Here is a 57393-nt window from a genome sequence, read left to right as displayed (position 1 = left end):
GCTATGGCCGGAACCGCCCGTACAGGTCACCATGCCGATGCTGACGGTGATCTGCAGCGGATGGCCGGCCGGCATGGTGATCGACTCCGCTTCGATGCGTTGCCGCAGCCGTTCGGCCAGCTGCAATCCCTGCTGAGGCTGGCCGAGCGTCGAGACGATGGCAAACTCTTCGCCACCCATGCGGCCAAACAGATCATTGACGCTCAGATCGGCGGCGATCGCGCGGGTAAAAGCCATCAGCGCCTGATCGCCTCCGGCGTGGCCGAAACGGTCATTAATCGATTTGAAATAGTCGATATCGAGCATCATGACGCAAACCAGCTCGCCTTTTTGGTCAATCACCCGTTCGCCGCGCTGCATAAACGCATTGCGCGTCAACACATGCGTCAAGGCGTCGTGATTCGCCACATGCTCCAGGGTGCGCAACAGCGCATTGCGCGCATAGTTCATGCTGGCGACGGCGATCGGCCCCAGCGCCAACAGCGCAATGCCCAAACGCATCGACACCGCGTTCTGCAACACCTTCATATCGAGCGTCGTGCTCAACAGCCCGAAATCGATCGCCAGATGGCACCACAGCACGTAAACCAGCACCGCGATCATGGTGCTGAACAGTGAAAAGGACATCGCCAGCCACAGCAGCACCGGCATTGGAAAGATCACCGCGCCGGGCCCGCCGATCAGCACGCTGCAAACCGCCGCCAGCGCCAGCAGCGCCAACACCGCAAGTTTTTGCCCCGCCTGCGGCCATTGGCTGCGCTGCATCAGCATGGCGCAAGCCGCGCGCAGGCGATGTCGCCAATCGATGGGAAACACCAGAATGAACGGCATCAGCGTGACGTAATTGGTGAATTCGGACGAGAACCACAGCGCCAGCGAGGTCAAATAGGGTCTGCCGAACAGCCACTGAGAGGCGACGGCGCCCGCCACGCCGGTGACGGCAGCGGCGGCCAGGCAGATGCCGAACAGATACATGCTGGAGGCGCCGCGCTGCAACATGCGCGCCGGTGGCGACAGCCGCATGAACAGCCAATACCCTGCCACCACGCCGGAAAGATTGGCGGCATTCAACAGCAGCGCCTTTTCCAGCGAACTGCCGGTCAACAGGTCCGCCGCCAGATAGCCCAGCACCGCCATGCCCCAGCCGGCGCAGGTGGCCCACTGCGGGCGGCGCACCAAAACGGCCAGCAGCACGGCGTTTACCGGCCAGAATATCGCCAGAAAGCTGCCGGGACGGCTCACGATACCCAGCAGGCACAGCGCAAACACCAGCAAAAAGATGAGGGTCGCGGGCCAGATTTTACGGGTATCGAACAACGGGATGGTTTGCATCTTGGATCCAGAGACTTTCGCTAGCGTAAAGTGACAGTCTTTTCGCGTCACAACCGTCGAACAAGGAGAACACACACGGCCGACCCGGCTATATTGCCAGTTTTGCCAGCGCGGGCATCTGTTTATTCATCAAGGGAAAATATATTTGTGTATCAATATATTGACGGCAACCAGCTACCAGACGCAGAAACTGCCGAAACGCTGCCGTCACCTCGATCTTTGTGGCCAATCCGGCGAATTTATACCGGCAAAACCGCCATGCTTTTCACTGATGGCAAAATAAAATCTTGCAATGCGCGAAGGGCGCCAACTTCCTCTATCTAATTTCATCAAATGATAATTATAATGATAATCGTTACTATTTATTATTTTACCATGGAATGATATGCGCCAGTCAGTTCTTCGCCACCCCTACAAAAGCAAAAAAAATCCCATTCTGCGTACGCTGCCCCTGTTTGCCGGCCTGTTTCCCGCCCTGACGATCGCCGCCGTGACCGACGCTAAATCGGAGGAGTCCATCACAGTAACCGCCGCCCCGCTGCCTGCCGGCAGCTATAGCGCCGATACCGCTTCGACCGGCAGCAAAACCGCAGCGCCGATCGCCGAGGTGCCGCAATCGATCAGCGTTGTCACCTCTCAGGTGATTGACGACTTCCAGGTCAAAAGCGTCAATGACGCGATGAAGTTCGTCAGCGGCGTCACCCAGGGCAACACACTCGGCGGCACCGAGGACGGCTTTGTCAAACGCGGTTTTGGGGTCAACTCCGACGGTTCGGTGTTCATCGACGGCGTACGCAGCAACCAGGGGTTGAGCATGGACGCCACCACCGAACGCGTCGAGGTGCTGAAAGGCTCCGCTTCACTGCTTTACGGTATCCTCAGCCCTGGCGGCATCATCAATCTGATCGGTAAAAAACCGCAGTATGACTGGAACACCCGCATCAGCGGCGCCACCAACAGCTTTGGCGGCGGCAGCGGCAGTGTCGATGTCACCGGCCCGCTGGGCGGCGGCTTCGCCTTTCGCCTGATCGCCGAACGTCAGCACGCGGATTACTGGCGCAACTTCGGCAGCGACGAACACACGCTGCTCGCCCCCTCGCTCAGTTGGTTCGGCGACAAAGCCTCCTTTAACATCGCCTACAGCGAATATAAATACGACATTCCTTACGATCGCGGCACCGCATTTATCGACGGTAAACCGGTCGATGTGCCCTACAACCGCCGGCTTGATGATTACGCCAACCGCGCCTGGGGCAAAAACAAACGCCTGAGCGCCCATTATGAATACGCGCTGGACCCGATCTGGACCACCCGCGTCAACTACGCGTGGCTGCAGCGCCGTTACGACAGTAACGAAGTGCGCGCCACCGCCGTCGATACCACGACCGGCATCGTTTCGCGCCGCGCCGACGCCAACCGAGGCTTTAATCACCAGACCCACTACTACTCGTGGGATCTGACCGGCTCGCCGGAGGTATTCGGCATGCAGCATGACCTGCTGCTGGGCGTGGACTACGAGAAAAACCAGACCTATAAGGCGTATTCCTATCGCGGCAAGGTGTCGAAGACCTTCAACATGTACGATCCGACGTATGGCGAAACGCCTGTCACTGACAGTACGACCTACAGCGACGCGGCGAGCAATCTGCGCGCCACGCTGTTCAGCCGCTCTCTGTACGCCAAGGACAGCATTCATCTCACCGAGCGATGGATCGCGGTGCTGGGCGCGCGCTATCAGTCGTATTATCAGAACAACAGCAACGGTTTCCGGCAGCCGAAAAATACGCTCAATGACAAAGATGACCAGTTCTTGCCGCAGGCGGGACTGGTGTATAAGTTGACGCCGAGCCTGTCGCTGTACGGCAACTACAGCCGTTCCTTCACGCCATCCACCGCCATCGACGACAATGGCAACGTCGCCACGCCGGAAACCGGCACCACTTATGAAGTGGGCGGCAAATGGCAAGTCACCCCGGCGTTTGACGCCACGCTGGCGCTCTATCGCATCGATGAAAGCAATATGTCGATCTTTATCAACGGCGTGACCCGCAGCATTCCCAAAGCGCGCTCCACCGGCGTCGAACTGGAGTTGAACGGCGAAGTGGCGCGCAACTGGGATCTCACCGCCAACTACAGCTACGACAAGACCGAAATCGTTGAAGACAATCTCAACCCGGCCAACGTCGGCAATCGGCTGGTCAACGCCCCGACCAATATGGGCGGCCTGTACCTCAGCCACCGCATGACGTTGCCGGTGGTGCCCGGCGAGGTGCGCGTTGGCGGCGGCGCACGCTACGTCGGCCGCCGCGCCGGCGATCCGGAGAACAGCTTCACCATGCCGGCCTATACCGTGGCGGATGCGTTTGTCGCCTGGGACAGCAAACTGTTGGGGAAACATACTCAGCTGAAGCTGAATGTGAAAAACCTGTTCAACCGCGAATATTATGCCTCCAGCGCCGGCAATTTACGCGTGATTGAGGGGGAACCGCGCAGCCTGAGCCTGCAGGCGACGGTCGATTTTTAACCTGCCGATTGTCGGGCGCCGTTTGGCGCCCGTATTCATTTCACCGGGTGTCAAAGCGCCTTGCGATACATCACAAATCCGGGACGATCCGCCACCTTGTCATACAGCAGCATCGCCGTCTGGTTGGTTTCATGGGTATTCCAATAGACGCGCGGCAACCCCAGCTGCTGCGCACGCTCGTAAACCGCCGCGATCAGCGCCCTCGCCACCCCTTTACCGCGCACCGCCTCTGCGGTGAACAGATCCTGTAGATAGCAGTTGGGCTGCAGCTGAATGGTGCTGCGGTGCAGAAGATAGTGCGTTAATCCAACCACCTGCCCCTGATGCTCGGCGACTAGCGCGTACATCGGCTCGTAGGCGTCGAAAAAACGCCGCCAGGTGGTTTGCGTCACCTCGTCCGGTAACGCCGTTGCCCCCTCCCGGCCGTAAAAGGCGTTATACCCCTGCCACAGCGCCAGCCAGGCGGCGTAATCCCGTTGTTCCAGCGATCTGACCACGATGCTTTCGCTCATGATGTCCTCTGCGATGATGTAAAAATGCCCGCCTCCAGCATAGAACAGCAAACGTCAACGCGCAGGCCACGGCGCCACATTGAGGTCTGCGGCCGGAGCCGTACATACTCGCAATCGGTGCATCCGCGGCAATGGGCACCACCCATTCAGAAAATATGTAGCGTCAAATGCCGAACAACAGCAATGCCCAGCCACGCTATTTCATTTTCTGACTGTCGAACGTTTCTTGACAAAACATCATCAGTATCCGTCATTTGAAAATAACATGCAAAACACAACGTACTTTACCATGCAATTTTATTATTTCCGCCATGCGGAATAAATTCCATCAGGAGTATCTATATTGTGTTGAAGTAATGCAATTCCATGAGCAGGGTTCTGCATATATTCCACGATGTAGGAAGGTTCTACTGAACTTTCAATTTTGAATATATCATAAGCCAGCCCCAATAAAACCTCTACAATCAATCCTGGCCCAGTCAAAGCCGAAGTTACACAATAATTTTTTGTTATTAATTCAGTTCTCCACGTTAGAAGCCTGCTCAGATAAAGCTCTGCTTCACCACCGGTATAACAACTGAATATACAGTCATTTCTTTCTAAGAATCGATATCTTTTCTTCATGACCATAAGGATTATTTTTATCGCCTTTGATCTTTTATGAGATGACATGAAGTTATTAAAATAGACGCCCTTTAATCTCTTGAGTGTGCCCAGAGCGAGCAGATTCTTATAAACATACATATTCCCTAATGATGGGATCATATCTAAAGAAAAATTAGAAATATCTTGTCTGATGAGTCTATTTATTGTTTCAAATCTGTCAGCATCCACACTCAACTCTTGTGCATCGAAATCAACCGCATCTTTAGTCAAAATACCATCTAAGCCAATCTTGTTTAAAATTAATTTTGTTTTAAACAGAAGAAATGAATCACTCTCTATGATTCTTTCTTTTTCTATATATTTATTAAGGCTGCAATATATATCATTAGTACATGGGAGTGTATCAATGTCTATATACACTCCTCCATATTGATAGATAATTAAAAGCCTAACAATGTCGCTTGCACTAGCAAGATTACATCTCAATATGATTTCGTAATAATAATATTTCATAAAATCATCAAGGTCAGCACAGAAAATATCCGCTATGTTCTTTTTTATAACGCCTCGTTTTTCGAACCATGAACATTTGATTTTTTTCTCCATCCTCTGATAGGGAATTTTATTCTTGTCTAAGAATTCAATAACCAGGTCATCAAATGTAAACCCTTCTTTTATCTTTGGGTATATATAATTAAAAGCAGAATTTTTTATTTCTAATTCAAGCTCTAACTTATCTTTAACTCTTTTTGTGTTGACGAAGTCAATTATGGCAGTATTGAGAAGTTTGCACAGTGAAGAATCGCTGTCGCACCAAAAAAACACATCCTTATCTTTGTTTGTTTTTTGCCATATTTCAATGTAATGCGCTTTTACTTCATTTAAATCACCAATCCATAAAAAATGCAGGACATTTGGAACTAATGATTTATCTATCGTTGACAACTTCATTTTCAACGCTATCATTTAGGCCTCCATGCAAAGTTAGTTATAATACCATTTGATTATCTTATTAGTTAACTGAAAAGATAGACTATGGCCATAATAATAATGCAAACAGAGCAAAATAATAGATTGCCTGAAAAATCCCTCAGTGAATCCAAGTAATCATTACTGCTTTTATTTAGTTTGATAATCGCATCGCTTTCGTTTTCAGCATCTACTTCAACATGATGCCTTCTGAATCCCTGTTGCTTCATATCCTTAATAACTTTTTGTGTGACCATTTCCTTTGTCATAACTATTGTCTTGTCACTTTTTATAAAGACAATATACCTATTCATCATGCCACCTATAAAGCACAGAATTTTACTTCTGTGCCAAGATTATATCTATTAATTAGCGCTTAGTACCTGACTCTCTGCTCTCTCTCGGCCCAGTACCATTTCCGCCGTAACCATTTCCTGCAGCCATTGAATTACCATTTCCCCAGAAGCCGTTAGCACCAGAACCACTTCCATATGGGCTATTTTGTGACAAGAATGATTGAAGCCCACGATCACCTCCGTTATTGTTGCCACTATTTGTAGAACCATAGCCACCGTTATCAGACGATCTTTTCCCACTACCGTCACGGTCCTGCCACCCACCAGATACGGCATCGAGTTGGCTACTTAAAATTTTTTTCATGAACTCTCTCCTTGAATTGTTCAGGTTTGCAACCATCAAAAATGGTTGAATTTCATACTATCCCTGTACGACCAGCAAAAAAAATTAAATGTCATTAAATTATGATGCTTGTCACATGGATTTTCACACCGCTATAGGAAATTAATCCAACGTTCATTTTCAGGAGTAAATAATCATCGACACCAAGAATAGTTCCCCCTAGCACTCATTGAATGCTTTAATATTCCACTAATTGATTCGTTGAATATTTTATTAATTTTTATCACATTTAACCACAGTTACAAACGCCGCAGAATCAATCGAAAAAATATCATTAAAATGGAAATCAGCGATTGGCTAGAATGGTTTATTTCCTATGCGATCGCTCTTCACTTGCCACTATTACCGAAAACACAGGCACCAGCGAGAAAATCCAGCAGCGCGCGGTTGAACAGCGCCGGCCGCTGCAGGGGCGCGAAGTGGCTGACGCCCGGCAGCGTCACCAGGCGAGCGCCGGGGATGCTGTGGCTCAGGTAGACGGCATGTTCGGCGCGGATAAACTCATCGTGTTCGCTGTGCACCACCGTCACCGGCACGCGAATAGCCGCCAGATCCTGCGCGGTATAGTTCGGCTGGCTGCTCATCATCAGGCTTACGGCGGCGACGAAGGGAGCGAAATCTTCCGGCGTCGGTGACAAGGCGGCATAGTCTTGCGCATGGCGCGCAAAGCAACGTTCGACGATCGGGCTGGACGACGGCGGTTTAACCCCGCTGGCGTCCATATTGCAGCCGAAGAAAAAAACGCCGGCCACCCGCTCGGGTGCCCGGTGGGCAGCGATGAGCGCGACGCAGGCACCGTCGCTCCAGCCCACCAACGCGGCACGCGGGATGCGCAGCGCCGTCATCACCGCCAACAGGTCATCGGCCATCCGATCGTAACGATACGGCCGTGCGTCGCGCGTGCTGCGCCCGTGGCCGCGGCTGTCGATGACCAGCACGTTATAGCCGGCAGCCAACAGCGCCGGCAGTTGATAGCCCCAGTTGCCGCTGTGGCCCAGGCCGCCGTGCAACAGGATCACCGTCGGTTCGGTGCCATAGGCGGCATACCAGATACGCGCGCCGTCATGCTCGATATCCCCCTGTCGGGCACCGGGCGGCAATGCCGGCGCGCCTTGCGCGGCAAAACGCGTTAAATCGTCGTCGGTTGGCATTTTTCCCCCTCGTTCGTCGACGTGGTGCGGCGAAACGGCATCAGAGGAGTATAGATCGCACCGTAAAGCGGTGCCGTTCGCTTTCCCGACATATACTTAAATCAGGAATCGCAATGGAGGACGGTGAGATGAAAAAGATAACGCTGGTGTTCTTGATGCTGATGTTGAGCGGTTGTATCGGCGGCGGCGGTGGCCCGTCGAATGCGCCGCCGGCGTCGCCGAATGAACCCTACACCTGCAGTAACTCCGGCGCCAACAGCGACTGCTCGCAATCGGTTGAGCCGTCAATGTATTAACCGCGTTCGGCGGGCCGTCGCTGAACGGCCCGCCGCCTTAACGTTGAACTACGAAGAGTGCTCCTCTTCGTTCGCCTGATACCGCGTCGCCTGCTGCTTCATGAATACCACCTCCTGCGGGCTGGACAGGCTCACTTCCTGGGCGCGCAGCAGCTTGAGGATGTTGAACAGCAGTTCGCTCTTGGTGGCGCCGACCATGCGCGGGCTCGGCACATAGCCGGTCACGCTCAGGATAATGCCGTCCGGCCCCAACTGACTGAAGCGCACATAAGGCGCCGGCGTCTCCAGAATGGTTTCGTACTCGTTATAGGCACTGAGCAAGATATTGCGCACCTGTTCCGGATCGATAGAGGTCGGGAACGTCAGCGCGATGGTCACCACCCCTTGCGCATTGCCCATGGTGGCGTTGCGCACGTTCTGCGAAATCAGCTGCGAGTTGGGCACGATCATGGTGGAGCGGTCGCTGAGCTGAATCTCGGTGGCGCGCACGTTGATGCGACGCACGTCGCCCTCCACGCCGCCGATGCCGATCATATCCCCCACCTTCACCGGGCGTTCGGTCAGCAGGATCAGGCCGGAAATAAAGTTCTTCACGATCTCCTGCAAGCCGAAACCGATACCGACCGACAGGGCGCTGACGATCCACGCCAGGTTGCTCCACTGAATGCCCAGCGCCGCCAGGGTGATCAGAATCACCAGCACATAGCCGATATTGCTGAACAGCGTCACCAGCGAGGCGCGAATGCCGACGTCCGAGATGGTCTTCGGCAGCAGTTCAGAACCCAACCAGCGCCGTACCGCGCGCAGAATGTAGATGCCGATCGCCAGGCAGATCACCGCGTTGAGCAGGTTGCCGGGCACGATGTTGAAACGCTGCAACCCTTCGCCGGTCAGGATGGAGACGATTTTCTCCATCAGCGTACCCGGCGTGGTGCTGCCGAACGAGCCGTTGAACAACGCGACGATCATCAACAGCAGCAGTGAACATTTGGCCAGCGCGGTGGTGATGATCGACATCTGCTCCAGGTGGCGATCCTTGAAGCTGAGCGTTTTCTTCAGCATCTTGCCGCTGACGGTCTGCGGCGAAAACAGCGCGGCGCAAAAGTCGGTGGCGAACAACACCATGAAGTAGAACGCCATCAGCACCAACACTACCCAAATCAGCTGGTAGGTCAGGAAGCGAGCGAAGGCGATGTAGCCGATCAGCAGTGAAAACAGGATCACCACCGAGCACACCAGGGTGACGATATGCACCAGCCCGCCGACCAGCGTGCGTTTTTCCAGGTGCGCGCCCTGCTGTTCCAGACGGCGGCGAATGCGCTGGCCGCGCAGCGGCGCCGCCAGCAGCACCATGCCGATCAGCCCCGCCACCAGACCGTTGCCGAAGATGGTGGTGGCCAATGAGGCGCTGACGACGTTGTTGATCAGCTCTACGGTGCCGAACGCCAGCGCCAGGCCGGCCAGCAGCGGCGAGAAGTAGCGCAGCCCGGCGGCCACTTCGTTATCCATGGAAGCCAGACGCCACGACGGACGATTCAGCGACAGCGCCGCGCGCCCCAGCCCGGCGATCATCGCGCAGAAGATCCCCAAACGGTTAAAGCCTTCGGCGAAATCTTCAAGCATCACCGGCAGCGGCTGCACGCGAACGAAGACGTAATACAGCAGGTTTAACGCGATCGAGGTGGTGAACACCGTCACCGCCACGGTGACGATAGCCATGAAGCTACGGCGCAGGCGTCCGTCAGGCAAGAAGCGAATGCTGACCCAGGCAAGGAAACGCTCGGAGAAATAACGTCCCCAGGACCAGACAATCACCGCCAGCGCCAGCAGCGCCAGCGTGCCGTAACGCCACTCCTCCTGCCAGCTGGCGTCCCAGGCCGCTTTCATCTCGGTGTTGAACTGATCCAGCCGCTGCACGTCATCCGCTGACGGCTGCACCACCGGCGCCCAGAACTTGATGCCCAGAATACTGCCGGTATTCAGCGCCAGTTGGGTTTTAAACGCTACCCGGCGCAGATCGCTGATCTGTTGCCCCAGGTCGAATGCGCTGGTCTTGATGGCCTGCGCGCGCTTTACCGCATCGTCGAGCTGTTTCTTGCTGTTGTTCAGCGCATTGCGCTGCTGGGCGACCGCTGGGGTTTCCGGCAGCGCGCCGGCGACCGGTGCCGGCCCCAGAACGTCCAGCTGCGCCTGCAGCTTTTCCTGCAGCGGCTGCAGATCGGTAGACAGTTTGTCCATGCCGGCGACCAGATCGTCGGTCGCCAACCGCAGCTTGCTGAGCTGGGTGTCGGTAGTGGCTTTGGAAACCAGCTGCTTCATGCTGTCGAGCTGCTTTTGCGCGGCTTTCAGCTGCGTGGCGGGATCGGGCGCGCTTTCGGCGGCGGGATCATCCTGGGTGGCGGCGACGGCGCCGAGCGGCGTGAGCTGCAAACCCAGCAGCAATAACAACAACAGCAGGAACGGGCGAGGCTTTAACATAAATTCAGTGCTCAGCATCATTATCTGATAGACAGACCAACAGGCGGCGGATGAACCGTCGCTTAACCATAAACGCTAATTATAATAGCTGCTTCATGTCGGCCGAAATACAGTAATTATTCCCATTGTGTGCCATGCGCCCCGGAGGTCTTTAGCCTGCTGATTATTCAGGCGCTTTTACACTGGCGGCGCGGCGCAAAGCGCTCTATACTCCAGCCACCGATTAACCTGCAACCAATAAAAGGAGACTTACTATGCTGACGTGTGAATTGGTTTTTCACTCACACTTCTTTGGTAATCGTCGCCGCTCAAGCATTACCGGTATCGTGCTGCGATAACCCAGCTTGAGCGAAGCTTACTAAAATCCAGGATCTTCCCTCCGGCTTACCGGGTTGTCGTCAGCGATGTTTGACGATAGGCATTGTCATGCCTGTAACTCTTGAGTAAGCAATGAGCACATTACTGTCTGCACAATCTGTCGGTTACGACAACGCGTTCGGCGTCCTGCTGAGCGAGATTTCCTTCAGCCTGAAAAAAGGCGATCGCATCGGTTTGATCGGCGATAACGGCTGCGGCAAAAGTACCCTGCTGCAAATCCTCAGCGGTGCCCTGCCCGCACACAGCGGAGCGGTGACGTTGTCACACCAATGCTTGATGGCACGCATCGAGCAGCACCTGCCGCCTGAGCTGCACGCCAGCACCCTGCTGGACGCGGTTCTGGCCCAGTTGCCTGCGAGCCAGCACCTCAGCGAACGCTGGCGCTGCGAAGCGCTGCTGGCCGAGATGGGGTTTGAACCAACGAGCTGGACGTTGAACGCCGGCACCCTCAGCGGCGGCCAGCATACCCGGCTGCTGTTGGCCCGCGCGCTGATCCGCCAGCCCGATCTGCTGCTGCTCGACGAACCCAGCAACCACCTGGATCTGCCCACGTTACTGTGGCTGGAACAGTTCTTGCGTAACTGGAACGGCAGTTTCGTGCTGGTGTCGCACGACCGCTATCTGCTCGACCAGGTGACCAACTGCACCTGGATCCTGCGCGACAAAACGCTGCAGTTCTTCCGCTTACCCTGCTCCGCTGCGCGCGCTGCGTTGGCGGAACAGGATGCCGCAGACGAGCACCGTCGCCAGGCCGAGCAAAAGGAGATCGAACGGGTAGAGAAAAGCGCCAAACGGCTGGCGGTCTGGGGCAAGGTCTACGACAACGAAGATCTGGCGCGCAAGGCCAAGCAAATGGAGAAGCGCGTCGATCGGTTGAAGGAAGAACAGACTACCCTGACCACCGGCAGCCCGTGGCGGCTGCGCCTGCAGGGGGAGGCGCTGGACGCCGATCGCCTGCTGGCGCTGCCACACTGGGCGGTGCGTCCGGCGCCGGATGCGCCGTTGCTGTTCAGCCTGGAACACCTGCGGGTGAAAAGCGGCGATCGCATCGCCATCGTCGGGCGCAACGGCTGCGGCAAATCGTCGCTGCTGCGTCTGCTGTGGCGCGAGTATCAGCAACAAACGCAGCGCCCGGCGCTGTTCCACCCGCGGGTGCGCATCGGTTATTACGATCAAAGCCTGCAGCAGTTGCGCGATGAGGACACGTTGAGCGACGCGCTGGCGCAGTTTGCGCCGTTGACCGAGGAGCAGCGAAAAATGGCGCTGATCGGCGCCGGTTTCCCTTACCTGCGCCACTCTCAGCAGATCCGTTCGCTGAGCGGCGGCGAGCGTTCGCGGTTGCTGTTCGTCGGCCTGACGTTGGCCAACCATTCGCTGCTGTTGCTGGATGAGCCCACCAACCATCTGGATATGGCGGGCAAAGAGGAGCTGGCGGAAACGCTGCGCCAGTTCCCCGGCGCCGTCATGCTGGTCACCCACGACCGGATGCTGATTGAACAGAGCTGCAACCGTTTTTGGCTGATCGACCAGCAAAAACTGACGGAGTGGCACGATCTGGCGCCGGTGTACCAGCGCCTGGCGGGCGAAACGCCGGCGCTGCCGACGGAGGACGAGGCCAACACAAACGCGCCGGCGCCAGACGCGCGGCTGGAAGGCGAAGAAGCGCTGTTGACCGCCTTGTTTGCCCTCGAAAGCAAGCTGGAGGCTGATCTGGCGCGTAAACCGAAGCACCAGAAACCGGAGCTTCAGGCGCGCTGGCGCCGCGAGATTGCCGACCTCACCGCCCGGCTGCAGCTGGGCTGACCCTGACAGGCCGCCCCGGCGGCCTGTTTTTAAGGAAAGCAACATGTCATTTTCACTTGAAGCGGCCTCGTGCGCGCAGCAGCCGCTGTTGGCGGCCATGCTGCTTGACTGCCTGCGCGAGCTGGGCGCCGACGAGGCTTACCCCTATCTGCCGCTCTACTGGCGTGAAGCCGGCCGCTACCCTTATTTGATCTTGAGCGATCGGCAAACGGCCGGTTTTGCGCTGGTCAGGCGCCTGGATAGCGCCAGCGTCGAAATGGCCGAGTTTTACATCCGGCCCGCCTGGCGGCGCGCCGGAATTGGGCAACAGGCCGCTCGCGCCTTGTTTGCGCAGCATCCGGGTGGCTGGTCGCTGTCGGTCGGCCAAGATAACCCCCGCGGGCTGGCGTTTTGGCGAGCGGTGATACCAACCGGGGCCACAACGGCGCCGCTTTCCTCTGCCGACGCCATGACACAGCTGGGTTTTTATTACCCGCCGGGCTGAGCGACACATTAACTTCATCCTTTTATGACAGGGTAAGTCGATTCGTTCTTTGCTATCGAGCCTGCCATGACTGCACTTTCCCCACAGGATATCGAAGCGCGCTATCGCTTCGCGCGTGAAATCGCCCGCGCTGCCGCCGATCTCGCCTTCAGCTTTTATCAGCGCCGACAAAGCCTGGCAATTGACTTTAAACAGGGTCTGCAGGATGTGGTCAGCGAAGCCGACCGCCGCGTCGAGGCGCTGATTCGCCGCATGATCAACCGCCGGTTTCCCCTCGATGGGTTTCTCGGTGAAGAGAGCGGCGGCAGCGGTGATAACGCCGCCTGTATTTGGGTGGTCGATCCGATTGACGGCACCGCCTGCTTCCTGAACGGGTTACATACCTGGTGCATCTCGATAGGCGTGGTAATCGACGGTGAGCCGACGATCGGTGTGATCTACGATCCCAACCACCGCGAAATGTTTCGCGCTTGTCTCGGCGGCGGCGCCTTCCTCAACGGAGAACCGATCGGCGTGCATGCCGGGCGCAGCGTCGCGGACGGCGTGTTGGGCGTTGGGATTTCAGCGCGCGCCTCGGCAGCGGAATTCAGCGGTTTTATCTGCCGTTTGCTGCAGGCGGGCGGCATGTTTGTGCGCAGCGGTTCCGGTGCGTTGATGACCGCACAGGTGGCCGCCGGCCGGCTGCTGGGCTATTACGAACCGCACATGAACGCCTGGGACAGCCTGCCTGGGCTGGTGCTGACGCGCGAAGCCGGCGGCGTGGCGAACAACTTCATGAACAACAACGGGCTGCGGCGCGGCAACCCGTTGCTGTTGGCCAATCCGGTGCTTTATCCGCAGCTGGCCGAGCTGATTCAAACGCCGGGTTTGATCGGTTCGACGTGCCCTATCGCGCGCGTGATGGCCGGATAAAGCGCGCGCAGCCGCCGTTCGATCAGATCGACCGCATCGTGCGCGGCGGCGATGGTCACCGCCGGCGATACCCGGCAGTGGAAGTTGACGATGATGCCGCCGTCGGTCTTGCGCGCGCGGATGTTATGAACGTCTTGCACCATCTCCCCCTGCTCCAGCGCCGACTGCAGGATCCGCCGGATATCGGCCAGCTCAGCCGCATCGACATCCTCACTGGTCAGCCAGTGCGGCGTCTGCGGTTCCAAATGGGTCTCTATCTCGGTGTCTTCGCCGATCGCCTGACGCAGGATCCCTTCTATCTCCGTGGCGATGTCATGCGCCTGCGCCACGCTGGCGTTGGCCGGCACCGCCAAATCCATGCCGATCGCCATGCGCGTCGGCAGCTGCTGCAACGCCACATTCTGCACCTGCGCGCCGTGGTTGGCGGCGATCGCCCGGATGCGCGTAGCCATATCTTCATCGCTACGGGTCTGGGGCACCGCGATGACGGTGAATTCCGCCTTGGCGTACTGCTCCTGCAACCGTTCGACAATCGCCTGCTTCAGCGCATCGATACGCTCCAGCGGCAAGGTGCGGCACACCGCCACCGTGATCTCGACGAACAGCACCGCGCCGGCGTTGCGAATGCGTACGCTGTCGCAGGCCAACACCGCCGGGAAGTTGTACAGCGTAGCGCGGATGTCCTCGGTAGTGCCGGCCGGCGCGGCGTCCATCAGCGAGTCGAAAGAACGCTTACCCAATTTAATCGCTGCGATGAAGATAAAACCGGCGACGATCAGCGCGGCGATGGCGTCTGCACGGCCAAACCCCAGCAGAACAAAGATCATCCCCAGCAGCACCACGCCGGAAGAGAGCATGTCGGAAAAGAAATGCAGCGCATCCGCTTCCAGCGCCGCACTGTCGGTGGCTTTGGCGACGCGGTTGAGCGCCCGCACCCGGAAGAAATCGACGCAGATGGAAATCAGCAGCACGGCGATCACCACCGGCGCAGCGACGATCTCATGCGGCTGCCCAAGCAGACTGCTGCCCGCCTCATAGACGATCCAACCGGCGGCAGCCAACAACAGCAACACCTCGAACAGCGCCGCCAGGTTTTCCACCTTGCCGTGGCCGAAGTGGTGATCGTCATCGGCGGGTTTATCGCTGATGCGCACCGCCAGCCAGGTAATGCTGGTAGCGATAAAATCGGTAAAAGAGTGGATCCCTTCGGATATCAGGCCAATACTGCCGGTAAAAATACCGGCGACGAATTTGCCCGTAGCCAGCAACCCGCTGGCGATCATCGAGTTTCTGGCTACGGCCTGCTTTTCATTTTGCATTATGCTGCTCACATTCGGACGGTGATTTATTTTTTTACTTTAGAGGATAATTGCCAGACAAAGGCGATCAGCAGCATACTGCCAGAAAATGTCAGCATGAGGCTAGTGAGGAATTCGGATTTTCCGGTGGAATAAAAATAAATCTCATTAACGCCCACCGAAACCATTAAAATGGCGTAGAGCAATCCCAGAATAAGAATCGTCATTATTATCAACTCCTGTATCAGGCTGCGCGTTCAGCGCGCCGCTAAATCCTCCCCATAATAAATAGCTGTTACGGGGAGGATGCATCTAGGCGGATCTTTAGCGTTCATCAATCATCCCATTTGGTGCTCATATAGGCCGCCAACAGGCCCAGCGAGCTGATCATTGCCAGGAATCCCATAAAAATAGTCATGTTTCCCATTTTGTTGTCCTCAGGTTAAATGTTGTCGATAAAATCCCCTTGCGTTAAATATCGGGGTTGGTCGGTGTCCATGGTTGTTTAACGTCCTCCTCAGGTTTGTCACATTCCCGCCCTTTACGGGCGGGCACGGTTTAAATACCCAAAACGTGCTGGGCGATTTTGAAATAAATAATCAGGCCGGTGCCGTCGATAAAGGTGGCGATAAACGGCGCCGATACCACCGCCGGATCGATGCCGAGGCGTTTCAGCAACATCGGAATGATCGACGAAACAATGGCGCTCCACACGGTGATCGCCACCAGGGACAGGCTGACAACCAGCGTCACCTCCATGCCGACGCCCATGATCCAGGCACGCACCCAGGCCGCCAGGCCGATGGTGACGGCGATCAGCAGCGAGGTCGTGACCTCTTTGCGGATCACCGCGCCCAGATTGCGCAGGCTGACCTCGCCCAGCGCCATGGCGCGCACCAGCGTCGAAGTAATCTGGGTGCCGCTGTTGCCGCCGGTGCCGATCAGCAGCGGGATGAAGAACGCCAGCGCAATCGCCGCTTCGAGCTGATCTTCAAACGCCTTCAGCACGTTGCCGGTGTAGGCCTCGGCGACAAACAGCATCAGCAACCACACCGAACGTTTGCGCCACAGCGCCCACGGGCTGGTCTCCAGGTAAGGCTTGTCCAGCGGCAGGCTCGCGCCCTGGCGCTGCGCATCCTCGGTATTTTCATCTTCGACCAGCCGGGCGATCTCACGCTCTCCCAGCACGCCGACCAGCGTGTTGTTGACCACCACCGGCACTACGTCCAGCCCCCCTTTGCCCAACAGGTGCGCAACGTCGTTGCGGTCATCGTCGGGTGAAACCTGGAAATAGCTGTGATCCATCATCACGCCGACCGCTTTATCCTGTTCTTCACACTGCAGCAGTTTTTTCACCGACAGCGTGCCGCGCAGATGATAATCGTCCGCGGTAATAAATACCCGGGTGGGAATTTCGTCCGTTTTAAGCTGTGAAAGTAAATATTCCCGGGCATGAGTGACCGTCATCGTCGCGGGAACAGTAATAAAATCGGCGTTCATATAACCGGCGACCGAAGTCTCGTCGAGAGTTTCAGTCGCGCTCAGCGCCGGAGAAGAATAGTGTTGATGTGACTTAATCATTTTGTCAGTCCCTATTTCTGTTTTGAACTTCAACAGCGAATCGCATAGGGGCGTAACCACAGAGGGAGTGCAGACTGCCTATCTCCGCGTCCAGGTTTTAGCACTATACAACGTATCCGAGTTGTTGCTCGGAAGTTACTTTGGGCTGAACCTTAATCCGATAAAGCCTGTCTTAACCTTGGGCATCTCTCGATGTCGTCAGATCAGTAACCTGTGTTTGTATAGGAGCCTCGCCAAACGAGATACTGCATATAAACTACCGGCGCAGTATAGGCGGTGTTTTATCCGGCGGGAAGAAAAGATCGCCCGTTGTTTATGGAGTATTTAGGATAATGTTATTAAACGGCCATTTATAAAAACGGCTGATATAAATCAGCCGTTTTTTATTTTTCAGTGTTCGAGAATGTAGACGTTTTTATCGTATAAAGCGCCCTGGCGGGTAAAGTCTATCCCCTTCACGTAAGGTTTGATGAGCGTGGCGTTAGCCTCATAGTACACCGGCGCCACCGGCGCATCGGCGGCCAGCACCGCTTCGGCCTGCTGGAAGTTGTGCTGCACCTGCTGCGGCGTCTGCGCCGCCGTCGCCTGATGCAGAATGCGATCGTAGTCCGGATTGCGGTATTTGGGGCTGTTCTCGCTGCTGTCGGAGCGGAACACGTTCAGGAAGGTGGAAGGATCGTTATAATCCGCCAGCCAACGAGTAAAGGCCACGCTGTACTGCCCACGGTTGATATTGTCCAGCGTCACTTTACGCTCCTGGCTTTGCAAGGTGGCCTCCACGCCGAGGTTCTTTTTCCACATAGCGGCGGCGGCGATGACGATCTTCTTGATGGTGGCGTCATTGCTGTACAACACGGTAAAGCGCAGCGGATTCTCGGCGTTGAAACCGGCCTCCGTCAGCAATTGCTTCGCCTGGGCGTGCCGTTGCTCGGGCGTCCAGCCGGCGGCGCTGCCGGCCTGCAGGCTATAGCCGCCCGCCCCGGTAGGGGTAAAAGTCCAGGCCGGCTGTTGGCCGTATCCCAACACTTTACCGGCGATGATCTCTTTATCCAGCCCCAGGTTCAACGCCTGGCGCACTCGCACATCGTTAAACGGCGCCTGCTGATTATTGAAAGCGAAATAACTGGTGGAAAGCAGCGGATAAGTCACCAACTGCTGCTCGCCGAGCGTTTTTTTCAGCTGCTGATACAACTCCGGTGGCGTGGTATATCCCAACTCAACCTCACCGGCGCGAAAACGCGCCACTTCCGGGAAGCCCTGGATCGGCAAAAAGGTCACCTTGTTGAGTACGGTATTGGCGTTATCCCAATACTGCGGGTTACGTTCCACCACCACCTTTTCGTTCACTACCCACTGACTGAGGCGAAACGCCCCGTTACCGACAAAGTGCGCCGGCTGCGTCCAGTTTTTGCCGTACTGCTCCACCACCTTACGGTTAACCGGCAAAACCGGGAAATGCACCAGTTGCTTGAGCAGATAGGAATTGGGCTCCGACAGCGTGACCTGCAGAGTGTACGCATCCAGCGCTTTGACGCCCAGCTCGCTCGGCGGTTTGCTGCCGGCGTTGATCGCTGCGGCATTCAGCACGTAGGCCGAAGCCAGATAGCTGCCGTACGGCGAGGCGGTTTTCGGATCGGTGAGGCGCCGCCAGCTGTAGACGAAATCGTCGGCGGTCACCGGATCGCCGTTCGACCATTTGGCCTGCGGCCGCAAATGGAAGGTCCAGACGTTGCCCTGGTGCTCCCAGTTCTGTGCCAGCGCCGGGATCGCTTCGCCGTCTTTCCCGACGCGCAGCAAACCTTCGAACAGATCGTTGAAGATATAGAACTCCACGTTGCTCTCGGCCAGGTTCGGATCCAGCGTCGCCGGTTCATACCCGTTGGCGCGCACCAGTTCCTGTACCGGCGCCAGTTTAGCGCCTGCCGGCACCTCGGCGGCCTGAGCGAACGTCGCGTTAAAAGCCAGGAAGATTAAACCAGTCAATTTATTGCTATTGAATGAATATTTCACGTCGATATCCCTGATGAGTGTTTTATCGCGCTCAATATGCAATGAGGTAGTGGAATAAATTAAATCATTAATCGCTATGAGTCATAACCAAAAGCGGTGTTGAATTTCTTTCATTATCAAAGGGGTATTAACCAGAGAGCGGCGATAAACCGGAGAAACAGCACGAGGACGGGCATTGTCGAACAGACATAGAGAGAATCGGCAGAAAAATAATGCGGGCAATCAATCCAGATTATTCCAGCCGAAACTTAACTTATCCTTAGGGCAATTCATTTTGTGAGCGATCGTCAAAAATAATTTAATACGAATCGTTTTCACTATCATTATTGATGTTCTTGGCTAAAATCGGGCTGCTTGCGCTTGCCAGGCGATATTCGTTTTCCTCATTCGAACGCTAAAAAAGGATAACTGCATGAAGCTGCGTATTTCATCTCTCGGCCCTGTCGCCCTGCTCGCCTCCTCGATGATGCTGGCCTTCGGCGCTCAGGCGGCCTCCGCCGACCAGGGCATCGTTATTTACAACGCCCAGCATGAAAATCTGGTGAAATCCTGGGTCGACGGTTTTACCAAAGACACCGGCATCAAGGTGACGCTGCGCAACGGCGGCGACAGCGAATTGGGCAATCAACTGGTGCAGGAAGGCAGCGCTTCGCCTGCCGACGTCTTCCTGACGGAAAACTCCCCGGCGATGGTGTTGGTGGACAACGCCAAGCTGTTCGCCCCGTTGGACGCCGCGACGCTGGCCCAGGTGGAACCGCAATATCGCCCAAGCCACGGCCGCTGGATCGGCATCGCCGCCCGCTCTACCGTATTTGTCTACAACCCGGCCAAGCTGACCGACGCACAGCTGCCTAAGTCGCTGCTGGATCTGGCCAAGCCGGAATGGAAAGGCCGCTGGGCCGCTTCGCCGTCGGGCGCCGATTTTCAGGCGATCGTCAGCGCGCTGCTGGCGTTGAAAGGCGAGAAAGCGACGCTGGAGTGGCTGAAAGCGATGAAAACCAACTTCACCGCCTATAAGGGCAACAGCACCGTGATGAAAGCGGTCAATGCCGGCCAGGTCGACAGCGGCGTGATCTATCACTACTACCCGTTCGTGGACGGCGCCAAAACTGGCGAAAACAGCAACAACATCAAGCTGTACTACTTCAAACACCAGGATCCGGGCGCGTTCGTCAGCATCTCCGGCGGCGGCGTGCTGGCTTCCAGCAAGCATCAGCAGCAGGCTCAGGCGTTTATCAAGTGGATCACCGGCAAACAGGGCCAGGAGATCCTGCGCACCAATAACGCCTTCGAATACGCCGTGGGCGTCGGCGCGGCCTCCAATCCGAAACTGGTGCCGCTGAAAGAGCTGGACGCGCCGAAGGTCGACGCCGCGCAGCTGAACAGCAAGAAAGTTGTCGAACTGATGACCGAAGCCGGCCTGCTGTAAGGCCCGCCGGCAAACCGAGAGTTGTTGATCGTTATGTCAAACCTGAGTACCCACGCCGCGCAGACCGCGCGGCGTTATTCTTCTGTCCCTCGTCACCAGCGGCCAGGGCCGATCGTGGTCGCCAGCGCCGTGTTGCTGTCACTGCTGGCGCTGTTGCCGCTGGGATTCGTTATCGGCGTGGCGTTTGAAACCGGCTGGCAAACGGTCAAAGCTCTGGTTTTCCGCCCGCGCGTGGCGGAACTGCTGTTGAACACCCTGCTGTTGGTGGTGTTGACGCTGCCGATTTGCGCCGTGCTCGGCGTGGCACTGGCCTGGTTGACCGAGCGCACCTCGCTGCCGGGCCGCCGTCTGTGGGCGATATTGGCCACCGCGCCGCTGGCGGTGCCGGCCTTTGTGCAAAGCTATGCCTGGATCAGCCTGGTGCCGTCGATGCATGGCCTGGGTGCCGGGGTGTTCATCTCGGTGCTCGCCTATTTCCCGTTTATCTATCTGCCTGCCGCCGCGGTGCTGCGTCGCCTGGATCCCGGCATCGAAGACGTCGCCACTTCGCTCGGATCACGGCCGCTGGCGGTGTTTTTCCGCGTGGTGCTGCCTCAGCTGAAGCTGGCGGTCTGGGGCGGTTCCCTGCTGATCGCGCTGCACCTGCTGGCGGAGTATGGCCTGTATGCCATGATCCGTTTCGATACCTTCACCACCGCGATCTTCGATCAATTCCAGTCGACCTTCAACGGCCCAGCGGCCAACATGCTGGCCGGCGTATTGGTGCTGTGCTGTTTGGGCCTGCTGTTGCTTGAGGCGCTCAGCCGCGGCCGCGCACGCTATGCCCGCGTCGGTTCCGGCAGCGCCCGCAGCCAAACGCCGCGCCGCCTTTCGCCACCACTCGCCGCGCTGGCGCTGCTGCTGCCTTTCTCACTGACTGCGCTGGCGCTGGGCGTGCCTTTCATCACCCTGGCCCGCTGGCTGTGGCTGGGCGGATTCGAGGTGTGGCGCAACGCCGATCTGTGGCCCGCGCTGTGGCAAACGCTGTCGCTTTCCGCCGCCGGCGCGCTGCTGATTACGCTGTGCGCCATTCCGATGGCCTGGCTGTCGGTGCGCTATCCGGCCCGGCTGTACCGGGTGCTGGAAGGCTGCAACTACGTGACCAGTTCGCTGCCCGGCATCGTGGTGGCGCTGGCGCTGGTGACCATCACCATTCACAGCTTCCGGCCGATTTACCAAACCGAAATCACCCTGCTGCTGGCGTATCTGCTGATGTTTATGCCGCGGGCGCTGATCAATCTGCGCGCCGGCATCGCACAGGCGCCGGTGGAATTGGAAAACGTGGCGCGCAGCCTGGGCAAATCGCCGGCGCAGGCGCTGTGGAGTACCACGCTGCGGCTGGCGGCGCCGGGAGCCGCTGCGGGCGCGGCGCTGGTGTTCCTGGCGATCGCCAATGAACTGACCGCCACGCTGCTGCTGGCGCCGAACGGCACCCGCACGCTGGCCACCGGCTTTTGGGCGCTGACCAGCGAGATCGACTACGTCGCCGCCGCGCCTTATGCGCTGATTATGGTGGCGCTGTCATTGCCGCTCACCTGGCTTCTTTATTCTCAATCTAAACGCACGGCGGGACTATGAGCACGCTCGAACTGCACGGTATCGAAAAATCTTACAACGCCATCAGGGTGCTGGAACACATCGGTCTGCAGGTTGCCGCCGGCAGCCGCACGGCGATCGTCGGCCCATCCGGCTCCGGCAAAACCACCCTGCTGCGCATTATCGCCGGCTTTGAAATCCCGGACGGCGGCCAAATCCTGCTACAGGGGCAAGCCATGGGCAACGGCGACGGCTGGGTGCCGGCGCATCTGCGCGGCATCGGCTTCGTCCCGCAGGATGGCGCGCTGTTCCCGCACTTTACCGTCGCCGGCAACATCGGTTTTGGCCTCAAGGGCAGCAAACGCGAGAAACAGCATCGCATCGAGGCGTTAATGGACATGGTGGCGCTGGATCGCCGTCTGGCGGCCCTGTGGCCGCATGAACTGTCCGGCGGGCAGCAGCAGCGAGTTGCGCTGGCGCGCGCCCTGTCGCAGCAACCTCGGTTGATGCTGCTGGACGAGCCGTTTTCAGCGCTGGATACCGGCCTGCGCGCCGCCACCCGCAAGGCGGTGGCCGAGCTGCTGACAGAAGCCGGCGTAGCGTCGATTCTGGTCACGCACGATCAGAGCGAAGCGCTGTCGTTCGCCGATCAGGTGGCGGTGATGCGCAACGGCCGGCTGGCGCAGGTGGGCGCGCCGCAGGATCTCTATCTGCGCCCGGTCGATGAACCGACCGCCAGCTTCCTGGGCGAAACGCTGGTGCTGACCGCCGAACTGGCGCACGGCTGGGCCGACTGCGCATTGGGCCGCATCGCCGTCGACGATCGCCAGCGCAGCGGCCCGGCGCGCATCATGCTGCGCCCGGAGCAGATTCAAATCGGTTTGTCCGATCCGGCGCAGCGCGGCCAGGCGGTGATCACCGGCATCGATTTTGCCGGCTTCGTCTCCACCCTCAACCTGCAAATGGCCGCCGGCGGCGCACAGCTCGAGATCAAAACCGTCAGCCGCGAAGGCCTGCAGCCCGGTTCTCAGGTCAATCTCAACGTGATGGGCCAGGCGCATATTTTTGCCGGTTGACACCGAGGGGGAAGCCTCTTGACGCTTCCCTCGCCGCCGCGCATTATCAACGCTATGAATCGCATTGCGCACGTCCTCACCACCACCGCAACCGCCACGCCATGGCGGGCTGCACGGGTGCGCATCAGCTAACGACGTATCCCTAAGCCCCGCCAGCCATGGACGGGGTTTTCGCTTCTCCGTGCATGCCGGCAATATCATGACGGAGAAGACAAATGCCAACTATCCCTGCACTACGCAGCGCTCTGCTGGTTATCGATATGCAAGTCGGTCTGTTCGCCTCGCCGAACGATCTGCCGTTTGCCGCCGAAAGCCTGCTGGAAAAGACCAATGCGTTGATACGCGCCGCGCGAGCGGCGAACGCGCCCGTGGTGTTTATTCGTCACACGGGGCCGGCGGGATCGCCCATCGCCGTAAACAGCCCGCTGTGGCAGGTTCACCCCGCTCTGCAAACCGATGTGCAGGCCGACTGGTTTATCGATAAAACCCGCCCCAGCAGCTTTCACCAGACTGGCCTGGCGGAACGGCTCAAGCAAGCCGGCATCGGTCGGTTGGTGATTTCGGGCATGAAAACGCAATACTGCGTAGACACCGCCTGCCGGCACGGCGCGGAGTTGGGATTTGACATGGTCCTGGCCGCCGACGCCCATAGCTGTTCGGACACGGCGACGCTTGGCGCCGCAGCCATTATCCGGCATCACAACCAGACCCTGTCGGGGCCGTTCGTGACGTTGGCGCTGGCGGAAGAGATACGGTTTTAAACGACGCGCCAAGGCCGGGCTAACGCCCGGCCCGCTCAGCGGCAAATCTTGTCGCGGCGCGGCTTTTTCGGCGCCAGCAGATAATCCACCACGCTTTCATCGACGCAGCTGTCGACGCCGTTCAGCGCCAGCGTATGGCCGTCGCGCTCGCGGGTGATTAACGGGCTTTTGAAGGCCGCGGCCATCGCCTGGGCGTTGCGGTACGGGGTGGTCGGATCGTAACGCTGGGCGACAAACAGCAGCGGCGGCAGCGCGGCGGACGCCACCGGCGTGTGCGGCCGATCTTTGCCGCGATACGGCCACAGATCGCACATTTCCAGCGGATATTCGTGCAGCGGCAGATAGTGGGCATACAGGGCGGCGGTATTGATCTCTTGCCGCTGTCGGCGCAACAACTGCGGATCGGCCGTCGGGTTGGCGACGTCGGCGCAGGTAATGACGTTCAGGGCGTCATCGGCGTCCGGCGAGTAACTTTCGTCGATCAGATCGGAAACCTGCTGCCCGGCAATGCCGGCATCGAGCTGACGCAGCACGGTCGCCAGCTCATGCCAGCGCTCCGGCCACAACAGCAACGAACGCGTGACCGTCAGCACATCGTCGGCGGAGATTTCATAGCCCGCAGCGGTGACGAACGGTTGATCGTGCAGCTTGCGCAGCAGGGCGTGATAGCGCTGCAGCGCCTGATTCGCGCCGCCGCCAAGCTGGCAGCTGTCGGTTTTACCACAGTAGGCGGCGAAGCGCAGGAAGCTTTGCTGGAAGCCTCGCTCCTGGTTCATGCGCTGGGTGAAGTCGTCTTCCGCCAGGTCTACCACGCCGTCCAGCACCAGTGCGCGCGTTTTCTTCGGGAAACGTTCGGCATACAACGCCGCCACCTTGGTGCCGTAAGAGTACGCCACCGCCGTCAGCCCCGGCTCGCCCAGCGCGTGGCGAATCACGTTCAGATCGTTGACCGCCTCGTCGGTGCCGATATGTTGCAGCACGTCCGCACCGGTCTGTTTGATACAGGCGGCGATCAGGGTGCGCGTCTGATGCTCTGCGCCGGCCACGTCGTTGTCGTCCGGCGTCGGGGTTTCGTCGCCTTCGGCCACCTGACAAGATATTTTCGGCGTCGACTGACCGACGCCACGCGGATCGTAACCGATGATATCGTAGGATTTGCGCAGTCTGGCGATCTGGGCGTCGTTGCCCAAATCAGGATTGATGCCCGGTAGACCCGGCCCGCCGCTGATCACCACCAGGCTGCCCTTTTTCGGCCCGGTTGCCGGCAGCAGAGTTAACGCCAGACGCACGGTCGCTTCCCCCGGCTGCGCCGCATGAGCGGGCGGCGTGGCGTACGCCAGCGGCGCCTCGAGGTAGCCACAGCGCAGCCCCGGCGTCGGCGGCTCATCGAACCAACGCTGAAAACCGCTGTTGAGACAAGATTGCCAACGGATGCCGTTTTCGGCCGCCGCGCCGTGAGCCGCAGGCTTGGCCTGGGCGGGCAACGTGGCGGTGGCCGCGGCGAGCAGCGCCAGAATACGCAGTACTGACATGGGGAGTCCTTTCAACTCAACGAATCGGTCAAAGGTTAACGATACCCGGTTAAACCGCTAGCCAATAGAACACAAAAAGCCGCGCGGGTGAAGCCGTCGCCGTATGGCCGGCAAGATATTCCCCTGCTCGGATTGCTCTTATAACGCACAGCATGCTGCAAAAAACGCCGTTCACCTGCTAGGCTTAAGGTTCGTTGTACTCACAAGGAACAGGAGAATAGCATGTTTGGAAAAGCGGAAGACAAAGCCAATCAAGCCGCAGGCGCGGTAGAAGAGGCGTTCGGCAAAGCCGTCGATTCACCGGAGCATCAGGTGCGCGGCGCGGCGCGCAAATACGCCTCCCAGGCCAGCTATGCCGCCCGAGACGCAGCGGATAGCGTAAGAACCCAGGTGGAAGCTAACCCGCTGGCCGGCGTGGCCGTGGCGGCAGCGGTCGGCATCGTTTTCGGCTTCTTGCTGGGGCGCAAATAAGCGGCGAATGCGCCGTTCGACAACAGGCCCGCTACGGGCCTTTTTTTCGCCCTTTCTTCACCTGTGCGCAAACTTTCATCTATCACAGCCATCGCTTAAAAAAACCAACGCCTTCAACTACGATTAGTTTGTGACCAGAGCAAGGCTCTGCGATCCGGCAGATAACCCTATGAGGATTATCACCATTATCCATGCTGTTTAAGCCGCTCTCCTTCACGCGGCTAAGAAAGGTTGATTATGGCTCGCACCACCCCTATCGAACGTTACCGCAATATCGGCATCTCCGCGCACATCGATGCCGGCAAGACCACCACCACCGAGCGGATTCTGTTTTACACCGGGGTCAGCCACAAGCTGGGTGAAGTGCATGACGGCGCGGCGACCATGGACTGGATGGCGCAGGAACAGGAACGCGGCATCACCATCACCTCGGCGGCCACGACCTGCTTCTGGAGCGGCATGCAGCATAATTATCCGCAGCACCGCATCAATATCATCGACACCCCCGGGCACGTCGATTTCACCATTGAAGTGGAGCGCTCGATGCGCGTGCTGGACGGCGCCGTGATGGTCTACGACTCGGTGGGCGGCGTGCAGCCGCAGTCGGAAACCGTCTGGCGCCAGGCCAATAAATACAAAGTGCCGCGGCTGGCGTTCGTTAACAAGATGGACCGCATCGGCGCGGACTTTTTCCGCGTGCGCAAAATGATGATCGAGCGCCTGAAAGCCAACCCGGTGCCGATCGTTATCCCGATTGGCGCCGAAGATCACTTCAGCGGCGTGGTGGATTTGGTGCGGATGAAGGCCATTCTGTGGGACGAGGCCTCGCAGGGCATGAACTTCAGCTTCGAAGAGATCCCGGCCGACCTTCGCGACTCGGCGCAGGAATGGCGTGAAAACATGATTGAGGCCGCCGCCGAAGCTTCGGAAGAATTGATGGAGAAATACCTCAATCAGGTGCCGCTGAGTGAAGAGGAGATCGTTCACGGGCTGCGGGTGCGCACCGTCGCCGGTGAAATCCAGCCGATGCTGTGCGGCTCGGCGTTCCGCAACAAAGGGGTCCAGCGCATGCTGGACGCGGTGATCGAACTGATGCCCTCGCCGCTCGACGTGCCGCCGATGGAAGGCCACGGCGAACACGATGAAATCATCACCCGCAAAGCCGACGACAACGAGAAATTCTCGGCGCTGGCGTTCAAACTGATGACCGATCCGTTCGTCGGCCAGCTGACCTTCGTGCGCGTCTACTCTGGGGTGCTGGCCAAAGGCAGCAGCGTTTACAACCCGATCAAGGGCAAAAAGGAGCGTATCGGTCGCATCGTGCAGATGCACGCCAACGATCGTAAGGACATCGACGAACTGCACGCCGGCGACATCGCCGCCTGCGTCGGCCTGAAGGACGTCACCACCGGCGATACGCTGTGCGATCCCGGCGCCATCATCACGCTGGAGCGCATGACCTTCCCTGAACCGGTGATCGCCCAGGCGATCGAGCCGAAGACCAAGGGCGACCAGGAGAAAATGGGCATCGCGCTGCAACGCCTCTCTTCAGAGGATCCGTCGTTCCGTGTGCGCACCGATGAAGAGTCCGGCCAGACCATCATCTACGGCATGGGCGAGCTGCACCTGGAGATTATCGTCGATCGCATGCGCCGCGAATTCGGGGTGGAGACCACCACCGGCAAGCCGCAGGTGTCGTACCGCGAAACCATCCGCAAACGGGTGGCCGACGTGGAAGGCAAGTTCGTGCGCCAATCCGGCGGCAAGGGGCAATACGGCCACGTGGTGCTGACCGTCGAGCCGAACGAACCCGGCAAGGGCTTCGAGTTCTTCGATGAGATCAAGGGCGGCGTCATTCCGGGCGAGTTTATCCCGGCGGTGAAAAAAGGCGTGCTCGAGGCGCTGAACAACGGCGTGCTGGCCGGTTACCAGGTAGTGGACGTCAAGGTGCACCTGACCTTCGGTTCTTACCATGACGTCGACTCGTCGGAACAGGCGTTTCGCATGGCGGCGATCTTCGGTTTCAAGGAAGCCTGCCGCCTGGCAGATCCGGTGATCCTGGAACCCATCATGTCGGTGGAGGTGGAAACGCCGGAGGATTACGCCGGCAACGTGATGGGCGACCTCTCCTCACGCCGTGGGCTGGTGCAGGGCATGGAAGAGATCCCGGGCGGCGGCGGCAAGGAGATCCGCGCCAAGGTGCCGCTTTCCGAAATGTTCGGTTACTCGACCACCCTGCGTTCGATGTCGCAGGGCCGTGCCACCTACACCATGGAATTCAGCCACTACGCCGAAGCGCCGCGCAACGTGGCCGAAGAGATCATTCACCACAGCAAGCGTTAATCCTCACGCCCGCCTTCATGGCGGGCGTCACCCCTGCTTTTCCTCCAGCGCCACCACCATCGGCTGCGGTTTGATGCGCATGGCGTACACCACGCCGGCGATCAGGCAGACAATGCCGGCCAGCGTCAGCAGCGGCGGCCAGGTCTGGCGCAGCAGAAAGGTATAGGCCAACCCCGCCAAAATTTCGAACACGATGAGCGGCCCCACCAACACCGTCGGCAGCCGCTGGCTGGCTTCGTTCCAGCACAGCGCCCCCAGCCAGGAGCAGAACACGCCGATGATCAGCATCAGCGGAATAAACACCTCGGGGCGCGGGCCGAACGGCAAGGCGAACGCCGGTTCGCTCAGCGCCAGCTGGCCGCAGACCGCCAGATAGCCCAGCAGCGCCAGCGGCAACGTCGCCAGCCCCTGCGCCGTGGCCCAGGTGGCCGGCCGCTGCGTCGGATTCTCCCGCAGCCAGCGTGAATTCCGCAGCGGGAACCAGGTCCAGCACGCTACTGCCAGCAACGCCAGCCCGAGGCCGCTGAGATAACGCCAGCCGTCGATCGTTTGCGCGTTGCTGCTCAACTCGGCGACGTTCACGCACGCCAACCCGCAGACGATCAGCAGCAGCGCCGGCGCCAGCTTGCCCCAGGCCAGCCGCCCGTCATGCCGGCCGTAAAACAGGTTGGCGCAGATGGCGATCACCACCGGCAAAGTGCCGATGATCATGGTCGAGACCGGTGCGCCGGTGCGCTGAATGGCGCTGGCCAAACACAGGTAGTACAGCAGATTACCGATGGCCGTCAGCTTGAGCGCCTCCAGCCAATCCTGGCGCCGCAGCTTGCGCAGGCGACGGCGATCGAACCAGGCCAGCGGCAAGGTGATCAGCCCAAAGGCCAGATAGCGCCCGGTAGACTGCAACGCGGCGGGATAATCCGGCACCAGCAGCGGGCCGACGAAAATCAGGCCCCACATCAGCCCGGCGGCCAGGGCAAATACAACGCCAATGAACATAATGACTCCGACAAACGGCCGGTGCGGCCAACCCGCCCGACAAGACAGCGGCAGAGTAGCGAGAACGCGGGGAGGAATGATTGTAGCAGGTTGCTGTTTTAGCCCAATTTCACCTGTTTCTGGAAGCGCACCGGCGTGACGCCGTAACGGTTAGCGAACGCGCGCGTCAGATGTGCCTGATCGGTCAACCCCGCCGCCGCCGCCACCTGAGCGGCGGGCATGCCGCGCTCCAGCATGCGTTTGGCCTGCGACAGCCGGATCGCCATCAGCATCTGCTGCGGCGAGACGTGATATTCGGCCTTGAACTTGCGCTGGAAATGGTAGGGGCTGAGCGAGACCAGATCGGCCAGTTGGTGGAGGGTTACGGCCTCGGCGTAATTATCGTGCAGGTAGCTTTTCACCACGTCGAACCGGTGCGCCGCCTCGGCTTTGTGTCGTTGCCCGGTGCGGATATGCGGTTGCAGCAACTCGACCGCCTCCAGCAGCAGGCCGTCGAGCGTAAGCGGATCCTCGGTTTGCCACAGCGCGGCGAGAATGACCGACAGACGCTGCGCCGCCCGCGGATCGTGGCGCACCGCATCGGTAAACCACTGGCTCCGATCGCCAGACAACTGCTCCAGCGCCTCGGGCGCCAGATAGAGCATGCGGTAACACCAACCGCCCGGCGTTTCGGCTTCGCCGGTGTGCAGCTCGTCCGGGTTCATCAGCACCAACGCCCCAGGCGCCGCCAAATGCTGCGCGCCGCGATAGCGGAAACGCTCGGCTCCGGTATCCACGGTGCCGATGGCGAAGGCGTCATGGGTATGCGGCTCGAAGGCATAGCGCTCAATGTGCGCCTGATAGAGTTCGACGCCGGGCAGATGCGACAAATGCCGAAACTGCGCGCAATCCTTCTCGAACGGAAACTGTTGTGGAACCCCTTGCACCCGACCTCCTCGTCCGTGCTGACAATCTGCTCAGCATAGCCAAAACATCGCCGATTGAGTAGCTGCCCTGGTCCTTTCGTGCCCCTTGCCTGGACGATCGCCGCCATTCGGCGTAGGGTTAAAGGCCCCTGTCCCATTCAGGCGCGCCGCATCGCGAAGCTCATCGGCCCCTGACACTCCGCAAACAAGAGGCAACAATGTATCCGGATACTCAACTGTATATCGACGGACAATGGCGCAACGCGCTGGCCGGGAAAACCTTGCCGGTCACCAACCCCGCCAACGACGAGGTCATCGGTCAAGTGGCGCACGCCGCCACAGCGGATCTCGATCTGGCGCTGGCCGCCACCGAGCGCGGATTTAACCTCTGGCGCGACACCGCCGCGCACCAGCGCGCCAACCTGATGCGCAAAGCCGCTGCGTTGCTGCGCGAACGTGCCAACGCCATCGCCGCCATCATGACGCAGGAACAGGGCAAACCAGTGGCGCAGGCCAAGATTGAAATTCTCAACGCCGCCGATGTCATCGACTGGTTCGCCGGCGAAGCCACCCGCACCTACGGGCAGATCATTCCGTCCCGCGCCCGCGACGTGCAGCAGCAAACCCTCAAGCTGCCGGTCGGCCCGGTGGCCGCCTTCACGCCGTGGAACTTCCCGATCAACCAGATCGTGCGCAAGCTGTCCGCCGCGCTGGCGGCGGGTTGTTCCATCATCGTCAAAGGCCCGGAAGAAACCCCGGCCTCCCCGGCTGAGCTGATTAAAGCCTTCGCCGACGCCGGTATTCCTGCCGGGGTGATCGCGCTGGTGTACGGCACCCCAGCGGAAATCTCGGAATACCTGATCCCGCATCCGACCATTCGCAAGATCTCCTTCACCGGCTCCACCCGCGTGGGCAAACATCTGGCGGCGCTGGCCGGCCAGCATATGAAAAAGGCCACCATGGAACTGGGCGGTCATGCGCCGGTGCTGATCTTCGACGACGCCGATCTCGACGCGGCAGCCAAAGAGCTGGCGCAGTCGAAGTTCCGCAACGCCGGCCAGGTCTGTATCGCCCCGACCCGTTTCCTGATCCAGCAAGGCGTTTATGAGGCCTTCGTGGAGAAATTCACCGCCGCAGTGCGTGAACTCAAACTCGGCAACGGGCTGGAAGACTGCGTAACGATGGGACCGATGGTGCTGGGCCGCAGCGTCGACAATATCGAAGCGCTGGTGCAGGACGCCATCGCCCACGGAGCGAAAGCTTGCACCGGCGGCAAGCGCGTGGCGGGCAAAGGCAACTTCTTCGAGCCGACGGTGCTGCGCGACGTGCCGCTGAGCGCGCGGGCCATGTCGGAAGAGCCGTTTGGCCCGGTCGCCCTGCTGCGTCCGTTCGCCACCTATGACGAGGCGATCGCCGAAGCCAACCGCCTGCCGTACGGGCTGGCCGCCTACGCTTACAGCCGCAACATCGCCACCGTCAATGCGCTGGGGCGCGACGTGGAGAGCGGCATGCTGAGCATCAACCACATCGGTTTCGGCCTGCCGGAAACGCCGTTTGGCGGCGTGAAAGACTCCGGCCACGGCACTGAAGGCGGCAGCGAAGCGATCGAGTCCTACCTGGAAACCCGCTTCGTCACCGTCGCCGGCCGTTAATCGCGTGTCTGATGAATAGCCAAAAGCCCCGCAATGCGGGGCTTTTTTTTACTCGCAAGCCAGCTCGAACAGCCGTCGTGCCGCCGGGGTCAGCCCCAGCATGTGAATGCAGGCATGCACCAGGCCCGGCAATCGTTCGCAGCGTACCGGCACGCCTGCCTCGCGCAGCCGCTGCGCATACTGCTCGGCCTCATCGCGCAGCGGATCATATTCGCAGCTCAGGATGGTGGCCGGCGGCAACCCGCACAGCGTGGCGGCATGCAGCGGTTCGCCGTAGGGTTCGCGTCGCTGGGCCAGATACTGCTGCCAACAAAATACCATCGCGTCGCGCGTCAGAAAGTGCCCCTCGGCGAACTCACGATAGCTGGTCGTCGCCATCTCGCGGCTGAGCGCCGGATACAGCAGCAGCTGACGTTCAATGTGCGGGCCGCCACGATCCCGCGCCAGCTGCGCAACCGCTGCCGCCAGATTGCCCCCGGCGCTGTCGCCGCCCACCGCCAGGCGCTCAGCGTCAATCCCTAACTGCGGCGCCTGTTGCGCAGCCCAACAGAGCGCCTGATAGACATCTTCCAGCGGCTGCGGAAAAGGAAACTCCGGCGCCAGCCGATAATCGACCGACAGGATCACCCGGCCGGTGGCATTAGCCAGCGCCTGGCAGGGCCGATCGTACAGCGCCAGCGAACCGAGGCACCAGCCGCCGCCGTGGGCGAACAGCATCGCCGGCTGCGCAGCGGCGTGCCTTTCCCCGGCAGGAAAATAAGCGCGCAGCGCAATCCGATGTCCGTCGGTGGCAACCAGCGTAAAATCCCTGACCCCGCCACTCGGTTCCGCCTCGCCCTGTAGCTGACGCAAACCGGTTTCCGTAGCCGCGCGCATTTCCGCCAGCGAAGCGGGTGGCGGTGCGTCTGCCGATGCCGTCAAAAAGGCGGCGATGCGTTCATCAAGCGGCATGCTGTTCTCCCGCCAGGAACGGCGTAATCAGTGCGATAAACGCCTCATGACACTCCTCGGTGATGAAATGGCCGCAGCCGGCGACCGTTTCACCCCGCAGATCGCACGCATTGCCCTGCAACGTCGTCAACGGCGCGTCACCGGTGGCGTGCTCCGCCCCCACGGTCAGCACCGGCATCGCCAAGGGCGTGGCGGCGCGCAGTCGGTTCTGGCGAACGGTCTCCGGGATCGCGCGATAATAATCGAATCCGGCGCGCAATCCGCCCGGCGCCGAATAGGCGGCGATATACACCTCCGCCGCCACCCGATCGCGCCGGTAGGACCAGCGGTTGAAGATATAACCGAGATACTCCCGTTCACGCCCCTGGGTCAGGGTCTCCGGCAAATCCGCCAGCTGGTTGAACATGAAATGCCACAGGAAGATGTTCTCCTCCGGCGCAACGAAAATCGGCGGCGGCGGCGCCAGGCCAGGGATTACCGCCTCCGTCAGCACCAGGCGCTCCACCGCCTGCGGGAAATCGCTCGCCATGGCATAACCGACCCACATGCCGATGTCGTGGCCGACCAGTTGGTAGCGTTCATGGCCCAGTTGCGCCATCATCGCGTGCAACGCCGCGCCGACGCTGCCGGTGTCATAGCCGCCGACGGGCCTGTCCGAATCGCCGATGCCCGGCGGATCGACGGCGATCGCCTGAAAACCGGCCGCTGCCAGGGCACGCATCACATGGCGCCAGGTGTACCAGGTTTGCGGCCAGCCGGGGATCAGCAGCACCGGCCGCCCTTCACCGGCTATCACGCAGTGGATACGTTGGCCATTGACCTGGGTATAGACGTGTTCCGCCCCGAGATCCTGCAACAGGATCTCGTTTTCTTGTTGTTTCATGGGGTGACTCCCTGAAGAGTTAGGCTCAGCGAATGCCGAGCAAGGCATTGATCTGCTGTGGGTTGACCGGCGCACCGGCGAAGTCATCGAACACTTTGTCGGTGACATGGATGATGCGATCGCGAATGAAGGCCGCGCCTTCGCGCGCGCCGTCCTGCGGGTTTTTCAGGCAGCACTCCCACTCCAGTGTCGCCCACCCCTGATAGCCGTACTGCGTCAGCCGGGAAAATATGCCGTTGAAATCGACCTGGCCGTCGCCCAGCGAGCGGAAGCGGCCGGCGCGATCGGTCCAGGATTGATAGCCGCCGTAAATGCCCTGCCGACCGGTCGGATTGAACTCGGCGTCCTTGACGTGGAACATGCCGATAACGTCCTTATAAATATCGATAAACTCCAGATAGTTCAGCTGTTGCAACACCATGTGGCTCGGATCGAACAGCACCCGGCAACGTGGGTGGTGGCCGACGCGTTCCAGAAACATCTCGTAGGTCACGCCGTCATGCAGATCTTCACTCGGGTGAATTTCGTAGCACAGGTTGATGCCCTGCTCGTCGCAGGCGTTGAGCACCGGCAGCCAGCGTTTGGCCAGCTCGCCGAACGCGGTGTCGATCAGCCCGGCCGGGCGCTGCGGGAACGGGAACAGATAGGGCCAGGCCAGCGAACCGGAAAAAGTGCCCAGTTCAGTGAGCCCGAGCCGCGCCGAGGCTTTTACCGCCAACAGCATTTGCTGCCGCGCCCACTCGCTGCGCGCGTTGGCATCGCCGTGCAACGCCGGCGGCGCGAAGCTGTCGCACAGCGCATCGTAAGCCGGGTGCACCGCCATCAGTTGACCGAAAATATGGCTGGTCAGTTCGCTGACCACCAACCCATGCTCCGCCAACATGCCGGTCAGATCGTCGCAGTAGGTCTGGCTTTGCGCAGCGGTGGCCACGTCGAATAAACGCCGATCCCAGGCCGGGATCTGCAACGCGCTAAAACCGGTCTGCGCCGCCCACTCGGCAATGGCGGGCAGGCTGTTGAACGGCGCCGCGTCATCGCTGAATTGCGCGAGATGCAGGCTTGGACCTTTGAGGGTTTTCATCGTAAACTCCTATTGGTTGTCGATTGACAAACAATAGAAGCAAAGCGTGGCGACCGCAAGCGAAATTTATAAAGGCATTGGTATTCCCGCCGATTTAAGCGATCCTATGTCGCTGAATGGCAGGTAAATTGGAGCAGCGAATGGCAGGCAGACCGCGCGAGTTCGATCGCGAACAGGCACTCTTGAAGGCGCGAAACTTATTCTGGCGGCAGGGTTACGAAGGCACCTCGATGTCGGATCTGGTGGCGGAGCTGGGCATTGCTTCCGCCCGCATCTACAAAGCGTTTGGTTCCAAAGAGCAGCTGTTCCGCGAGGCGATCGCCAGTTACGAAACCGCAGAAGGCGGCTTTGCCGATCGCGCCTTCACGCAGGAAAGCGGCATTCGGCCGGCGATCAAACGCCTGCTGGAAGATGCCGTGCGGCTCTATAGCCGGCCGGATCTGCCGCAGGGCTGCATGGTGGTCTCCTCCGCCGCCAGCGTCAGCGCAGAAAACGACGGGCTAAAAGTCTGGCTGGCAGAGCACCGGCTGCAGCGCACGCAGCAAATCGTCGAACGGCTGCGCCAGGCGGTGCAAACCGGCGAACTGCCGGCCGACACCGACGCCGATAGCCTGGGGGACTATTTCGCCGTCTTCCTTCACGGCTTGTCGATTCAAGCCCGTGACGGCGTCACGCAAGCGCGGTTGTTGGCCGCGGTCACGGTGGCGCTTACGGCTTTGGATAGCCGTGTTTGATCGATCCTCAGGCGCGCCTTCTATGTAGGCACGAATGGCGGTGAAGGAACCGCGTTTGTGACAAAGTCTGCGACGTGAGGATTAGTATTTTCCGGCTTATGAATCAAAGCAACCTGATACGGGATCTGTCCTTCACTGAGCCGGCAAAAAGAAACGTTTACCCAACCGCTTTTTTGCATGAATTCAGGGACCAGGCTAACTCCTAATCCCGAAGCAACCAAGCCGACGAGGGTCTCCATCTGCACGGCTCGCTGAACAATATCAGGAACAAATCCTGCCTCTTCACAGGCCTTCATAATAGAGCGATAAAGACCTGGCCCTTCCTGCTCCGGAAACAATACCCATGGCTCCCCGGCCAGAGCAGAAAGCGACAGAGTGCCGCGGGTTCCGGCAGGATGTTTACTCGGCAAAACGGCAATTAACGGGCAGCTAAAAAATTGATGGCAGGACAGTTTTTGTATGGCGTATTCAGGAACAGGTAAAACCGCAATGCCAACGTCAAGCGTGTCTTCCAATAGGTTCACGACCTGCCGCGCGGTGGTCATTTCTTTCAGTTCAAGGACAACCTCCGGACAGGAAAAGTGAAAACGGGCGATCATTTCGGGAAGCAAATGTCTGACGGCGGAGGCTACAAAACCGATGCGCAAAGCCCCCGTCATTCCCTGACCGGCGCGTCGTGTCAGCAACATCGACCTTTCCATCTGCATCAGCGTCGCAACCGCTTCTTTCTGTAACACTTTGCCTGCCGGCGTCAGCGCCGTTATACGATTGGTTCGTTCAAAAAGCCGGGTGCCCAACGCCTCTTCCATATGACGGATCGCAGCGGTAAGGGGCGGCTGAGCCATATGCAGGCGCTCTGCCGCTTTCCTGATATTCATGGTCTCCGCAACAGCAAGAAACTGGCGAAGCTGACGCAGGGTGAGCATATCGCGATACCTTAAACGTATTAAGAAAGCCTCACGATAGTATTAGACACACTAGCAAGGCCGCCTGAAGATGCTTTCTGTATATATTCGCGGAGCAGAAATAACAATGAGCATACTCAGATCGTTGTCACTGACTTACCGAAGCCTAAATATGTTGCTGGCCCTCCTTGTGATGTCGGCATCACCCACACTGGCTGCATCGAAAGAAAATGAAATCTCCGCGCCGATAAAACGAACAGACAGGTACATTGTGCTTGCGGACGGAGAGCAACTCCACGTCAGGGAAGTCCGCCTGGAATCTGAAGGCAAGATACCGCAACCGCCTGTGCTGCTGATTCATGGCGCGCGGGTTCCCGGCCTCGCCTCTTTTGATTTGCCTGTCAAAGGCGGCTCTCTGGCAGCAGATCTGGCATTAGCAGGCTTTCGTGTGTACATCCTCGATCTGCGGGGGTATGGACTATCCAGCCGCCCGGCCGCGATGAATAGCCCTCCAGACCAATCGGCGCCGTTAATCCGCACTGCGGATGCCGTGACCGATATCGCTCACGCCGTGCAGGCTATTCAGGCGTGGAGCGGCGCCCCTCGCGTTAACCTCCTGGGATGGGCGACGGGAGGACACTGGGCGGGCGCTTATGCGGCCCAATACCCACAGAATGTGGAACGACTGGTGCTCTATAACACGCTTTATGGCGGAGCCACCCACCATCCGCTGCTGGGCCAGGGATCGCCGCTGGATGATCCTCAAAATCCGGGACATTTCAACGCAGCCAAATTTGGTGGCTGGAACCTGAGCACGCGGGACAGTCTGTTTGTCGCCTGGGATAGCAGCATACCCGTGGCGGATAAAACACAGTGGCGTGATGAAACAGTGAAACGCGCTTACGGCGATGCCGCACTGGCATCGGATAACACCTCGCAGCGCAGAACGCCACACAGTTTCAGGGCGCCGACAGGCGCCATGGCAGACAGCTTTGAGCTGGCGATGGGCAAAAAACAGTGGTCGGCAACCGCCTTAACCACCGTTCCCGTGTTGGTTATTCGCTCAGAACGTGATTTTTGGAGCCGGCCTGAAGATATGGACGCCATCATGAAAGATGCCCCTTTAGCCGAAAAGCTGGTCATTCCTGAGGCGACACATTTTGTCCATCTCGATAGAGATAATGCCGGCAGACAACGTTTTCTTCAGGGCGTCGTCAGATTTCTGGCGCAACCCCAGTCCAAACACGGCGCTTAATCCTCCGGCAGGTCGACAATCACCAGCGTGCCTGCGCTGCCCGGCAACACGCGGTGCGGCACGCCGGCCGCGGCCTGATACAGCTGGCCGGCCCGCACTACCACCTCTTCCCCCGCCACCTGCAGCCGCAGGTGGCCGCTGATCACCAGCAATCCTTCGCTGTAATCATGCACTTCATCCTCAATGCTGCGCGCGTCCATACGCAGCACTTTGATATTGGCCGCACCGACGCGGCCCAACACGCTTGAGCGCCAGGCCTCGGGCAGTTCGGCGGCCTGCAGATTTAAATCGAACAGCATCGGAATCCTCCGGGTGCATGAAAAAACGCACTCTAGCCCGATCCCGCCCCGCAGGGAAAGACGCTTTGGTTGCAGGTTATGACCGTTGGTTCTGAGGCGAAACGCGCCGGACGGACGCTTACGGCAGCAGCGTCGCCGCTTCACGATCGGCGATAATCAGCAGGTCCGGATGCAACATCAAAACGCTGGCAGGCACCTCGGCCTCCACCGGCCCGCAGATAATGCGCCGCAAGATGTCCGCTTTATGTGAACCGTTGACGAGCAGCACCAGCTTTTTCGCGGCCATCACGCTCGCCGGCCCCAGGGTCACGTAATGATCGGGCAACCATTCAGCGCGGCCGCCGACTTCTTTCAGCAAGATTTCGGCCAGGTCCGGCCTGGCGGAAACCGGCACCCGGCAGGCGCCATCTTCAAAGGCGGTGGTGCCCGGCAAATTGCCGCAGTAGTGGCCGTCTGCGCCAACGCCCATCACGATCGCGTCCAGCCCGCCATCCTCGGCGATACGTCGATCGTGCTGGAGGTAGTTGTCCGAATTCAAGACGTGCAGTTGCCGCTCGGGGATCGCCGCCGGGCCGAAGAACAGGCGATGGAGATTCTCCATGGTGACGCCGTAGCCCGACCGACCGGCGTAAGGAATTTCATCGAAATTATAGTAATGCGCATTGGCGAACTCCGCGTGACCCTTTACGCGCGGGGCCAACAGCTCATACATCCGTTTGGGCGTCGAACCGGCGGTGATAGCCAGATTGACGCGCTGCGGACGCATCATATAACTCAACAGCAGGCCGGCGGCCAGCTCACTCATTTCCTGATAATCATTAGCGACGACAAGTTTCATTCCCTGCTCCTTTTTCCAAAAAAAAACCTAACCGCCCTCCCGTTCTATTCGATGCCGGGGAGCCGTTAGGTTTTGCCTGATCGCGTCAGTAACAATCCGTTTGTTGTCAGGTTATGGCGGCCAGAAATGAAATGCAATCCGCGTTGTGTGATGCACGCCGCAATTGCGGCGACGTCTTTTCGCGCCCTACACCGGCACCCGGCGGCTGATCTCCACCACCTGATCGCTGGGCAGGTAGTAATAGTCCGTGACGTGCATGCCGTTGCGCACCATCAGCGCGAACAGATTGCGCTGCCAGGACGGTAGCCGGTCATCCGCCTCGCGGCGCACCACGGTTTCATGGCCGAGATAGTAGGTCGCTTCGTCGAAGTTCAGGCCGCATTTCTGCGCCTCGACGTGCTGCAAGAGTTGCGGAATGTTCGGCCGCTCCATAAAGCCATAGCTGGCCACGCCGCACCAAAAGCCCGGTGCCAGCTCACGCATCACCAGGCGTTCGGCATTCGCTACCCGCGGCTCGTTGACGATGGCGATGGTCAGCGCCAGCACGTTGGCGTGCAGCGAACCGTTGCGCTTGACCTGCCATTTCATTACCGGCGGCGTGCCCTGCAGGCTGCGGGTCAGGAATACCGCTGTACCCGGCACGCGCGGTACGGATTCACGGCGGATTTTCGCCAGGAAATCCTCTATCGGTACCATCGTTTCGCCCAGAGTGCGCGCAGCCGCCAACACCCCGCGATGCCAGATCAGCATCACGGTATAGACCGCGGCCGCCAACAGCAGTGGGATATAACCGCCCTGCAGCACCTTGGTCAGGTTGGCCGTCAGGAAACTCAGATCGACCACGAAGAAACACCCCGCGACCAACAGGCTGGAGAGCAGCCCCCAGCGCCACACCTCGCGCATGGCGACGAACAGCAAGCCGGTGGTCATGATCATGGTCAGCGAGACGGCGATGCCGTAGGCGGCGGCCAGATTGTCCGACGATTTGAAGAACACCGTCAGGAACAGCGTCACCACCATCAGCAGCCAGTTGATGGCGCCGATGTAGATTTGCCCGTAGCTCTCCTCGGTAGTTTGCTTAACCCGCAGCCGCGGCAACCAACCCAGTTGGATCGCCTGTCGGGTCATGGAAAATGCGCCGCTGATGATCGCCTGGCTGGCGATGATCGTCGCCAGGGTGGCCAGGATCACCAGCGGGATCAGCAGCGCCGGCGGGCATAAACGGAAGAAGATGTTTTGCGTGACGTCGGCGCCGCTCAGGATCAGCGCGGCCTGCCCGGCGTAGTTGAGCAAAAGACTGGGAAAAACGATGCCGAACCAGGCCAGCCAAATCGGCCGTTTGCCGAAATGCCCCATGTCGGCGTACAACGCCTCGGCACCGGTGACGCACAGAAACACGCCGCCCAGCACCAAGAAACTGGTCAGCCCGTTGGAGAACAAAAAATGAATGCCGTACAGCGGATTCAGCGCCAACAGTACCGCCGGGTGTTGAACAATGCCCCACACGCCCAGCGCCGCGATCGACAGGAACCACAGCGCCATGATCGGCCCGAACACGCGGCCGATGCGCGCGGTGCCCAGCGGCTGAATGGCGAACAGGCTGAGTAAAATCACCACCGCCGCTGGCAGAATATAGGGCTGCGACGCCGGCAGCACGATGTTCAGCCCCTCGAGGGCGGAGAGCACCGAGATGGCCGGCGTGATGGCGCCGTCGCCGTAAATCAGCGCCGCGCCGAACAGGCCGGCGAACAACACCAGCGGCCGGGACTTCTGCTTGCTGACCAGCAGCGACATCAGCGCCATGATGCCGCCCTCACCGCGGTTGCCAATGCGCATGGCGAACATGGCGTATTTGAGCGAGGTGACGATCACCAGAGTCCAGAAAATCAGCGACAGCAGGCCGAGGATCACCGGCGCCGAAGGCGCATCGCCGGAGAGAAACAGCACGGTTTTCAGGGTGTACAGCGGGCTGGTGCCGATATCGCCGAACACCACGCCCAATGCGCCCAACGCCAGCGGCGCCAGACCGCTTTTGTTCGCCCCTTCCGTATCATTGCCGACAGACATCTGCTCGCTCCTTAGCGTTGCGCCGAGAGTTAAAATTATTGTCACTTTATTACCGTCGTGCCACTCGCTCAGCAGGATAAGCATAACCTAACCGTCATCTTCACGGGTTACAGTATCGCGCGTTTGCGGCGCAGAAACCGCCGCCGGTGAGCAACGGTTGAGAAACGCCGCCGCAGGATGGTCTATAGTGCTTATGCGATTGTCACTTTCTTGTTTGCGCGCGCCGTGGGAGAAGTGAAATGAACGTCCGGCTCAACACTCATGTTTCCGCCCGGCGCCTGCTGCCCAACGGCTGGGACGTCATCGCCTTTCCGCTGATCATCGGCCTGATCGCCATGATGGCTATCGGCCTGCACCAAACCCTGCAACCGCTCGCGACGCTGAAAACGCAGGCGGTATCGCTCGATCCCGCCAACCTGCCGGAATACGCCCTGCGCACCACGTTGCGCATGCTGGTGGTGATGGTGGCCGCGTTGGCGTTCTCGCTGGTCTACGGCACCCTGGCGGCCAAGAGCCGGCGCGCCGAGAAAGTGCTGGTGCCGATCCTCGATATTCTGCAGTCGGTGCCGGTGCTCGGTTACATCTCCTTCACCGTGACCTTCTTCATCGCCCTGTTCCCTGGCCGGGAGCTGGGGGTCGAGCTGGCGGCAATGTTCGCCATCTTCACCAGCCAGGCGTGGAACATGACCTTCAGCTTCTATCAGTCGCTGCGGACCGTGCCGCGCGATTTGCAAGAAGTGGCGCGCGGTTTCCATCTCAGCCCGTGGCAACGCTTCTGGAAGCTGGACGCGCCGTTCGCCATGCCGGGCCTTATCTGGAACATGATGATGTCGATGTCCGGCGGCTGGTTCTTTATCGTGGCGTCGGAAGCGATCACCGTCGGTAACAACACCTTTACGTTGCCGGGTATCGGCGCCTATCTCGCGCAGGCGATCCTCAGCAAGGATCTGCACGCCATCGGCTGGGTGTTGTTCACCATGACGGGGGTGATCCTGGCCTACGACCAGCTGCTGTTCCGGCCATTGGTGGCATGGGCGGATAAATTCCGCATGGAAACGACCCGCTCGGCGAGCGCCCCGACCTCCTGGTTGTTGAATCTGATGCGCCGCACGCGCCTGATCCATCTGCTGCTGACGCCCCTGGGCGCGTTGCTGGCTAAAACCGCGCGCCTGAAACTGAGCCTGCCCGCCCGCTCGCCGCGCCGCACCGACCCCGTCAAACGCCAACGGCGCTCGCGCGTTATCGACCGCTGCTGGAGCGCCATCGTGATCCTGGCGACGCTTGCTGTGGCCTGGCGCGTCATTCTGTATGTGCAGACCGGCGTGACGCTCAATGACGTGGGCCAGGTGATGGTGCTGGGGTTGATCACGCTGCTGCGCGTGACCGTGCTGATCGCCCTGTCATCGCTGATCTGGGTGCCGCTCGGCGTGCTGATCGGCCTGCGCCCGGCGTTGGCCGGGAAAATCCAGCCGATAGCCCAGTTTCTGGCTGCGTTTCCGGCCAACCTGCTGTTCCCGGTATTCGTCATCACCATCGTACATTTCCAACTGAATCCCGATATCTGGCTGTCGCCGCTGATCGTGCTCGGCACCCAGTGGTACATCCTGTTCAACGTGGTGGCGGGCGCCAGCGCACTGCCCAACGACTATCGCGAAGCCGCCGCCAACTTCCATATTCGCGGTTGGCAATGGTGGCGCCAGGTGATGCTGCCAGGTATTTTCCCCTATTACGTCACCGGCGCCATCACCGCCTCAGGCGGCGCCTGGAACGCCAGCATCGTGGCCGAGCTCGTTCAATGGGGCAGCACCCAGGTGAAAGCACACGGGCTGGGCGCTTACATCGCCGAAACCACCACCGCCGGCGATTTCCCCAAGATTATTTTAGGCATCGCCGTGATGTCGTTGTTCGTCACGCTGTTCAACCGCTTGCTGTGGCGCCCGCTTTACGCCTATGCAGAATCCCGCTTCCGCATCGATTAAGGAGCCGTTCAGATGTCAGAACTTCACCCAACGCAGACGGCCCGCACGCCCGGCGAGGAAATTTTAGCGGTCAACGCGGTCAGCCATGGTTATGACAAGGCGCACGGCGAGCTGCTGATCCTCGACGGCGTCAATTTGTCGCTGCGGGCGGGCGAGATCGTCGGGCTGCTGGGCCGATCAGGTTCAGGCAAATCGACGCTGCTGCGCATCATCGCCGGCCTGGTTACCCCCACCGCAGGTGCGGTGAACTATTTGGGGCGGCCGTTGAACGGCCCCGCCCAAGGCGTCGCCATGGTATTTCAAACCTTTGCGCTGTTCCCCTGGCTTACGGTGCTGCAAAACGTCGAGGCCGGGCTGGAGGCGCTGGGCGTCGCCCCTGCCGAACGGCGCGAGCGGGCGCTGGCGGCCATCGACCTGATCGGCCTGGACGGCTTCGAAAACGCCTACCCGCGCGAACTCTCCGGCGGCATGCGGCAACGCGTGGGCTTTGCGCGCGCGTTGGTGGTGGACCCGACGCTGCTGCTGATGGATGAGCCGTTCTCGGCGCTGGACGTATTGACCGCCGAAACGCTGCGTACCGACCTGCTGGACCTGTGGACCGAGGGACGGATGCCGATCAAATCGGTGCTGATCGTCACGCACAACATCGAGGAGGCGGTTTTCATGTGCGATCGCATCCTGTTGCTCTCGTCCAACCCTGGCCGGGTGATCGCCGAAATCAAGGTGCCGTTCAGTCACCCGCGCAACCGGTTGGATCCGCAATTCCGCCGTCTGGTGGACGATGTGTACGCCAAGATGACCGCCCGCCCACATGACGGCAACGTCAAAAAAGGGCTGAAGCTCGGCACATGGCTGCCGCACGTCTCCACCAACCTGATCGCCGGCCTGATCGAAACGCTGGCCGCCGCGCCCTATTTCGGCCGCGCCGACATGCCAGAGATCGCCCTTTCGCTGCATCTGGAGGTGGATGAACTGTTCCCCATCGCCGAAGTGCTGCAGTCGCTGGGCTTCGCCGACGTGCGTGAGGGCGACATCTTCCTGACGCCGCCGGCGCGCGCTTTCGCCGATGGCGACGTCCAGGCGCGCAAAGTGCTGTTCGCGGAGCATCTGCTGCGCTATGTACCGCTGGCCGCGCTGATCAAAAACGTGCTGGACGAACGGCCGGGCCATCGCGCGCCGCGCGTGCGCTTCGAGCAGGAACTGGAGGACTCGCTGTCGGACAGCGCCGCCAAAGAGACGCTGGATACGGTCATCAACTGGGGCCGCTACGGCGAGATCTTCTCCTACAACGATCAAACGGCGTTCTTCAGCCTGGAGGACGTCGAGTTTTAACCCGCTGAGCCCGCCCCGGCGGGCACTCATGCCCCGGAGCAAAAAATATTCAACAAAACGGTTGAATATTAGCCTGCCTGTTCTATATTCAACCATATGGTTGAATTATCTTCCTCTCAGCTGGACGCCATTTTTCATGCGCTGGCCGATCCGACCCGCCGCTCGATGTTGCGCGCGCTGGCCGGCGGCGAGCGCAGCATCGGCGAACTGGCCGCGCCGTTGCAGATGTCGTTCGCCGGCGCCTCCAAGCACGTGAAAGCACTGGAACATGCGGGCCTGGTGCAACGCACCGTGCAGGGAAGAAACCATATCTGCCGGCTCGAACCCGAGCCTATGGCGCAGGCCATGCAATGGCTGCAAACCTATGAACATTTCTGGACTGAACGGCTGGATGCGCTCGAACAAGCGCTGCAGCAGCCCGAACAGCTTCCTCCCAAGGAGTGAACCATGAATGATTACGGCATGATTATCGAACCCGGCACGCTGCGCATCCAGCGGCTGCTGCCCGGCCCCATCGAACGGGTGTGGGCCTACCTGACCGAATCCGACAAGCGCGCCACCTGGCTGGCGGCCGGTGCCATGAAGTTGGAAAACGGCGCGCCGCTGGAGCTGGAGTTTCGCAACTCCGATCTCGCGGGCGAGCACGAACAACCGCCGGCCAAGTACAAACAGCACGGCGGCTGCGTCAGCAACCGCGGCCACATCACCTGCCTGTTCCCGCCGCGCCTGTTAAGCTTTACCTGGGCGGAACAGGATCAAGGGCGTCCTTCCGAAGTGACCTTTGAACTGACGGAGCAAGGAAACGCAGTGCTGCTGACGGTGACCCACCGGCGGTTGGCTAACCGCGACGAAATGCTCAGCGTCGCCGGCGGCTGGCATACCCATCTGGATATCCTGCTGGATCGCCTGCACGATCGCGCGCCGCAACCGTTCTGGAGCACCCATGCCCGGCTGGAAGAAGAGTACCGCGCCCGCCTGTAATTAGCTCTCGTCCCTGCGCCTGAACGCCAGATAGCCGGCGATCAGCGTGAAACTGCCGACCAGCAACACCAGTAGGATAAACCCGTGGTGATTGCTGGCCAGCGGGATCCCCCCGACGTTCATGCCGAAGAAACCGGCGACAATATTGATCGGCAGCGCCAGCACGGTGATCACCGTCAGGGTATAGAGCGTGCGGTTATTCTGCTCCATCAGCTTGGCGCCCAGCTCTTCCTGCAGCAGCCGGATGCGTTCGGTCAAACTGGCGAGATCGTTCAACACCACGGTGAACTCTTCGGTGAACTGCCGCAGATCCTGCACCACCTCACGGCTCAGCCAAGTCGGTGGCCGGTTCAAGAGGCGAAACAACGCAGCCGGCTCCGGCGCCAACAGGCGCTGAAAGCGCAACAGCATGCGGCGCATGCGCCCCAGCTCGGTGCGGTTGCGCTTGACGCGGTGAGTCAGCAAACGATCCTCGATGGTATCGACATACTGGTTGGCCTGCCGCACCACCTGCTCCAACACCTCCTCCTGCTCTTCCAGCAGATGCGCCAGCAGTTCGGTTGACGACGCCAGCTGCAGCGTCGTCAGGCGGCCAAGCAGCCTTTCGATCAGCCGCACCGGTTTGTGACGCACGGTCACCACCAGCCCGCGGCAGCAATACAGCCACAGCGTCGCCGTTTCCGGGTTGCTGTCCTCGGGGTGAAAGATCACGTCGTTGAGCACGGCGAACAGATCGTCCCCCTGGCGTTCAATGCGTGTGGTGTGGGATCCGTGGCGAATTTCGTGAAAGAAAAAATCGGAAATGGCGAAATGGTTTTTCAGCCACTTCTCCGCCGCCGCGTGATTGAGATTCAGGTGCAGCCAAACAAAACCGTCGCCGGGCGGCAATGTCTGATAGGCCTGACAAACCTGCTGCGAGTTAAGACGCGCCGGCGGTTTGCCGGAGCGAAATAGGTGGCCGTAGATCAACCCGGTCACTTCATCATCGAAATCCAGCTTGTGCATCTTTTCCGTTAACCTTTGCGCCATCACGCCCTTTCCTGCCTATTGCCGTTAACCCAAAACGTCACCCGCTGTTATAGCAATCTTTATCTGCCAACGTTAATGATTTTCAATGTTCCTGATGATTAATATTTTCGTCATAAAAACGTCATTTACATTCAAAATAGTTTTCACTTCTGGCCCGTTCAGCGCCGGCACAATGGCGAAATGAATATAGCGACTGATACCCTCCATCATGCAAGACACATTCATTTAAGGAACACGAACAATAAGGAGATAGCGACAATGAACAAGTTTATTATCGGAGGATGGAGCCAGTCTCTGACTGGCCAGCCCCGCGAAGCGTTCGATGTCATGATGTATGGCATGGTGACCAACCTTGATGGATTGACCACAGGCACAGCCGCTCATCCAGGCTGGAGCCCGGAAAAGCAAAATAAACCCGATACTCTTCCCGGTTTTAAAGGAAAGACGCTCTGGGTTTATGGCGGCGGCGGATGCTCCCCGCAGCAAAAGCCGGCAAATGAGGATGACGTGTTGCGGATCGTCGCGGCCACGGTAGACCGGGGCTGGGATGGCGTCGATTTTGATGACGAATGCAATATGAACACCGAGCGGGTCATCGAAGCCATGAAACGGCTAAAAGAGGCTCGAAAAGAGGCCAGCTTCGGTTTTATTGCCGGTTATTCTTACAACCACCCCAATACGGAAAGCGGCAAAAAGCTCAACGAGAAAGTCAAAAAAATCATTCGGTCAGACCAATGCGATCGCTTTATCCATTACTGTTATGCCGCGGCGATGTGGAGCAATGACGATATTCTCGCGAATGTAATCCCGGCATTAAGGCAATCATTGGCAAACGGCGCCGAGAATAAAAAGTGCATTCTGGCCCTGACGACCAAAGGATTGACCGACTGGAATTTAAATTATTTCATCGATCAGATACTGGACTTTAACCTTGGCGGATTATTTATTTGGAATTACGCTAACCTGACGGATGAACATTATAAAATCATCACGGACAGATTAGGTCATTAGCAAACCCGACCCGTCATCGCCTGAAAAGCGGCCGCATTCGCGGTCGCTTTTCAGATAAAGCATGCGCTATTCAATAAACCCCAGCTTGAACTGCGCCTTACCCGCCAGCGAGGTCAATTCAGGCGCCTCCGGGTAGCGAGTCAGAAGCGGGAAAAATACGGCGCCGCCGATAATGCTGCGGCTTTTTGAATCCGCCGGGCGCAAGCCCCAGATATTCTGGTATGTCATCGGCACAAGCTGGCCGTCAACCAGCGCATTGCCAATATACAGCATGATATGGCCAGGGATGTACACCAGCGTGATGAATGGCTTACCGTGCTCTTTGAGATAGCGCAACCGGTCACGGGTGTTCGCTTGAGCAAGATCAACCACCCGGTTTGCCGCCTGTATCTGCGCGGCGGAATTTCTGGGAAGAAATATCCCAAAAGGCATCAACAGGCTGCGCAGTTCGGCGGAGCAGTCATTATTGAAGTTAGAGTTCCCCCAACCATAGGGCCTGCCGTTCATCGACTGCATCAGGGTGGCAAGATGCTCAGGCGTCATTTCCCACGGCATGGCGGCAAACTCCCCTGCCGGCAAAACGACCCGGCGCATCTGTGCGTGGCCATCCGCTCGGCGAACCGGCACGGCGACGACAAAATGTCCCTGACGATGCCGGTAAAATGGCAACATCGTGCCGTGGCGCGCCGTAAAATAAAATTGGCCGCCGGCTTGCACCGAGACCGGCTGTTTAATGAATGCCCCCAGATTTTTCTCCGCCAGCGCCAGCCATTCGGTGACAAACTGCCGATCCACCGCCGCGATGTCTTCGCTATGCACCCATCCGATCACCGTAGGCGACGCGACGTAGTTCCAGCGTTTATCGCGGCTTTGCGTAATAACGTATACCGGCGTACCGGGACGGATAGATGAATCCTGCAAATTATCAAACGGATAACCCTGTCCAGCCAGGCGAGGATCGTCATAAGCCGGATCGGCCGTCGGCAGGATCCTGACCAGCGTTTCCCGGACTGCAATGCCCCTGCCCGCAGGATGGAACTCCTTATCCATGTCGGCCGACGCGTTATCTCTGACTTGCTGTTTCCAGCGGTCAGTGTGAGTCCTGAAGTTTTCCCCCCAGGAGACACTTTCACTTCCCAGGTATTTATCCATTGCGGCATCACGGCGGCTTTGCGCTTCACGGTTCAGGACGGAAGCGATGTAATGCGGATTCCAGGGGGATTGATCATTCGGCCCCATGCCAAAATAGTGGGATTTGAGGGCGGAGAAATGGCGCTGCTGCGCGGCGGCATCCATCACGGGCACCTGCCGTTGCGGGCCATAGGGGATCCATTTATCGACAGATTGCGAGTAGTTACCCAGCGGGAATAGCGATTTGGTCGGATCGATAGGGGTTGTCGCTACGGCGTCTTGAGGTGGCTCTCTGACCGGCGCACTATGGCAGGCCGACAACAACAGAAGCATCATCAGTACAAAGGGTTTTATTCCATTAGGCATTTTTTATCATCTCCGTGACAGGTGAAAATTTCTTCTTCATCCTGACCAGAAGTGATTGCAAATGATACTCAATAACACTATCGATTGACGCCCGGTTGAGGAACAAAACGCAAAAGCAAGCCCGCCCGCTTGCTCCTGCGCCCTCACATTCTCACCACGCCAACAGACGTTCCAGCGCCGCCGCCGGCCCTTTACGGCCGATAAGCGCCGCCCGATGCCAGATAGAGCCGCTGTCGCTCACCCACTGCTCGCTTACCCACTGGCGCCGGGCCAGGCTGCGCAGCGCCTGGATGCTGTCGACGGTGTTATACACCAGCCAGGCGCCGAACAATACGCCAGCCAAGGCGATCCACAGATTAACCGTTGCCGCCAGCTGCGTGATCAACAACAGCAACAGCGCCATCTGCAGTAAGGTTTTAGCGGTGAAAGCGCACAGAAAGAAGGTCCGCATCCGGTTTTCCAGCGCAAAACAGGGGTTGGTTAACACCTGGCGGGTTTCCTGTACCGGAATGCCTTGCACATAGACCATCCATTGCGAAGCCCGCCGGGGATTCATCGCCACGCCCTTTTCCGCCAGCTGGTGTAACCGCATCGAAACGGCCACCGGCCAGACGAGCGCGAGCAGCAGGCAATAGAAGAACGCCGCACTGACGCCGCACACGCCCAATCCGATCGCGGCCAGCACCGCCAGCAGAGCCTTGCCGGAGTAAAACCAAAACGGCACCACTTGGTAATTCATAAAGTTCCCTTTTAAGTCCATTCACCAGTCCGATAGATTACTCCCTTATCAAGGCGTTAAACGCGAGGGAACAAAAAATTTTTGCTGTTACGCAGAACGCGATCGGCCCCTCTATCCTGCGCCGCCAAACCTGCTACCCTGCGCCTTTTGATTTTTGACAGGAGTCTTCCATGCGCCAACGCATCATTGTCTGCCCGCTGATTGAAAACGATAACGCCTTCCTGCTGTGTAAAATGGCCGCCCACAAAGGCGTATTTCCCGGCCAATGGGCGCTGTCCGGCGGCGGCGTCGAACCAGGTGAGCAGATAGAACAGGCGCTGCGGCGCGAAGTGAGCGAAGAGCTGGGCACCGCGCTGATCCTCGAGCGCATCACGCCCTGGACCTTCCGCGACGACGTGCGCATCAAAACCTACGCCGACGGCAGCCAGGAACAGATCTATATGATTTATCTGATCTTCGACTGCCAGGCCGCCAACCGCGACGTGACGATTAACGATGAGTTCGACGACTACGCCTGGGTGCCGCGCGAACGCCTGGGGGAGTACGATCTGAATGAGGCCACCCGTTTTACCCTGCAGCAACGCGGGCTGTTATAGTTTTCGTTGACGGTTTGTATAAGTACCGCCCTATTTTCTTCACATTTGCCGGTCAGACTCTTGTGATATTTTTTAATCACTTAGGGTCATTATTGCCGCCGTTATGCTCTTATTTAACCTTTCTCTCCGCTTTCCCGCCCGGCGCTTCGGCGCCGCTGTCCTGTTCAGCCTGCTGTCCGTTCTGACCACCGCGCACGCCGCGCCGCTGGCGCTGCATGCCAAATCGGTGCTGGTCGTCAATCAGCGCACCGGGAAAACGCTGTATCAGAAACGGCCTAACCGCGTCCTCCCCATTGCTTCGCTCACTAAACTGATGACCGCGATGGTCACCCTGGACAGCAAGCGCCCGCTGGGCAACAGGATGAGAGTCACCCCTGCCGATCGCGATCTGCTGAAAAAAACCCATTCGCGGTTGACCATCGGCTCGGTGCTCAGCCGCCGCGACATGCTGCACATCGCCCTGATGTCTTCGGAAAACCGCGCCGCTGCGGCGCTGAGCCGCAACTATCCCGGCGGTCGCAGAGCCTTTGTGGCGAAAATGAACCAGAAAGCGCGCGCCATCGGCATGAAGCGCGCCCGCTTCTACGACCCGACCGGGCTGACGCCGCGCAATGTCGCGACCGCCCGCGATCTGCTGCAGATGGTCAACCACGCCTATCGCTATCAGACCATCCGCCGTTTCAGCACCGACAGGCAGCGCGTCGTCTTTCCCGGCCGCGGCCAACTGGTCTATCGCAGTTCCAACGGTCTGATCAACAACGCCGCCTGGAATATTCAGCTGCAGAAAACCGGGTTTACCAACGAGGCGGGCCACTGTCTGGTGATGCGCACCACCATCAAGGGGCAGCCGATTGTGATGATCTTGCTCGGCGCACGCTCGCCTTACGGCCATTACAGCGACGCCATTCGCCTGAAGGCCTGGCTGGAGGGATAATACCAGGGTGCTTTACCGCTTTGCGCATATCCAAATTCGTTTTGGATCAATGGAATATCCTATCGCCAATCAGTATTAAGCCTCGCGTCGTCCGCATGGTATTTGTCAGGCATATCTGATGAGGAAAGGAGCGGGAAAATGGCTTATGCCTTGAGCATATTGGAAAAGAGTCCGATCGCCGACGGGGAAAGCGCCGCGCAGGCGCTGGCGCGCACGCTGCATCTGGCGCAGCAGGCGGAACGCTGGGGATATCGCCGCTTCTGGCTGGCGGAGCACCACAACACGCCGCAGCTCGCCTGCCCGTCGCCGGAAGTGCTGATCGGCTACCTGCTCGGCCAGACGTCGCGCATCCGCATCGGTTCCGGCGGCGTGATGCTGCAGCACTACAGCGCTTACAAGGTGGCCGAAAATTTCAATCTGCTGGCGGCGCTGGCGCCGGGGCGCGTCGATCTCGGGGTGGGCAAAGCGCCCGGCGGGCTGCCGCTCGCCACTCAGGCGCTGCAGGCCGCCCATGACCGGCAAAACAAACCGGCCTTCCCACAGCAGCTGTCGCAGCTGACCGCCTACCTGAACGACGACGCGGAACCGGGGCTGAGCGCCACGCCGTTGCCGCCGCATGCCGCCCAGCGCTTTCTGCTCGGCGCCAGCAAAGAGAGCGCAACGCTGGCGGCCGAATCCGGCTGGGCTTTCGTGTTCGCCGCGCATCTAAACGGCAATCCGCAGGACATCCGCGAAGCGCTGGCGCACTACACCGCCCTGAGCGGCGGCCGCAAGGCGTTGCTCGCCGTAGCGGCGATCGTGGCGCACAGTGCGGAACAGGCCGCGGCGCTGGCGGCGGATATTCAGCAATACCGCGTCCACGTTGCCGGTGAGCAGAGCGTGACCGTCGGCAGCCTGGCGCAGGCGGAGAGTTTCGTGCAGCAGGCCGGCGCCGCCGACTACCGCATCGAGCCGCGAGAAAGCAATATCCTGCTCGGCACGGCGCAGCAGGTCCATCAGCAACTGGCCCAGCTGCAGCAGCGCTACGGCGTGGAGGAGTTCATCATCGACACGCCGATCGGCGAGCCGGCCGCCCGATTAGCCTCCCTGCAGCTGTTGGCGGAAGAGAGCCTGACGCCGGCCTAGTTGATCGCCGCCCCCGCCCGCATGGCTTCGGACAGATCCTGCGCCAGCGGCGCCAGCTGCGCCGGCGTGACATTGGCCAGACTGACGCGGAGCGCAGGATCGCTCTTCAGGCGGAAAGGTTCCCCACCCTGCACCAGCCACCCCCGCTGCGCCATCAGCTGCGCGGCGGCGGTTTCCGACCGCACCGGCAACCACAGATGCAGCCCTTCGCCCACCGCCAGCGCCGTGTGATTTAACGCGTTGAGCCGCCGGACCAGTTCATCCCGCCTGGCCTGATATGCCTGCTGCGCCCGCCGCAATTGCCCTTCCTGCAGCGCCTGTCCCCACAGTCTGGCGGCAATCTGCTGCAAGATATGGCTAACCCAGCGTTCGCTGATGTACTGATCGGCGCGCATTGCCTGCAGCAACGTCGGGTTGCCGCAGGCCAACGCCATGCGCAGATCCGGGCTGAGAAACTTGCTGAGCGACAGCACGTACAGACCGCGATCGTCGTCGAACGGCAGATGCAGCGGCTGGTGCGACAGCGGCCCCCAGAAATCGTCGACGATCGCCAAACACTGCGGGTTGTCGCTCAGAAAACGCCGCCACTGCTGGGCGCGCTGCGCCGAGAGCGAAGCGCCGGTCGGATTGTGGGCGCGCGGCGTCAGGATCACCGCGCCCGCGGTGCCGCTTTCCGGCAGCCGACAGCCCTGATCGTCCACCGCCAACGGCAGCGGCCGCAGGCGCAGGTGACGCAGCAGCGTCAATAGCGGCGGCCAGCAGGGATCTTCTACCCACACCGCCGCTCCCGGTTGGACATGACAGCGCAGCGCCTTTTCCATCGCGTCCAGCGCGCCGGAAAATACCGCCGGCTCCCCCAGCTCGACGCCCTGACGGCTCAGCCATTCGCGCCCCAGACCGGTCAATACCGGCAGATCACCGCTGATGTCATAGCCGCTTTGCTGCGGGAACACCTCCGTCGCGCCCAGCGCCAGCGCCGGCAACAGCGCGGCGTCCAGGTTGCCGCTGGCCAGATCGCACATGCCCGCCGGCACCTGACGTGGCGCATAGGCCGAACTCACCGCCGCCAGCGGCGGCTCCAGCACCAGCGTCCCCGCCCGGCCGCGCGTCGCCACCAGACCGGCGTCGCGCAATCTGGCGTAGGCGCTGGCGACGGTATTCGGATTGACCTCCAGCTCCGCCGCCAGCTGGCGAACCGGCGGCAACAGCTCGCCCGGCCGCAAGACGCCGTCTTTGATGCGTGCGGCGATCTGCTCGGCAATCTGGACAGCGCCGCCGCCTTTTGCATACAATGAAGCCATACATAAATCCTTTTGTACTAGTTCAAACAAGATTAGCAGCTTCTGCGGACAAAAGTAAGGGGTTCCATGGATAAACATTACGTGCTCGACATTCAGTATGCAGGAAAAGCCTTCGCCCGCCTGCAGATGTTCACCCCCTGGGCAGCCGATCAGCTGGAGCAGGCCTGCGCGCTGTTCCCGGCCGCGCAGGGTTATCAGGTGCGGCTCAGCCAGGTCAGCGAGCGCCGCATCGTCTACCAGAGCGGCGCGCAGGGCATCACTGTGCTGGGCGAGTCGCTGGCGCTGACCCCGTTCACTCAGGCTAGCGAGGTTAAACAATGAAAAAAGCCGTTGCCATTCGGCACGTCAATTTTGAAAACCTGGGCATCCTCGGCTCTCTGCTGTCGCTGCGCGGCTATCAGATCGACTATTACGATGCCGGCCGCGATGATATTCGTGCTATCAATAATGAAGAAACCGATCTGTTGGTGGTGCTGGGCGGGCCGATCAGCGCCGCCCAGCACTTTTCCGGCGCCCTGCGCTATGACTTTCTCGATCATGAGTTAACGCTGGTCAAACAGCGTCTGGCGCAGCGGCGACCGACCCTCGGAGTGTGTCTCGGCGCGCAGGTGATCGCCCAGGCGCTGGGCGCTGAGGTGATCTCGCTCGGCGTGAAAGAGATCGGCTTCGCCCCGCTGACCGCGGCGACGGAGGATTCGGTACTGGCGCCGCTGGTCGATACGCCGGTGCTGCACTGGCACGGCGATATGTTCATGATCCCGGACGGCGCCCGCTGCCTGGCCGGCACGGCGCTTTGCCCGCATCAGGCCTTCGACTATCAGGGCTTCGCGCTCGGTCTGCAGTTTCACCTGGAAGCCGATCATCGCGATCTCGAACGCTGGCTGATTGGCCATGCCTGCGAGCTGGAACTGGCCGGCATCGCGCCCCAGAGCCTGCGTGAGCAGGCGGCGCGCCACGGCGCACAGCTGGAACAGCGCGCACGGCAGGTGTTCGCGCGCTGGCTGGATAATAACGAACTCAGGATGTAACCCATGCAACAGATTTCACCCTTGCGGTCACCGTCCATCGACGCGATCAGCATACAATCTCAGGTGGTTTACGGCAGCGTCGGCAACGGTATCGCCTACCGCGCTCTGCTGAAAAAGGGGCTGGAGGCTCTGCAGGTGCCCAGCGTGTTGTTCGGCTGCCCGCCCTATTACGGCAAACCGCACGGCGGCGTCATCTCCGGCGAATGGTTTGGCGGCTTCCTCGACGATCTGATTGCCCGCGGCGTGATGCAGCGCTGCCGGGCGGTGATCGTCGGCTACCTGGGCGACGTCATGCAGTGCCATATTCTGGCCAACTGGCTGCAGCGGGTGCGCGCCCTCAATCCGCAGATAAAAATCTATATCGATCCGGTGATGGGCGACTACGGTGAAGGGATCTACGTGGATGAACGCATCGTCAACAGCTATCGCTCGCCGTTTCTGCGGCTGGCCGACGGCCTGACGCCGAACGGTTTCGAACTGGAGCAACTGTGCGGCCGGCGACTGAACAGCCGGGAGCAGACGCAACACGCCGCGCAGGCATTGTTGAACGACACCACCGAATGGGTGCTGGTCACCAGCGCACCGGGCGTAGCGCAGCACGAAGACGAAGTGGGATTGATGCTGGTCACCCGGAATGAAACGCAGTGCTTTACCCATCCGAAGGTCAAATCGGCGGTCAAAGGCACTGGCGATCTGTTTACCGCGTTGCTGGTCAGCCATCTGCTGCACGGCGCCGAACTCGGCGCGGCAGTGGTCGCCGCCGCCGGCGAAGTGTGCGACGTGCTGGCCGAAGCGGCGCAGTTCGGTTGGGAAGAGATCGGCAGCCTGCGGGCGTTAACCTAGCGCGTGAACAGGGGCAGCCTGCTGCCCCGCCTCTCCCGTCTTGACTTTTCACCATGACGATAATTCTGCTGCGCACTTTATTTATTGCCCGTCAATGATGCGCACAGTAATGATAAATTAGTGCACTATATATAAAAGATTAAACAGCTAATGATTAGAATAATTAAAATCCATAACCACACTCAACGTATTGATTTGTTGAAATTAAAAAAAACAGAAAATAAAATCGCGAAAAACATTCTGTTTTTTTGATTTTTTAAACTATTCACCCTCTTTTTACAACGCCGTGATTTTATTGATTATCTGTCACATAAAAATAAATACTTAATTTATTTTTATGTATGTGTTGATTTTTCAAGCGCCATTGCTATTGTTGAATGTGAGTAAAACGCGGCGACAAAGCGATTCACTACCTCCTTTTTATACCATCCAGCGTATAAGGATCTGACTATGCCTATTAAAAAATACGTCATTCTTGATAGCGCGCCAAAAGCTGTCGGCAATTCCGATTTTATTTTATTAGGCCTAAAGAATGAAGGTTTTGCCAGAGGATGTCCGATGTTATTTGGCGGTACTGCCGATGCTAAAGACGGCCCGGTCGATGGAAAAAACTTTGCGTTAAATGTAATAAAAAGAGAAACCTGGGAAGAAACCAATCAGAATATCGGCGTGGAACAGGTGGTAAGATATCAGGTTTACCCCAATGACATCAGCGTTTATACCAGTAAAGACTTCACCTTCACCGGAAAAGTAGCCATTGGCGGTGAGTTCGCCTGGATTAGAAAAGTCAGCAAAGGTAAAATCAAAGCTTATTTTAAAAACAAACCCACTGCCACCAAAGACATGTTCGCCCAGGAACTTTACGCAATGACGTTGGATGTCGATATTGAACCCACCGATGCGGAATTCGAACAGTATTTATCTTCAGATTGCCTAAGCGCTATTTACGCTTACTGCAAAGAAACCTGCAAATAATCCCTAATGAAAGCGATGCGCACGCCATAAAAGTGGCGTGCCCCCCTGGCAATGCCATTAATTTATTGGTGCCGACATTATGCTCACAAAAGATTATACGTCAGATGAGAAACGCATCGTAAAAAACGTTATCGACCGGTATGAAAACAGCGGCGTATTTCTGATTGAGCCTGGTGATCCGACTCTCGTTCAATTTTATGATATCCAACTCAAGCTGGCCGGCGTTACCCCAGCGGCGGCGCCGCAGTTCACCCGCCTCTGGCAGCAAACAAAAAGCGCCAGGCAGGTGTCCGGCCGGCTGGGCGAGGCCGACAGCAACGGCGTCCAACCGGTCTACAGCATTGTCAGGCTGGACTCCACTGACGGCAGGCATTACCAAACCGACGCCATCGGTTCTCTGCCGGTCAAGGCGACCAATGTCACCCAGACGCTTGGCCTGTTTAACGGCAGCGCCGATAACGTCGGCAATGTGTCCTATAAAAGCGACTATGTTTACACGTCAGACTGCACCATCGGCGCCAGCGGCGATTACCCACAGAGCCAAACCAGCGGCGATTTTCCGGTCACTGTAATCTACACCTTTGCGCAAACGGTCGGTCAGCAAACCGTTTACGGCGCTGAAATCGTCACGACGCAAAGCTATCCCAAAGAAATACGCAATGACTCCCCCAGAAATCTGTATAACCAGCAGATGATAAAGATCTGCCTGACCCGCGACGACGGCGATTGCGATTATCGCACCAGCTACGATCAGGACGGCACGGTTAAAGTGCCCATCAAGGGCAACATCACTTATTTTGGCAAGATAGACCTCAATAACGGCCAGGCGGTCAATGCCACCAACACCATATATCTGATTCGCACCCGCGCCGGCGGCGATCCCATTACCCCACTCGGCGGCTATAATATCTTCAATTCACCGGCGACCAGAATCAATGGCGATAACATCTCCTGGGATCTCAACTGGCTGAAATTCAATCGCGTGGATTTTGAATCCGGCGAACAGGTTTATTATGTTTTCAAAATCACGCTCAATGTGGAAGGCCGCAGCATCGCCGCATTTATTACCAATGCACCCAAGGATATCGACCCCGATCGCCGCATGCTCAACACGGTGCAAATCAAGCCGATGCAGATTATTTACGGCTGCCTGGCGGCAGACACATTAATTACCCTGCAGGACGGCACAGAAAAAACCATCGATGCCATCGAACCCAACGACTTTGTGCTATGTGGC

At 59.1% G+C, this 57393-nt stretch carries 52 protein-coding genes and 1 riboswitch (2 of these 53 running past the window's edge); of the genes, 27 read left to right on the top strand and 25 right to left on the bottom strand.

Annotated features, from left to right (window positions below):
- Positions 1–1332: the 5' portion of a diguanylate cyclase gene (locus ACRAWE_RS07245; RefSeq protein ID WP_432525172.1), read on the bottom strand. Its footprint begins 111 nt before the window's first position; the window shows 1332 of its 1443 coding nt (coding positions 1–1332); its start codon is at positions 1330–1332; its stop codon lies beyond the left edge, outside the window.
- Positions 1333–1717: 385 nt separating this feature from the next.
- Here ACRAWE_RS07245 and ACRAWE_RS07240 point away from each other — a divergent pair, with 385 nt between their 5' ends.
- Positions 1718–3856 carry a TonB-dependent siderophore receptor gene (locus ACRAWE_RS07240; RefSeq protein WP_230328907.1) on the top strand — a complete coding sequence of 713 codons (2139 nt, stop codon included), beginning with the start codon at positions 1718–1720 and terminating at the stop codon, positions 3854–3856.
- A gap of 50 nt (positions 3857–3906) precedes the next feature.
- Here the strand turns inward: ACRAWE_RS07240 and ACRAWE_RS07235 are convergent, their stop codons facing one another.
- From ACRAWE_RS07235 to ACRAWE_RS07220, 4 genes are all read right to left on the bottom strand, one after another.
- Entirely contained in the window at positions 3907–4368 is a 462-nt protein-coding gene (locus ACRAWE_RS07235) for a GNAT family N-acetyltransferase (protein WP_074054168.1), read from the bottom strand.
- A gap of 300 nt (positions 4369–4668) precedes the next feature.
- Positions 4669–5940 carry a TcdA/TcdB catalytic glycosyltransferase domain-containing protein gene (locus ACRAWE_RS07230; RefSeq protein WP_432525171.1) on the bottom strand — a complete coding sequence of 424 codons (1272 nt, stop codon included), beginning with the start codon at positions 5938–5940 and terminating at the stop codon, positions 4669–4671.
- A gap of 372 nt (positions 5941–6312) precedes the next feature.
- Positions 6313–6603, bottom strand: a complete 291-nt coding sequence (locus ACRAWE_RS07225; protein WP_154746232.1) for a hypothetical protein — start codon at positions 6601–6603, stop codon at positions 6313–6315.
- 368 nt (positions 6604–6971) lie between these two features.
- The gene (locus ACRAWE_RS07220; protein ID WP_211130655.1) at positions 6972–7793 is read right to left on the bottom strand and encodes an alpha/beta fold hydrolase; all 822 of its coding nucleotides are present in this window, start codon (positions 7791–7793) and stop codon (positions 6972–6974) included.
- 128 nt (positions 7794–7921) lie between these two features.
- On the opposite strand from ACRAWE_RS07220, the gene ACRAWE_RS07215 reads away from it, so the two are divergent.
- A complete protein-coding gene (locus ACRAWE_RS07215; protein ID WP_230328910.1) occupies positions 7922–8089 on the top strand; it encodes a hypothetical protein in 168 nt (55 codons plus the stop codon).
- 48 nt (positions 8090–8137) lie between these two features.
- Here the strand turns inward: ACRAWE_RS07215 and ACRAWE_RS07210 are convergent, their stop codons facing one another.
- Positions 8138–10567 carry a DUF3772 domain-containing protein gene (locus ACRAWE_RS07210; protein WP_025159764.1) on the bottom strand — a complete coding sequence of 810 codons (2430 nt, stop codon included), beginning with the start codon at positions 10565–10567 and terminating at the stop codon, positions 8138–8140.
- Positions 10568–11017: 450 nt separating this feature from the next.
- Here ACRAWE_RS07210 and ACRAWE_RS07205 point away from each other — a divergent pair, with 450 nt between their 5' ends.
- The 3 genes from ACRAWE_RS07205 to ACRAWE_RS07195 all read left to right on the top strand — a co-directional run bounded on the left by ACRAWE_RS07205 (position 11018) and on the right by ACRAWE_RS07195 (position 14144).
- Positions 11018–12748: an ABC-F family ATP-binding cassette domain-containing protein gene (locus ACRAWE_RS07205; RefSeq protein ID WP_432525170.1), complete on the top strand. Its 1731-nt coding sequence runs from the start codon at positions 11018–11020 to the stop codon at positions 12746–12748.
- A gap of 43 nt (positions 12749–12791) precedes the next feature.
- Entirely contained in the window at positions 12792–13232 is a 441-nt protein-coding gene (locus ACRAWE_RS07200; RefSeq protein ID WP_019455422.1) for a GNAT family N-acetyltransferase, read from the top strand.
- 66 nt (positions 13233–13298) lie between these two features.
- On the top strand, positions 13299–14144 hold the full coding sequence (locus ACRAWE_RS07195; RefSeq protein ID WP_019455423.1) for an inositol monophosphatase family protein: 846 nt from the start codon (positions 13299–13301) through the stop codon (positions 14142–14144).
- Here ACRAWE_RS07195 and ACRAWE_RS07190 read toward each other — a convergent pair.
- The 5 genes from ACRAWE_RS07190 to ACRAWE_RS07170 all read right to left on the bottom strand — a co-directional run bounded on the left by ACRAWE_RS07190 (position 14087) and on the right by ACRAWE_RS07170 (position 19033).
- Complete coding sequence (locus ACRAWE_RS07190; RefSeq protein ID WP_432525169.1) at positions 14087–15463, bottom strand: cation diffusion facilitator family transporter; 1377 nt, start codon at positions 15461–15463, stop codon at positions 14087–14089. The genes ACRAWE_RS07195 and ACRAWE_RS07190 overlap by 58 nt on opposite strands.
- A gap of 26 nt (positions 15464–15489) precedes the next feature.
- Positions 15490–15669: a hypothetical protein gene (locus ACRAWE_RS07185; protein ID WP_019455425.1), complete on the bottom strand. Its 180-nt coding sequence runs from the start codon at positions 15667–15669 to the stop codon at positions 15490–15492.
- Between the two features lie 107 nt (positions 15670–15776).
- Positions 15777–15869 (bottom strand): protein MgtS, encoded by a 93-nt coding sequence (mgtS, locus tag ACRAWE_RS07180; RefSeq protein WP_004938109.1) that lies wholly within the window; start codon positions 15867–15869, stop codon positions 15777–15779.
- A 131-nt stretch (positions 15870–16000) separates the two neighbouring features.
- Entirely contained in the window at positions 16001–17023 is a 1023-nt protein-coding gene (locus ACRAWE_RS07175; RefSeq protein ID WP_019455426.1) for a magnesium transporter, read from the bottom strand.
- Between the two features lie 75 nt (positions 17024–17098).
- A riboswitch (M-box (ykoK) riboswitch) is annotated at positions 17099–17272 on the bottom strand.
- 141 nt (positions 17273–17413) lie between these two features.
- Complete coding sequence (locus tag ACRAWE_RS07170; protein WP_432525168.1) at positions 17414–19033, bottom strand: ABC transporter substrate-binding protein; 1620 nt, start codon at positions 19031–19033, stop codon at positions 17414–17416.
- Positions 19034–19445: 412 nt separating this feature from the next.
- Between ACRAWE_RS07170 and ACRAWE_RS07165 the strand changes: the two genes are divergently transcribed.
- The 4 genes from ACRAWE_RS07165 (at position 19446) to ACRAWE_RS07150 (ending at position 23874) form a co-directional block, all read left to right on the top strand.
- The gene (locus tag ACRAWE_RS07165) at positions 19446–20462 is read left to right on the top strand and encodes an iron ABC transporter substrate-binding protein (protein WP_063919511.1); all 1017 of its coding nucleotides are present in this window, start codon (positions 19446–19448) and stop codon (positions 20460–20462) included.
- Between the two features lie 33 nt (positions 20463–20495).
- Complete coding sequence (locus ACRAWE_RS07160) at positions 20496–22079, top strand: ABC transporter permease (RefSeq protein WP_154746239.1); 1584 nt, start codon at positions 20496–20498, stop codon at positions 22077–22079.
- Complete coding sequence (locus ACRAWE_RS07155; protein WP_432525167.1) at positions 22076–23113, top strand: ABC transporter ATP-binding protein; 1038 nt, start codon at positions 22076–22078, stop codon at positions 23111–23113. The genes ACRAWE_RS07160 and ACRAWE_RS07155 overlap by 4 nt, the downstream gene beginning before the upstream one ends.
- A 215-nt stretch (positions 23114–23328) precedes the next feature.
- Positions 23329–23874 carry a cysteine hydrolase family protein gene (locus ACRAWE_RS07150; RefSeq protein ID WP_019455431.1) on the top strand — a complete coding sequence of 182 codons (546 nt, stop codon included), beginning with the start codon at positions 23329–23331 and terminating at the stop codon, positions 23872–23874.
- 35 nt (positions 23875–23909) lie between these two features.
- On the opposite strand, the gene ACRAWE_RS07145 is transcribed toward ACRAWE_RS07150, so the two are convergent.
- Positions 23910–25406, bottom strand: a complete 1497-nt coding sequence (locus ACRAWE_RS07145) for an alpha/beta hydrolase (RefSeq protein WP_019455432.1) — start codon at positions 25404–25406, stop codon at positions 23910–23912.
- Positions 25407–25628: 222 nt separating this feature from the next.
- On the opposite strand from ACRAWE_RS07145, the gene ACRAWE_RS07140 reads away from it, so the two are divergent.
- Both ACRAWE_RS07140 and fusA read left to right on the top strand, forming a co-directional pair.
- Positions 25629–25877, top strand: coding sequence for a glycine zipper domain-containing protein (locus ACRAWE_RS07140; protein WP_019455433.1), 249 nt, complete (start codon positions 25629–25631; stop codon positions 25875–25877).
- A 237-nt stretch (positions 25878–26114) separates the two neighbouring features.
- A complete protein-coding gene (gene fusA, locus ACRAWE_RS07135) occupies positions 26115–28220 on the top strand; it encodes an elongation factor G (protein ID WP_211130182.1) in 2106 nt (701 codons plus the stop codon).
- A gap of 27 nt (positions 28221–28247) precedes the next feature.
- Here the strand turns inward: fusA and ACRAWE_RS07130 are convergent, their stop codons facing one another.
- Positions 28248–29216: a DMT family transporter gene (locus ACRAWE_RS07130; RefSeq protein ID WP_019455435.1), complete on the bottom strand. Its 969-nt coding sequence runs from the start codon at positions 29214–29216 to the stop codon at positions 28248–28250.
- 98 nt (positions 29217–29314) lie between these two features.
- Positions 29315–30142 (bottom strand): AraC family transcriptional regulator, encoded by an 828-nt coding sequence (locus ACRAWE_RS07125; protein ID WP_019455436.1) that lies wholly within the window; start codon positions 30140–30142, stop codon positions 29315–29317.
- A 197-nt stretch (positions 30143–30339) separates the two neighbouring features.
- Here ACRAWE_RS07125 and ACRAWE_RS07120 point away from each other — a divergent pair, with 197 nt between their 5' ends.
- The gene (locus tag ACRAWE_RS07120) at positions 30340–31773 is read left to right on the top strand and encodes an NAD-dependent succinate-semialdehyde dehydrogenase (RefSeq protein WP_432525166.1); all 1434 of its coding nucleotides are present in this window, start codon (positions 30340–30342) and stop codon (positions 31771–31773) included.
- Positions 31774–31821: 48 nt separating this feature from the next.
- On the opposite strand, the gene ACRAWE_RS07115 is transcribed toward ACRAWE_RS07120, so the two are convergent.
- Genes ACRAWE_RS07115 through ACRAWE_RS07105 form a run of 3 tightly spaced genes read right to left on the bottom strand, consistent with a single transcriptional unit; the run spans position 31822 to position 34688 of the window.
- Positions 31822–32724, bottom strand: coding sequence for an alpha/beta hydrolase (locus ACRAWE_RS07115; RefSeq protein ID WP_198635978.1), 903 nt, complete (start codon positions 32722–32724; stop codon positions 31822–31824).
- Positions 32714–33607 (bottom strand): alpha/beta fold hydrolase, encoded by an 894-nt coding sequence (locus ACRAWE_RS07110; protein WP_019455439.1) that lies wholly within the window; start codon positions 33605–33607, stop codon positions 32714–32716. Before ACRAWE_RS07110 ends, ACRAWE_RS07115 begins: the two co-directional genes overlap by 11 nt.
- Before the next feature lie 25 nt (positions 33608–33632).
- Entirely contained in the window at positions 33633–34688 is a 1056-nt protein-coding gene (locus ACRAWE_RS07105) for a sugar phosphate isomerase/epimerase family protein (RefSeq protein ID WP_063919517.1), read from the bottom strand.
- A gap of 140 nt (positions 34689–34828) precedes the next feature.
- Here ACRAWE_RS07105 and ACRAWE_RS07100 point away from each other — a divergent pair, with 140 nt between their 5' ends.
- On the top strand, positions 34829–35422 hold the full coding sequence (locus ACRAWE_RS07100; protein WP_154746241.1) for a TetR/AcrR family transcriptional regulator: 594 nt from the start codon (positions 34829–34831) through the stop codon (positions 35420–35422).
- A 20-nt stretch (positions 35423–35442) separates the two neighbouring features.
- On the opposite strand, the gene ACRAWE_RS07095 is transcribed toward ACRAWE_RS07100, so the two are convergent.
- The gene (locus tag ACRAWE_RS07095; RefSeq protein ID WP_154746242.1) at positions 35443–36348 is read right to left on the bottom strand and encodes a LysR family transcriptional regulator; all 906 of its coding nucleotides are present in this window, start codon (positions 36346–36348) and stop codon (positions 35443–35445) included.
- Positions 36349–36499: 151 nt separating this feature from the next.
- On the opposite strand from ACRAWE_RS07095, the gene ACRAWE_RS07090 reads away from it, so the two are divergent.
- Positions 36500–37582, top strand: coding sequence for an alpha/beta fold hydrolase (locus ACRAWE_RS07090; RefSeq protein ID WP_432525165.1), 1083 nt, complete (start codon positions 36500–36502; stop codon positions 37580–37582).
- Here the strand turns inward: ACRAWE_RS07090 and ACRAWE_RS07085 are convergent.
- The 3 genes from ACRAWE_RS07085 to ACRAWE_RS07075 all read right to left on the bottom strand — a co-directional run bounded on the left by ACRAWE_RS07085 (position 37579) and on the right by ACRAWE_RS07075 (position 40786).
- Positions 37579–37881 (bottom strand): cupin domain-containing protein, encoded by a 303-nt coding sequence (locus ACRAWE_RS07085; RefSeq protein ID WP_019455442.1) that lies wholly within the window; start codon positions 37879–37881, stop codon positions 37579–37581. The two genes, ACRAWE_RS07090 and ACRAWE_RS07085, sit on opposite strands and share 4 nt — an antisense overlap.
- 118 nt (positions 37882–37999) lie before the next feature.
- A complete protein-coding gene (locus ACRAWE_RS07080) occupies positions 38000–38719 on the bottom strand; it encodes a glucosamine-6-phosphate deaminase (protein ID WP_063919521.1) in 720 nt (239 codons plus the stop codon).
- Positions 38720–38905: 186 nt separating this feature from the next.
- Complete coding sequence (locus tag ACRAWE_RS07075) at positions 38906–40786, bottom strand: potassium transporter Kup (protein WP_074054151.1); 1881 nt, start codon at positions 40784–40786, stop codon at positions 38906–38908.
- 239 nt (positions 40787–41025) lie between these two features.
- Here ACRAWE_RS07075 and ACRAWE_RS07070 point away from each other — a divergent pair, with 239 nt between their 5' ends.
- The 4 genes from ACRAWE_RS07070 (at position 41026) to ACRAWE_RS07055 (ending at position 45078) form a co-directional block, all read left to right on the top strand.
- Positions 41026–42765, top strand: coding sequence for an ABC transporter permease (locus ACRAWE_RS07070; RefSeq protein ID WP_432525164.1), 1740 nt, complete (start codon positions 41026–41028; stop codon positions 42763–42765).
- 12 nt (positions 42766–42777) lie between these two features.
- Positions 42778–44097 carry an ABC transporter ATP-binding protein gene (locus ACRAWE_RS07065; RefSeq protein WP_019455446.1) on the top strand — a complete coding sequence of 440 codons (1320 nt, stop codon included), beginning with the start codon at positions 42778–42780 and terminating at the stop codon, positions 44095–44097.
- Between the two features lie 96 nt (positions 44098–44193).
- The gene (locus ACRAWE_RS07060) at positions 44194–44541 is read left to right on the top strand and encodes an ArsR/SmtB family transcription factor (RefSeq protein ID WP_019455447.1); all 348 of its coding nucleotides are present in this window, start codon (positions 44194–44196) and stop codon (positions 44539–44541) included.
- Between the two features lie 3 nt (positions 44542–44544).
- Positions 44545–45078, top strand: coding sequence for an SRPBCC family protein (locus tag ACRAWE_RS07055; protein ID WP_016927616.1), 534 nt, complete (start codon positions 44545–44547; stop codon positions 45076–45078).
- On the opposite strand, the gene ACRAWE_RS07050 is transcribed toward ACRAWE_RS07055, so the two are convergent.
- Positions 45079–46107: a transporter gene (locus tag ACRAWE_RS07050; RefSeq protein ID WP_025159767.1), complete on the bottom strand. Its 1029-nt coding sequence runs from the start codon at positions 46105–46107 to the stop codon at positions 45079–45081.
- A 258-nt stretch (positions 46108–46365) separates the two neighbouring features.
- Here ACRAWE_RS07050 and ACRAWE_RS07045 point away from each other — a divergent pair, with 258 nt between their 5' ends.
- Complete coding sequence (locus ACRAWE_RS07045; protein WP_197667967.1) at positions 46366–47118, top strand: hypothetical protein; 753 nt, start codon at positions 46366–46368, stop codon at positions 47116–47118.
- 66 nt (positions 47119–47184) lie between these two features.
- Here the strand turns inward: ACRAWE_RS07045 and ACRAWE_RS07040 are convergent, their stop codons facing one another.
- Positions 47185–48615, bottom strand: a complete 1431-nt coding sequence (locus tag ACRAWE_RS07040; protein ID WP_211130190.1) for an SH3 domain-containing C40 family peptidase — start codon at positions 48613–48615, stop codon at positions 47185–47187.
- Between the two features lie 151 nt (positions 48616–48766).
- Positions 48767–49354 carry a hypothetical protein gene (locus ACRAWE_RS07035; RefSeq protein ID WP_019455452.1) on the bottom strand — a complete coding sequence of 196 codons (588 nt, stop codon included), beginning with the start codon at positions 49352–49354 and terminating at the stop codon, positions 48767–48769.
- Positions 49355–49524: 170 nt separating this feature from the next.
- Here ACRAWE_RS07035 and nudI point away from each other — a divergent pair, with 170 nt between their 5' ends.
- The 3 genes from nudI (at position 49525) to ACRAWE_RS07020 (ending at position 52009) form a co-directional block, all read left to right on the top strand.
- Positions 49525–49950, top strand: a complete 426-nt coding sequence (gene nudI, locus ACRAWE_RS07030; protein ID WP_063919526.1) for a nucleoside triphosphatase NudI — start codon at positions 49525–49527, stop codon at positions 49948–49950.
- A gap of 103 nt (positions 49951–50053) precedes the next feature.
- Positions 50054–50884, top strand: coding sequence for a D-alanyl-D-alanine endopeptidase (gene pbpG, locus ACRAWE_RS07025; RefSeq protein WP_063919527.1), 831 nt, complete (start codon positions 50054–50056; stop codon positions 50882–50884).
- 138 nt (positions 50885–51022) lie between these two features.
- Positions 51023–52009, top strand: coding sequence for an MsnO8 family LLM class oxidoreductase (locus ACRAWE_RS07020; protein WP_432525163.1), 987 nt, complete (start codon positions 51023–51025; stop codon positions 52007–52009).
- Here the strand turns inward: ACRAWE_RS07020 and ACRAWE_RS07015 are convergent.
- A complete protein-coding gene (locus ACRAWE_RS07015; protein WP_432525162.1) occupies positions 52006–53310 on the bottom strand; it encodes an aminotransferase class I/II-fold pyridoxal phosphate-dependent enzyme in 1305 nt (434 codons plus the stop codon). The two genes, ACRAWE_RS07020 and ACRAWE_RS07015, sit on opposite strands and share 4 nt — an antisense overlap.
- A 66-nt stretch (positions 53311–53376) precedes the next feature.
- Between ACRAWE_RS07015 and ACRAWE_RS07010 the strand changes: the two genes are divergently transcribed.
- From ACRAWE_RS07010 to ACRAWE_RS06990, 5 genes are all read left to right on the top strand, one after another.
- On the top strand, positions 53377–53631 hold the full coding sequence (locus ACRAWE_RS07010) for a hypothetical protein (RefSeq protein WP_063919530.1): 255 nt from the start codon (positions 53377–53379) through the stop codon (positions 53629–53631).
- Complete coding sequence (locus ACRAWE_RS07005) at positions 53628–54338, top strand: glutamine amidotransferase (protein ID WP_432525161.1); 711 nt, start codon at positions 53628–53630, stop codon at positions 54336–54338. Before ACRAWE_RS07010 ends, ACRAWE_RS07005 begins: the two co-directional genes overlap by 4 nt.
- A 3-nt stretch (positions 54339–54341) precedes the next feature.
- Positions 54342–55181, top strand: a complete 840-nt coding sequence (gene pdxY, locus ACRAWE_RS07000; RefSeq protein ID WP_432525160.1) for a pyridoxal kinase — start codon at positions 54342–54344, stop codon at positions 55179–55181.
- Between the two features lie 450 nt (positions 55182–55631).
- On the top strand, positions 55632–56156 hold the full coding sequence (locus ACRAWE_RS06995) for a hypothetical protein (protein WP_063919533.1): 525 nt from the start codon (positions 55632–55634) through the stop codon (positions 56154–56156).
- 79 nt (positions 56157–56235) lie between these two features.
- Positions 56236–57393, top strand: the 5' portion of a protein-coding gene (locus ACRAWE_RS06990; protein ID WP_063919534.1) for a Hint domain-containing protein. 450 nt of this gene lie beyond the right edge of the window; the window shows 1158 of its 1608 coding nt (coding positions 1–1158); it begins with the start codon at positions 56236–56238; the stop codon falls past the right edge of the window.

The sequence above is a fragment of the Serratia sp. BFP-2025 genome, assembly GCF_050880365.1.
GTDB classification, from domain to species: domain Bacteria; phylum Pseudomonadota; class Gammaproteobacteria; order Enterobacterales; family Enterobacteriaceae; genus Serratia; species Serratia surfactantfaciens.
This window is presented reverse-complemented; position numbering and strand designations above follow the sequence as displayed.

Coding starts and splice junctions, on each gene's coding strand:
- ACRAWE_RS07240 (WP_230328907.1), top strand. CDS start 1,718: ATGCGCCAGTCAGTTCTTCGCCACCCCTACAAAAGCAAAAAAAATCCC.
- ACRAWE_RS07235 (WP_074054168.1), bottom strand. CDS start 4,368: ATGAGCGAAAGCATCGTGGTCAGATCGCTGGAACAACGGGATTACGCC.
- ACRAWE_RS07230 (WP_432525171.1), bottom strand. CDS start 5,940: ATGATAGCGTTGAAAATGAAGTTGTCAACGATAGATAAATCATTAGTT.
- ACRAWE_RS07225 (WP_154746232.1), bottom strand. CDS start 6,603: ATGAAAAAAATTTTAAGTAGCCAACTCGATGCCGTATCTGGTGGGTGG.
- ACRAWE_RS07220 (WP_211130655.1), bottom strand. CDS start 7,793: ATGCCAACCGACGACGATTTAACGCGTTTTGCCGCGCAAGGCGCGCCG.
- ACRAWE_RS07215 (WP_230328910.1), top strand. CDS start 7,922: ATGAAAAAGATAACGCTGGTGTTCTTGATGCTGATGTTGAGCGGTTGT.
- ACRAWE_RS07210 (WP_025159764.1), bottom strand. CDS start 10,567: ATGTTAAAGCCTCGCCCGTTCCTGCTGTTGTTGTTATTGCTGCTGGGT.
- ACRAWE_RS07205 (WP_432525170.1), top strand. CDS start 11,018: ATGAGCACATTACTGTCTGCACAATCTGTCGGTTACGACAACGCGTTC.
- ACRAWE_RS07200 (WP_019455422.1), top strand. CDS start 12,792: ATGTCATTTTCACTTGAAGCGGCCTCGTGCGCGCAGCAGCCGCTGTTG.
- ACRAWE_RS07195 (WP_019455423.1), top strand. CDS start 13,299: ATGACTGCACTTTCCCCACAGGATATCGAAGCGCGCTATCGCTTCGCG.
- ACRAWE_RS07190 (WP_432525169.1), bottom strand. CDS start 15,463: ATGCAAAATGAAAAGCAGGCCGTAGCCAGAAACTCGATGATCGCCAGC.
- ACRAWE_RS07185 (WP_019455425.1), bottom strand. CDS start 15,669: ATGACGATTCTTATTCTGGGATTGCTCTACGCCATTTTAATGGTTTCG.
- mgtS (WP_004938109.1), bottom strand. CDS start 15,869: ATGGGAAACATGACTATTTTTATGGGATTCCTGGCAATGATCAGCTCG.
- ACRAWE_RS07175 (WP_019455426.1), bottom strand. CDS start 17,023: ATGATTAAGTCACATCAACACTATTCTTCTCCGGCGCTGAGCGCGACT.
- ACRAWE_RS07165 (WP_063919511.1), top strand. CDS start 19,446: ATGAAGCTGCGTATTTCATCTCTCGGCCCTGTCGCCCTGCTCGCCTCC.
- ACRAWE_RS07160 (WP_154746239.1), top strand. CDS start 20,496: ATGTCAAACCTGAGTACCCACGCCGCGCAGACCGCGCGGCGTTATTCT.
- ACRAWE_RS07155 (WP_432525167.1), top strand. CDS start 22,076: ATGAGCACGCTCGAACTGCACGGTATCGAAAAATCTTACAACGCCATC.
- ACRAWE_RS07150 (WP_019455431.1), top strand. CDS start 23,329: ATGCCAACTATCCCTGCACTACGCAGCGCTCTGCTGGTTATCGATATG.
- ACRAWE_RS07145 (WP_019455432.1), bottom strand. CDS start 25,406: ATGTCAGTACTGCGTATTCTGGCGCTGCTCGCCGCGGCCACCGCCACG.
- ACRAWE_RS07140 (WP_019455433.1), top strand. CDS start 25,629: ATGTTTGGAAAAGCGGAAGACAAAGCCAATCAAGCCGCAGGCGCGGTA.
- fusA (WP_211130182.1), top strand. CDS start 26,115: ATGGCTCGCACCACCCCTATCGAACGTTACCGCAATATCGGCATCTCC.
- ACRAWE_RS07130 (WP_019455435.1), bottom strand. CDS start 29,216: ATGTTCATTGGCGTTGTATTTGCCCTGGCCGCCGGGCTGATGTGGGGC.
- ACRAWE_RS07120 (WP_432525166.1), top strand. CDS start 30,340: ATGTATCCGGATACTCAACTGTATATCGACGGACAATGGCGCAACGCG.
- ACRAWE_RS07115 (WP_198635978.1), bottom strand. CDS start 32,724: ATGCCGCTTGATGAACGCATCGCCGCCTTTTTGACGGCATCGGCAGAC.
- ACRAWE_RS07110 (WP_019455439.1), bottom strand. CDS start 33,607: ATGAAACAACAAGAAAACGAGATCCTGTTGCAGGATCTCGGGGCGGAA.
- ACRAWE_RS07105 (WP_063919517.1), bottom strand. CDS start 34,688: ATGAAAACCCTCAAAGGTCCAAGCCTGCATCTCGCGCAATTCAGCGAT.
- ACRAWE_RS07100 (WP_154746241.1), top strand. CDS start 34,829: ATGGCAGGCAGACCGCGCGAGTTCGATCGCGAACAGGCACTCTTGAAG.
- ACRAWE_RS07095 (WP_154746242.1), bottom strand. CDS start 36,348: ATGCTCACCCTGCGTCAGCTTCGCCAGTTTCTTGCTGTTGCGGAGACC.
- ACRAWE_RS07090 (WP_432525165.1), top strand. CDS start 36,500: ATGTTGCTGGCCCTCCTTGTGATGTCGGCATCACCCACACTGGCTGCA.
- ACRAWE_RS07085 (WP_019455442.1), bottom strand. CDS start 37,881: ATGCTGTTCGATTTAAATCTGCAGGCCGCCGAACTGCCCGAGGCCTGG.
- ACRAWE_RS07080 (WP_063919521.1), bottom strand. CDS start 38,719: ATGAAACTTGTCGTCGCTAATGATTATCAGGAAATGAGTGAGCTGGCC.
- ACRAWE_RS07075 (WP_074054151.1), bottom strand. CDS start 40,786: ATGTCTGTCGGCAATGATACGGAAGGGGCGAACAAAAGCGGTCTGGCG.
- ACRAWE_RS07070 (WP_432525164.1), top strand. CDS start 41,026: ATGAACGTCCGGCTCAACACTCATGTTTCCGCCCGGCGCCTGCTGCCC.
- ACRAWE_RS07065 (WP_019455446.1), top strand. CDS start 42,778: ATGTCAGAACTTCACCCAACGCAGACGGCCCGCACGCCCGGCGAGGAA.
- ACRAWE_RS07060 (WP_019455447.1), top strand. CDS start 44,194: ATGGTTGAATTATCTTCCTCTCAGCTGGACGCCATTTTTCATGCGCTG.
- ACRAWE_RS07055 (WP_016927616.1), top strand. CDS start 44,545: ATGAATGATTACGGCATGATTATCGAACCCGGCACGCTGCGCATCCAG.
- ACRAWE_RS07050 (WP_025159767.1), bottom strand. CDS start 46,107: ATGGCGCAAAGGTTAACGGAAAAGATGCACAAGCTGGATTTCGATGAT.
- ACRAWE_RS07045 (WP_197667967.1), top strand. CDS start 46,366: ATGAACAAGTTTATTATCGGAGGATGGAGCCAGTCTCTGACTGGCCAG.
- ACRAWE_RS07040 (WP_211130190.1), bottom strand. CDS start 48,615: ATGCCTAATGGAATAAAACCCTTTGTACTGATGATGCTTCTGTTGTTG.
- ACRAWE_RS07035 (WP_019455452.1), bottom strand. CDS start 49,354: ATGAATTACCAAGTGGTGCCGTTTTGGTTTTACTCCGGCAAGGCTCTG.
- nudI (WP_063919526.1), top strand. CDS start 49,525: ATGCGCCAACGCATCATTGTCTGCCCGCTGATTGAAAACGATAACGCC.
- pbpG (WP_063919527.1), top strand. CDS start 50,054: ATGCTCTTATTTAACCTTTCTCTCCGCTTTCCCGCCCGGCGCTTCGGC.
- ACRAWE_RS07020 (WP_432525163.1), top strand. CDS start 51,023: ATGGCTTATGCCTTGAGCATATTGGAAAAGAGTCCGATCGCCGACGGG.
- ACRAWE_RS07015 (WP_432525162.1), bottom strand. CDS start 53,310: ATGGCTTCATTGTATGCAAAAGGCGGCGGCGCTGTCCAGATTGCCGAG.
- ACRAWE_RS07010 (WP_063919530.1), top strand. CDS start 53,377: ATGGATAAACATTACGTGCTCGACATTCAGTATGCAGGAAAAGCCTTC.
- ACRAWE_RS07005 (WP_432525161.1), top strand. CDS start 53,628: ATGAAAAAAGCCGTTGCCATTCGGCACGTCAATTTTGAAAACCTGGGC.
- pdxY (WP_432525160.1), top strand. CDS start 54,342: ATGCAACAGATTTCACCCTTGCGGTCACCGTCCATCGACGCGATCAGC.
- ACRAWE_RS06995 (WP_063919533.1), top strand. CDS start 55,632: ATGCCTATTAAAAAATACGTCATTCTTGATAGCGCGCCAAAAGCTGTC.